Origin of the sequence: Proteiniphilum sp. X52, from assembly GCF_003712195.1 — a bacterium.
GTDB lineage: Bacteria > Bacteroidota > Bacteroidia > Bacteroidales > Dysgonomonadaceae > Proteiniphilum.
In genome coordinates, this window is record NZ_RDSD01000006.1 from 57,672 (window position 1) to 115,342 (window position 57,671).

Annotated in this window: 37 protein-coding genes (1 of these 37 only partly in view); 15 read left to right on the forward strand and 22 right to left on the reverse strand. The window is 44.9% G+C overall.

What is annotated here, in order from left to right; genetic code table 11:
* Positions 1 to 273 precede the first annotated feature (273 nt).
* The 3 genes from D7D25_RS06755 (at position 274) to D7D25_RS06770 (ending at position 4,836) form a co-directional block, all read left to right on the forward strand.
* Positions 274 to 504 carry a putative signal transducing protein gene (locus tag D7D25_RS06755; RefSeq protein ID WP_122968220.1) on the forward strand — a complete coding sequence of 77 codons (231 nt, stop codon included), beginning with the start codon at positions 274 to 276 and terminating at the stop codon, positions 502 to 504.
* Positions 505 to 943: 439 nt separating this feature from the next.
* Positions 944 to 2,071, forward strand: a complete 1,128-nt coding sequence (locus tag D7D25_RS06765; protein WP_122968222.1) for an AI-2E family transporter — start codon at positions 944 to 946, stop codon at positions 2,069 to 2,071.
* A gap of 218 nt (positions 2,072 to 2,289) precedes the next feature.
* Positions 2,290 to 4,836: an ATP-dependent Clp protease ATP-binding subunit gene (locus tag D7D25_RS06770; protein ID WP_122968223.1), complete on the forward strand. Its 2,547-nt coding sequence runs from the start codon at positions 2,290 to 2,292 to the stop codon at positions 4,834 to 4,836.
* 91 nt (positions 4,837 to 4,927) lie between these two features.
* Here the strand turns inward: D7D25_RS06770 and D7D25_RS06775 are convergent, their stop codons facing one another.
* From D7D25_RS06775 to D7D25_RS06790, 4 genes are all read right to left on the reverse strand, one after another.
* Positions 4,928 to 6,520 carry a RagB/SusD family nutrient uptake outer membrane protein gene (locus D7D25_RS06775; RefSeq protein WP_122968224.1) on the reverse strand — a complete coding sequence of 531 codons (1,593 nt, stop codon included), beginning with the start codon at positions 6,518 to 6,520 and terminating at the stop codon, positions 4,928 to 4,930.
* A 26-nt stretch (positions 6,521 to 6,546) separates the two neighbouring features.
* Entirely contained in the window at positions 6,547 to 9,924 is a 3,378-nt protein-coding gene (locus D7D25_RS06780; protein WP_255417218.1) for a SusC/RagA family TonB-linked outer membrane protein, read from the reverse strand.
* Between the two features lie 277 nt (positions 9,925 to 10,201).
* Positions 10,202 to 11,227, reverse strand: a complete 1,026-nt coding sequence (locus D7D25_RS06785; RefSeq protein ID WP_122968226.1) for a FecR family protein — start codon at positions 11,225 to 11,227, stop codon at positions 10,202 to 10,204.
* Positions 11,228 to 11,749: 522 nt separating this feature from the next.
* A complete protein-coding gene (locus tag D7D25_RS06790) occupies positions 11,750 to 12,340 on the reverse strand; it encodes an RNA polymerase sigma-70 factor (RefSeq protein WP_122968227.1) in 591 nt (196 codons plus the stop codon).
* 314 nt (positions 12,341 to 12,654) lie between these two features.
* Between D7D25_RS06790 and D7D25_RS06795 the strand changes: the two genes are divergently transcribed.
* Together D7D25_RS06795 and D7D25_RS06800 are read left to right on the forward strand one after the other, a co-directional pair.
* Complete coding sequence (locus D7D25_RS06795; protein WP_122968228.1) at positions 12,655 to 13,377, forward strand: DsbA family protein; 723 nt, start codon at positions 12,655 to 12,657, stop codon at positions 13,375 to 13,377.
* 89 nt (positions 13,378 to 13,466) lie between these two features.
* The gene (locus D7D25_RS06800; RefSeq protein ID WP_122968229.1) at positions 13,467 to 14,024 is read left to right on the forward strand and encodes a GNAT family N-acetyltransferase; all 558 of its coding nucleotides are present in this window, start codon (positions 13,467 to 13,469) and stop codon (positions 14,022 to 14,024) included.
* Here the strand turns inward: D7D25_RS06800 and D7D25_RS06805 are convergent.
* On the reverse strand, positions 14,002 to 14,517 hold the full coding sequence (locus D7D25_RS06805) for a hypothetical protein (RefSeq protein ID WP_148038873.1): 516 nt from the start codon (positions 14,515 to 14,517) through the stop codon (positions 14,002 to 14,004). The two genes, D7D25_RS06800 and D7D25_RS06805, sit on opposite strands and share 23 nt — an antisense overlap.
* 137 nt (positions 14,518 to 14,654) lie before the next feature.
* Entirely contained in the window at positions 14,655 to 15,269 is a 615-nt protein-coding gene (locus D7D25_RS06810) for a DUF4230 domain-containing protein (protein ID WP_148038874.1), read from the reverse strand.
* Positions 15,270 to 15,566: 297 nt separating this feature from the next.
* Here D7D25_RS06810 and D7D25_RS06815 point away from each other — a divergent pair, with 297 nt between their 5' ends.
* Positions 15,567 to 17,165: a DUF6377 domain-containing protein gene (locus tag D7D25_RS06815; RefSeq protein ID WP_122968232.1), complete on the forward strand. Its 1,599-nt coding sequence runs from the start codon at positions 15,567 to 15,569 to the stop codon at positions 17,163 to 17,165.
* Between the two features lie 91 nt (positions 17,166 to 17,256).
* On the opposite strand, the gene D7D25_RS06820 is transcribed toward D7D25_RS06815, so the two are convergent.
* The 8 genes from D7D25_RS06820 to D7D25_RS06855 form a co-directional block, all read right to left on the reverse strand.
* Complete coding sequence (locus D7D25_RS06820) at positions 17,257 to 18,273, reverse strand: DUF4961 domain-containing protein (RefSeq protein WP_122968233.1); 1,017 nt, start codon at positions 18,271 to 18,273, stop codon at positions 17,257 to 17,259.
* Between the two features lie 12 nt (positions 18,274 to 18,285).
* Entirely contained in the window at positions 18,286 to 18,756 is a 471-nt protein-coding gene (locus D7D25_RS06825; RefSeq protein ID WP_122968234.1) for a hypothetical protein, read from the reverse strand.
* A 39-nt stretch (positions 18,757 to 18,795) separates the two neighbouring features.
* A complete protein-coding gene (locus tag D7D25_RS06830; protein WP_255417219.1) occupies positions 18,796 to 20,151 on the reverse strand; it encodes a DUF4185 domain-containing protein in 1,356 nt (451 codons plus the stop codon).
* Between the two features lie 45 nt (positions 20,152 to 20,196).
* Positions 20,197 to 21,708 (reverse strand): RagB/SusD family nutrient uptake outer membrane protein, encoded by a 1,512-nt coding sequence (locus D7D25_RS06835; protein WP_122968236.1) that lies wholly within the window; start codon positions 21,706 to 21,708, stop codon positions 20,197 to 20,199.
* Between the two features lie 268 nt (positions 21,709 to 21,976).
* Positions 21,977 to 25,120, reverse strand: a complete 3,144-nt coding sequence (locus D7D25_RS06840) for a TonB-dependent receptor (RefSeq protein WP_122968237.1) — start codon at positions 25,118 to 25,120, stop codon at positions 21,977 to 21,979.
* A gap of 60 nt (positions 25,121 to 25,180) precedes the next feature.
* Positions 25,181 to 27,538 carry a GH92 family glycosyl hydrolase gene (locus tag D7D25_RS06845; protein WP_122968238.1) on the reverse strand — a complete coding sequence of 786 codons (2,358 nt, stop codon included), beginning with the start codon at positions 27,536 to 27,538 and terminating at the stop codon, positions 25,181 to 25,183.
* 86 nt (positions 27,539 to 27,624) lie between these two features.
* Positions 27,625 to 30,207 (reverse strand): glycoside hydrolase family 38 C-terminal domain-containing protein, encoded by a 2,583-nt coding sequence (locus D7D25_RS06850; RefSeq protein ID WP_148038875.1) that lies wholly within the window; start codon positions 30,205 to 30,207, stop codon positions 27,625 to 27,627.
* A 30-nt stretch (positions 30,208 to 30,237) separates the two neighbouring features.
* Positions 30,238 to 31,623: an SGNH/GDSL hydrolase family protein gene (locus D7D25_RS06855; protein ID WP_185140232.1), complete on the reverse strand. Its 1,386-nt coding sequence runs from the start codon at positions 31,621 to 31,623 to the stop codon at positions 30,238 to 30,240.
* 616 nt (positions 31,624 to 32,239) lie between these two features.
* On the opposite strand from D7D25_RS06855, the gene D7D25_RS06860 reads away from it, so the two are divergent.
* Positions 32,240 to 32,806, forward strand: a complete 567-nt coding sequence (locus D7D25_RS06860) for an RNA polymerase sigma-70 factor (protein ID WP_122968241.1) — start codon at positions 32,240 to 32,242, stop codon at positions 32,804 to 32,806.
* Here the strand turns inward: D7D25_RS06860 and D7D25_RS06865 are convergent.
* From D7D25_RS06865 to D7D25_RS06895, 7 genes are all read right to left on the reverse strand, one after another.
* Positions 32,793 to 35,921: a glycoside hydrolase family 2 TIM barrel-domain containing protein gene (locus tag D7D25_RS06865; RefSeq protein ID WP_122968302.1), complete on the reverse strand. Its 3,129-nt coding sequence runs from the start codon at positions 35,919 to 35,921 to the stop codon at positions 32,793 to 32,795. The two genes, D7D25_RS06860 and D7D25_RS06865, sit on opposite strands and share 14 nt — an antisense overlap.
* Before the next feature lie 223 nt (positions 35,922 to 36,144).
* Positions 36,145 to 36,747: a lysine exporter LysO family protein gene (locus D7D25_RS06870; protein WP_122968242.1), complete on the reverse strand. Its 603-nt coding sequence runs from the start codon at positions 36,745 to 36,747 to the stop codon at positions 36,145 to 36,147.
* Positions 36,737 to 37,021, reverse strand: a complete 285-nt coding sequence (locus D7D25_RS06875) for a LysO family transporter (RefSeq protein WP_122968243.1) — start codon at positions 37,019 to 37,021, stop codon at positions 36,737 to 36,739. The genes D7D25_RS06870 and D7D25_RS06875 overlap by 11 nt, the downstream gene beginning before the upstream one ends.
* Positions 37,022 to 37,092: 71 nt before the next feature.
* Positions 37,093 to 38,622, reverse strand: coding sequence for a RagB/SusD family nutrient uptake outer membrane protein (locus D7D25_RS06880; protein ID WP_370453843.1), 1,530 nt, complete (start codon positions 38,620 to 38,622; stop codon positions 37,093 to 37,095).
* Between the two features lie 27 nt (positions 38,623 to 38,649).
* A complete protein-coding gene (locus D7D25_RS06885) occupies positions 38,650 to 42,057 on the reverse strand; it encodes a TonB-dependent receptor (protein ID WP_122968245.1) in 3,408 nt (1,135 codons plus the stop codon).
* An 86-nt stretch (positions 42,058 to 42,143) separates the two neighbouring features.
* The gene (locus D7D25_RS06890) at positions 42,144 to 43,118 is read right to left on the reverse strand and encodes a FecR family protein (protein ID WP_255417221.1); all 975 of its coding nucleotides are present in this window, start codon (positions 43,116 to 43,118) and stop codon (positions 42,144 to 42,146) included.
* A 69-nt stretch (positions 43,119 to 43,187) separates the two neighbouring features.
* A complete protein-coding gene (locus D7D25_RS06895; RefSeq protein ID WP_255417222.1) occupies positions 43,188 to 43,787 on the reverse strand; it encodes an RNA polymerase sigma-70 factor in 600 nt (199 codons plus the stop codon).
* Positions 43,788 to 43,935: 148 nt separating this feature from the next.
* On the opposite strand from D7D25_RS06895, the gene D7D25_RS06900 reads away from it, so the two are divergent.
* The 8 genes from D7D25_RS06900 (at position 43,936) to D7D25_RS06935 (ending at position 56,605) form a co-directional block, all read left to right on the forward strand.
* A complete protein-coding gene (locus D7D25_RS06900) occupies positions 43,936 to 44,862 on the forward strand; it encodes a FecR family protein (RefSeq protein WP_122968246.1) in 927 nt (308 codons plus the stop codon).
* Positions 44,863 to 45,021: 159 nt separating this feature from the next.
* A complete protein-coding gene (locus tag D7D25_RS06905; protein WP_122968247.1) occupies positions 45,022 to 48,486 on the forward strand; it encodes a SusC/RagA family TonB-linked outer membrane protein in 3,465 nt (1,154 codons plus the stop codon).
* Between the two features lie 20 nt (positions 48,487 to 48,506).
* The gene (locus D7D25_RS06910; RefSeq protein ID WP_122968248.1) at positions 48,507 to 50,123 is read left to right on the forward strand and encodes a SusD/RagB family nutrient-binding outer membrane lipoprotein; all 1,617 of its coding nucleotides are present in this window, start codon (positions 48,507 to 48,509) and stop codon (positions 50,121 to 50,123) included.
* Between the two features lie 949 nt (positions 50,124 to 51,072).
* Complete coding sequence (ltrA, locus tag D7D25_RS06915; RefSeq protein WP_122968249.1) at positions 51,073 to 52,557, forward strand: group II intron reverse transcriptase/maturase; 1,485 nt, start codon at positions 51,073 to 51,075, stop codon at positions 52,555 to 52,557.
* 176 nt (positions 52,558 to 52,733) lie between these two features.
* On the forward strand, positions 52,734 to 53,729 hold the full coding sequence (locus tag D7D25_RS06920; RefSeq protein ID WP_122968305.1) for a metallophosphoesterase family protein: 996 nt from the start codon (positions 52,734 to 52,736) through the stop codon (positions 53,727 to 53,729).
* Positions 53,730 to 53,924: 195 nt separating this feature from the next.
* The gene (locus D7D25_RS06925; protein ID WP_122968250.1) at positions 53,925 to 54,314 is read left to right on the forward strand and encodes a GntP family permease; all 390 of its coding nucleotides are present in this window, start codon (positions 53,925 to 53,927) and stop codon (positions 54,312 to 54,314) included.
* Entirely contained in the window at positions 54,314 to 55,273 is a 960-nt protein-coding gene (locus D7D25_RS06930) for a GntP family permease (protein ID WP_122968251.1), read from the forward strand. The genes D7D25_RS06925 and D7D25_RS06930 overlap by 1 nt, the downstream gene beginning before the upstream one ends.
* A gap of 9 nt (positions 55,274 to 55,282) precedes the next feature.
* Positions 55,283 to 56,605, forward strand: coding sequence for a glycerate kinase (locus D7D25_RS06935; RefSeq protein ID WP_122968252.1), 1,323 nt, complete (start codon positions 55,283 to 55,285; stop codon positions 56,603 to 56,605).
* Here the strand turns inward: D7D25_RS06935 and xylE are convergent.
* On the reverse strand, positions 56,591 to 57,671 hold the 3' portion of the coding sequence (gene xylE / locus D7D25_RS06940) for a D-xylose transporter XylE (protein WP_122968253.1). The gene runs 311 nt beyond the window's last position; only the last 1,081 of its 1,392 coding nucleotides appear in the window; its start codon lies off the right edge, out of view; the stop codon is at positions 56,591 to 56,593. The two genes, D7D25_RS06935 and xylE, sit on opposite strands and share 15 nt — an antisense overlap.

Sequence of the window (57,671 nt, forward strand, 5' to 3'; positions counted from 1 at the left end):
ACAAAACCTTACTCCCTAAAACAAAAAAGCCTACTTTTACGTTATCAGAGAATAAGAATCTGTTTTGAATTTTTTCATCCATTGTTTTTTAGCCATTTTTCGATGGATTTGGATTTTCATTGATTGAAAAGTGGCGGGCTACTTAAAAGAAATGAAAGTTCAAAGGCGCGAAAAAGGGCAAAAAACAATAGGAAAGAGTCGAAAAATAAGCGTAAAAGAATTACTCGTAAAATTCAAAACAGTTTCTAAGATCATGTCACAAAAATTTTATCTATGGAGGAACATTTTATTACGGTGAAAACATTTGCCTTCCCCGCCGATGTGCCCATCGTCCAATCATTCATGGAAATGAGAGGGATTGAGACCTATATGAAGAATCTCACCTCCAACAGGCTGGCTTATACCCTGGGAGAAATAGAGATGCAGGTGAGAAACTCCGATTATGAAAGGGCAAAAGAGGCTCTGATCGAAGGCGGATTTGCCAAACCGGAAGATTTTCTATAATTTTCCGTAATCTTTATTCAACTATTCAAGATTGAGTCTGCTCCGAAAATCCCCAAAACCGATTTCACAGGCTTTCAACTCATTGAAAATCAATAGTCTTTTTGAGAGAAATTTGGGTAAAAAAGACTTTTCGGAGGGGATTCAAGATTTAAGAAGCTGTTTTGAATTTTTTCATCCATTGTTTTTTAGCCATTTTTTGATGGATTTGGATTTATTGAAATGTGGCGGGCCACTTAAAAGAAATGAAAGTTCAAAGGCGCGAAAAAGGGCAAAAAACAATATGAAAGAGTGGAAAATAAGCGTAAAATAAGCATAAAATAATTACTCGTAAAATTCAAAACAGTTTCTAAGATTGAATAGGATTGAGCCGGGAGGGAACCCTTAAAGGGGTTGATTATTAACAGAACAGAGATATATTATAAATTTCATAGGATTTCCAATGTCGATAGAGCACGAAAAAAAAGAAAGACGGTATAAATATATCCTGATCGGATTTCTTATCCTGTTAGGACTGATCATTTTCAAGTATACCCGTCCCTATATGAGCGGGTTTCTGGGCGCAGCCACCTTGTATGTGCTGGTGAACGGGCAACAGAAATATTTCACACAAAAGCTTAAATTCAAAAAGTCGCTCAGTGCATTGCTCATCGTGTTGGAAGTCCTTTTCTTTATCCTTCTCCCCCTCACCGGACTCACTTTTCTGGTAATTGATACTGTGTCGGGAATTTCTATTAACCCGGAAGCAATACTGATACGGTTTAACGAATTTGTCGATACGTTAGAAGAAAGACTGGGATTTAATATATTCACTCCTGAAAATCTGTCCGCCTTGCCGAGAGCAGGGTCCAATATCCTGCAAATGCTTGGAAACAGTGTCTACTCGTTCATCATCAATGTCATTGTCATTCTCTTCGTATTGTATTACATGCTTTTCAATAACGACGAGTTTGAAACGGCTATCCGTGAAGTGTTACCCTTCAAGGAAGAGAATAAGCAGATCCTTGCCGAAGAAACGCGTATGATCATCCAGGCAAACGCCGTAGGAATACCTCTTCTGGCAATTATCCAAGGTTTTTTTGCCTACCTGGGATATCTTTTTTTCGGCATAGACAGTGCGATTTTATACGCCATTCTCACCGCTTTTTCCACCATCCTGCCTATCGTAGGCACCATGATTGTCTGGGTTCCACTAGGGATCACCCTGCTGCTGGGGGGAGAGTATGTGAACGGTATCGCATTGCTTATATATGGTATGTTTATTATTGGAGGCGTGGATAATGTGGCCCGTTTCTTACTGCAAAAAAAGCTGGCCGACATCCATCCGTTGATCACCGTATTCGGAGTACTTATAGGGATTCCCATGTTCGGGTTTTGGGGAGTTATCTTCGGACCGCTGCTTCTTTCGCTTTTCATACTCACATTCAACATGTTCCGGCACGAATACATACCGGGATCAAAAGCAGAACCCCGTGTTACCACACGCATCAAATCCCGGAAGGTGAAAATTCCGATGTATGAATCGGTCAAACCCGAAAAGAAAAAGGGAAATTTAGAAGGGACTGAGTAAAACAAATGAATAATGACCGGTCAATCAATGGGTCAATGGTCATACCGAAATCATAATATCCACAGGTTATTCTTTGGCACTGTTTTTGCCATACCATATGGAGCGGTCTTATAAATGAGTGATTAATTTTTTATCTGACCCTCAAAATATTTTATTCGATTTAAAATAAAAGACTATATTTGTAATCGATACACAGCAAAAGAAGGGAATAAAACTATATGGACAGCAATTTTTCACAACGGGTCAGAGACATCATGGCATACAGCCGGGAAGAAGCGGGCAGGCTCCAGAACAATTATATAGGGCCTGAACATCTTATGCTCGGCATCCTTCGCGATGGCGACGGATTAGCTATTCAGGTGCTCCAGGATTTCGATATCGATCTGCATGTGCTGAAAGATTATATCGATTCGCACGTGCGTGCTGCTCAGGAGCCTTATGATGGAGCCAATGAACTCGTAATTAATAAGAATACGGAAAAAGCATTAAAAATGAGTATTCTGGAAGCGCGTCTTACCAAGAGTCGGGAGACCGATTCCGAACATATTCTGTTGGCGCTGCTGAAAGAAAAAAGCACATTGATAAATGATATCCTCACACAATTTCAGCTTGATTATTCAAGTGCGTTTCTCTATATAAAAAGCATTCTTGACAACCGGACTGAAGATGGGGAGAAACAATCACCCTCTGCGGGAGCGAATTTCACCGACGACGATGACGAAGATGCGAACGAAAAATATCCGTTCAATCCTGCGGGAGGTCAAAGTTCCTCCTCGCAGACAAAAAGCAGTGGATCTGATACTCCCGTACTCGATAATTTCGGGACGGATATCACCCGCGCCGCGTTGGAAAACCGTCTCGATCCGGTAGTAGGGCGGGAAAAGGAGATTGAACGCATTGCGCAGATCCTCAGTCGCCGCAAGAAAAATAATCCGGTACTCATCGGTGATCCCGGTGTGGGTAAATCGGCCATTGTGGACGGACTGGCATTGCGTATCACGCAGAAGAAAGTCTCCCGCGCACTGTTCGACAAACGGGTGATCGCCCTTGATATGGCGTCGATCGTTGCGGGAACCAAATACCGCGGCCAGTTCGAAGAGCGCATCAAGGCAATATTGAACGAACTGTCGAAAAATCCGAACATCATCCTCTTTATCGATGAGATCCATACTATTGTGGGTGCCGGTGGCGCTGCCGGATCGCTGGATGCAGCCAATATGTTGAAACCTGCCCTGGCACGGGGTGAGATACAATGTATCGGAGCCACGACCCTGGATGAATACAGGAAGAATATTGAGAAAGACGGCGCATTGGAACGCCGGTTCCAGAAGGTGATAGTGGATCCCACCACCGCGGAAGAGACGCTGCAGATACTGCGAAATATCAAGGAGCGGTATGAGGAGCATCATAATGTGCGCTATACCGACGAGGCACTGCAGGCATGCGTGAAACTGACAGATCGTTATGTTTCCGACCGCACTTTTCCCGACAAGGCAATCGATGCACTCGATGAAGCCGGGGCCCGGGTGCATATTTCCAATATAGTGATACCTAAGACCATCGAACAACTCGAAGAGGAGTTGAAAGAGGTGGAACAGCAGAAAACCGACGCGGTAAAAGCGCAGAAATATGAGCTGGCAGCCAGCTATCGCGACAAACAACGTCAGTTGTTACTGGCACTCGAAGCAGAAGAAGAGCGCTGGCAGAAGGAGATCAAGGAGAAGCCGGAAATCGTGGATGAAGAAAAGATCGCCGAAGTAGTGGCAATGATCTCCGGTGTTCCGGTACAACGTATAGCGCAGGCCGAAGGACAGCGGCTGTTGGAAATGCGGGATGAATTGAAGAGCAAAGTGATCGGCCAGGATGAAGCGGTGGACAAGATTGTAAAGGCCATCCAGCGCAACCGGGTAGGATTGAAAGATCCCAACAAACCCATCGGCACTTTTATGTTCCTCGGCCCGACAGGGGTGGGAAAAACGCATTTGGCCAAGAAGCTGGCGGAATTCCTGTTCGACTCGGCTGAAAACCTTATCCGTATCGACATGAGCGAATACATGGAAAAATTCAACGTGTCGCGTCTCGTTGGGGCACCTCCGGGATATGTGGGATATGAAGAGGGCGGACAGCTTACCGAAAAAGTGCGTCGCAGACCCTACTCCGTAGTGTTGCTTGACGAGATCGAAAAAGCGCATCCCGACGTGTTCAATATCCTGCTTCAGATCCTGGACGAAGGGCATGTGACCGACAGCCTGGGTCGGAAGATCGATTTCAAGAATACAATCCTGATCATGACCTCCAATATCGGAACGCGGCAGTTGAAAGATTTCGGCCGTGGTATCGGGTTCAATACCAATCACGATGTGACTGATGCCGAATATTCGCGCAACATCATCCAGAAAGCGCTGAACAAGGCATTTGCACCCGAATTTCTGAACAGGGTAGACGATATCGTGATGTTCGACCAGCTGAGCAAAGAGTCGATCTACAAGATTATCGATCTTGAGTTGAAAGGCCTTTACAAACGTGTCGGAGACCTCGGATACAATGTTGTCCTTACTGAGCCGGCGAAAGAGTTTATTGCCAATAAAGGATACGACGTACAGTTCGGAGCACGTCCGCTAAAACGGGCTATCCAGAAATACATCGAAGACGAAATGGCAGAAATGATTATCCGCACCGGGATGAAAGAAGGCGAAACCGTTCTGGTAGATTTTGACGATGAAAACCAGAAAGTGATCATAAATGTAAAAGAAAAAGTGGAATAGGACATTCCACTTTTTCTTTTTTAAACGTGATCCAATCACATTCCTTTATCGCCGGTTTTCTTTTGATAAAAGCTATTCTGTGAAAAGCTAATCAATAGCCAGGATTTTGTTTCAGTGAAGGATTACGCTGCAACTCCTGCTGTGTAATAGGCCATAACATATGTTTTTCCTGGAAGGTGGCACCCCAGGGATTTTTTGCTCCGATCACATCGATAAACGTTACCACGCCCTTATTGTTTGCAGACGTTACCGGATATTTACGAGTACGTTGTATATCGTCCCATATTTTCATCTCGAGACTAAATTCACGGATACGTTCAGCCCATACCTGTTCAATAAAAGCTTCCCTTGAAAGAGCGCTCAATTGAGAAACAATCTGGGTCCTGGTCCTGGTTGTGTATGCACGGGCGCGCACATCCGCCAGATAGCCCACGGCCTCAGCGGTCACCCCTTCTGCCTGGGCGATAGCCTCAGCCGCGATCAGCAACACTTCGGCATAGCGGTAGATAGGGAAATCTTTTCCACTGATACCTGTTTCAAACATGGCTTCCTCATCAAGATAAAACCATGGAGAGGGTTGTTCAAATTGAGACATATTCCCATTCTGATCCGGATACTGGGTGAAGAAGAACTGTCTTTCCTGTATACGAAGGTCGTTTACCGGATCATAAGCATTGATCAATGTGGGCATCGGCCGGATCGCATTGTTGGTCAGGGTATATTTGAAAGTTCCCCAAGCCGCGGCATAAACGGGGAAAGAGAGTTGCACCCAACGGTTCTGGTAATCAGAGATCGTGGCTGAACGCTCCCTGGTGAAAACATATTCCTTAAGGTTATCCTCCGTACGGAGAATGTTATATGCGCTATTCTCAGGCTCATTATCCCGATGCTGTGTCAGGCTATGTTTTCCGGCATCAATAACGCTTCTGGCCGCCGCGGCAGCATCCGCGTAACGGTTGGTGTTCAACGGGTAACCGCTCATTTGCAGATACACATTCGCCAACAATGTTTCCGCAGTAGCTTTCGTAATCCTGAAACCATTATCAACAAATGCCGCGTCAGCCAAAACCGGGATCGCGTCTTTCAGATCCTGCTCGATCTGCGCATACACAGCGGACGAGGGGTCACGCGGAATATAAAGGTTCTCGAGCGACTCATAAGGTTCTGTTACCAGAGGTAGATCACCGTAGAACTTGACCAAGTGGAAATAGTTGAAAGCACGGAAAAATTTTGCCTGTGCGATCAATCGTTCTTTCTCGCCCGCAGCAAAACTGACGTCTTCAATTCCCGGAATATACTTCAATGCCGTATTGGCTCGGGCAATTGCTGTATAACAGTTAGCCCACAGTGTATTCATTTGGTTGGCGATATTAGACGCGCTGATAGTCAATTCCTGGCTGTACTGCACGATTACCTCCTGTCCTTTGTATTCATTGTCATACAAACCTGAAAGATAGGGTCCCCATGCAATGGTTGCTCCATTATACACCCCCGCATCATAATAGGTCATCAAACCGGTGTTATATAACGCATTGACACCGGAACGGGCGTGATTGGCAGTCTTATAGAACTGGCCAAGGTCCATATTCTCTCTCGGCTTTTCTTCCAAAAAACCTTCGCATGCATTGAATGTAAATGCGAAACAAAAGAGCATGAAACTTAAAAATATATTCTTTATTTTCATTGTCGTTTATTTTTTACAAGATTCTATTAAAATGTCGCCGATAATCCCAATGTGAAAGTCCTTGGCTTAGGATACTGGAAGAAGAACATGTTTTGACCAAACTTGGCGTTGGCTCCCGACTGCGATGTGGCCTCAGGATCATAACCCCGGAAGTCGTCCGCATGAATGACAAACAGGTTGTTCACACCACCATAAATGCGAAGAGAGCTGAACGCTTTGATCGCATTGGGTTTGAAAGTATATCCCAGTTGGATCAGATTGGCGCGCAGGTATGAACCGTCGGCCACCCATCGAGAATCAAGTTCCGAACTTTGTCCGTCGCGCGTTCCGTTGCGTATGGCCTGGGTCTTGGCGTCTGTCTTACCCGGTCTCCATGCATCATAAAGAATAGATTTTTCACCGTTGGTAAGTCCGAAACGGTCTTCCGTGGAGTGGGTAAATTGTTGCAATACTTCCACACCATATACAAACTGGAAGTCCACAGTCAAATCAAAATTCTTATAACTGAAATTATTGATGAAACTACCCATAAAGTCGGGCATACCCTTGCCAAGAATTTTCTTTTCAGAAGAACGTTTGGCCTGCCCCACGATCTGACCGCTGGGGATCAAACCCGCGTCCCGGTCTTCCTCAGTCCAGTAACCCAATCTTTCGTATCCCCAGAAAGCCGCCAAAGGCTCACCTACACGGAAGATGGTCTGATATCCGGATACCCAGCTGGGACCGGCAAATACATCTTCATTATTTTCACCCAAGGCATCGATCCTGTTTTTGTTGTAATTCAGGTTCAATGTGGTTCCCCAGGTGAAGTCGCCGGTAGAGATATTGGTAGAGTTGATCAAGAGATCGACACCACGGTTGGTGATCTGTCCCATATTGTCGGTTACAGCATCGAAACCGGTAGTACGGGGAACGGGGCGCGGCAGAATGAGGTCTTTCGTCTGTTTATTATAATACGACACTTCGAGATTCAGGCGATTGTTGAACATGCCGAAATCAACACCTATGTCGAACTGATGGGTCTTCTCCCACTTCAGGTCGGGATTAGCCAAACGGCCCGGCCATGCGGCACTTTGACGGCCGTCATTAATAAACACGTTACCACTCCCCATCATAGCCAAAGACTCATAGGTCCCGATCTCAGAGTTACCGGTAATACCGTAGCTGGTATGGAATTTAAGGTTGTTGACAATACCGGTATTGAAGAAATCCTCGTTCGACACCACCCATGCCAGACCGGCGGAAGGGAAGAATGCATATTTATTGTTTGCGCCGAAACGCGATGAACCGTCCGCGCGTCCGGTTACCGTGGCCGAATATTTATCGTCATAGGTATAGGAAGCCCTCAGGAAATAAGAATTCATTGCCCAACTCGAGTAACCCGACGTGGGATTCTTCGGCAACGTCCCTACTCCCATATTGTTATTTCCGTAGAAGTCATCCGTGAAGCCTTCGGTCTCACCGCGGTTCCATCGGTAAATTCTTTCCTGCCATGATAAACCCAACATAGCGTTGACACGGTGCTTATCAAATGAATTCATGTAGGTAAGGAAAGTCTCTTCCTGCCAGAAGAGGGTATGTTGATTCTCGATCCATGCATTTCCGTTCGGGAAAGAGATGTTGGCAAGATCGGTAGGAGAATAATTACGGTAATGGTTCATATACTTTGTGATCCCCAAACGAGTCTGCAGATCCAACCCCGGAGCCAGATGGAATGTAAGCTCGGTATTACCAAAGATTTGTGTACGTTCCCGCCTGCGTTCCTGTGTTTCCAGAACGTGAACCGGATTCGCCATTCCTTCCAGCCCCAACGCATCACTCACTGTGGTGGAGTTTGACCATCTTCCGTCGGGAAATTGAACAGGCATCCAGGGCACCATTTCTATCATGGAACGGCGAGGCATCTGGTGACCGCCATCTTCCTCGGCTTCATTTCCCCATGTATGGTTCACGAACAAACTTACGGAAGTGGACAACCATGGAGTGGGGTCAGCATCATAGGTAAGTTTCGCATTCACACGCTTCTGATAGGAATTCAGCATCAGACCCTGATAATCGGAATAATTAAGGAATGCCCCGATGGATGAAAATTCATTCCCTTGTTGTATACTCAACTGGTGGTTGTGCGACAAGGTGGTGCGGGTTGCCTCTCTTTGCCAGTCGGTATCATACAGCGGATTACCATTGGCATCAAACAAGTTGGGATCAGTAAAGTAATCAGTCTTGTTGAGCGAATAATTCTTGCCCTGGTATTTATTGGCATTTTCCTGACCGATCATGAAAGCTTCAATCCATTCGGAAGCATTCATCACATCCATATAGCTTGCCATGGTACCCACACCAACCGAACCGTCGTAGCCGACCCTGACTCCCGTGCCTCTCAATCCACGCTTGGTGGTGACAAGGATCACACCGTTGGCACCGCGTGCCCCGTAAATCGCTGCCGAAGAAGCGTCTTTCAGCACCTCAATCCTTTCAATATCGTTGGGGTTCATGTACTGGAAGTTCTCCATCGCCACACCATCCACGATATAAAGCGGATCGGTACTTGCGTTGATGGTTCCGGTGCCGCGAATCACGACACGAGAAGCACCACCCGGCTGGCCCGAATTGGAAAACACATTCACACCGGAAGCTTTTCCTTTCAATCCGTCCAACGCGCTGAATGATTGTTGCCTTAAAATATCCTCACCTCTGGACACAGAGATAGAACCGGTTACGTCGGATTTGCGTTGAACGCCATATCCCACGACCACCAATTCGTCCAATGCCTGAGTATCTTCCCGCAAAGTAATATTGAAGGTGGTTGTATTGGCCGTATTTATTTCCTGCTCTATATAACCGATATAAGAGATACGGATCACCGCATTATTTTCCACCTGTAGGGAGAAATCACCGTCCATATCGGTCACGGTACCGTTGTTTGTACCCTGCTCAATAATATTAGCGCCGATAATGGGCTCTCCCTGTGCGTCGGTTATTTTTCCGGTGATCTGCTTTCTCTGCTGCTGGAGCACGGTGTTCTCCTTATCCGCTTGCTCTTTTCCAACGTCTTTTTTATCGATGAAAATATACTTTCCGGATATTCTATAAGTAAGAGAGGAATTTTCCATTAACTGATCCAGTATCTCATGGATATTCCGGTTTTCCAGGTCCACATCATAGTGAATGTTGCGGTCCACATCACTGCTTTTATAAAAAAACACGTAATCGGACTGATTCTCAATAGCGGAAACAATCTCGTCAAAGGTTGCCTGCCGCATCTTCACCGATAGTTTTTCATTTCGGGCATGATCACCGGCAAAACCATTAAAATTCCCGGTAATCAGAAAGACAAAAATGAACATCACGGTTAAAGGTCTTTTTCTCCATATAAGTCTGTGGGAGTCTGTTAATTTATTCATATCTTTGCATGTTTTTGATGAACTATTTCGTTAAGCCAAATGAGCAGAGCCAAGCTTGCTTGAGCTATGCCATGGCAAGAAATAGTGCGTTTTTGATGAATTAAAAAATAGTAATCCACTGTTGCTTGTGAGACAATAGAGGTGATTTAATTTAATTGAAGACGAATCATGGGCCGGGATACTGTTGGCGCGGTCTCCCGGCTTTACTTATTATTTCAGGGTTCTCTCATAGGCATTTGTTTTTTATAAGTTATTAATCTATCTTGAATTATGCTGATCATCTTCTCTGAAGAAAGATGGTATCATCACTGAGCTGTAACCTGAATTGTCTTTTGAAATTGAGGACATTGGCAATCTCCTCCTTCGTCTGACGGGCAAAGAACTTTCCCGTATATTGTTCCTTCCTGTCCACTTCATCCGGAATAATAATGGTAACACCGTATATCTTCTCCAAACGACGGGCTATTTCCTCCAATGGAGCGTCTCTGAAAGAATAAACACCTTTCATCCATGATGTGGCGTCGAATGTATTTACTTCCGACAGCGTCGTTTGATAAGACTGCTTGTCAAAATAGATCTGCTGATCCGGATACATCATAATTTCATTTTTCAGGTTGCCTTCGTCATCATATGTCCTTAATTTCACTTTTCCGTTCACCAGCGTAGTAATTGCATAGGGATCGGCGGAATATCCGAGAACGTTGAATTCGGTTCCCAACACATTGATCCGCTGTTTATCGGCATGAACGATAAAATCATGCCGCTCATCTTTGGTTATACTGAAATAAGCTTCCCCATCCAGATATACCTCCCTCTCCCTTCCACCAAACTTTTCCGGATACCGGAACCGGGAAGAAGCATTCAACCGAACTAACGATCCATCCGATAACCGGATGGTTTGCGGCTCACTTTTGGGTCCGGTTCTGACTTCAACCCATACTATCTGATCATGCCCCTTGTAAAAGAAACGGAGTCCGACAACCATCAGCAAAATAGCAACCGCAGCCACTCCCGCGTACCGGACGAGGCTGACATAACGCTTCCCCTGATTTGTTTCTAATGATGAAATATGTGTTGCGGGTTGTTGCTTAAGTTTTTCCCTTAAACGATCCCAACTTGCCTCCATTTCCATTGCATCAGGTTTTCTCGCTCCTTTACGAAGCTCATAAATATGTTTTAATTGGAAGAAGATATCTTTATTTTCCCGCGAAGCATGATACCATCGCAGGAAAACCCGCATATCGTCTTCAGTCTGGTTCCCTTGAAGCACACGTACTACTATTGCCGGAACGTCTTCATTCATTGGTTATATCTTTTTGTCGAGCTATTTGTTCTTTCGTCATAACCCACCGGAAATCCACATGTTTCTTGGTCTAAATCTATCACCGGTCGCCTTGCCAAAACAGATGAATAGTCCAAGTCATTGAATTGTGTCAAATGAATCTCCCCACCGCAAGCGGACGGGGTATCATAGAAAAGTAAGCGGTATGATGGAACTAAGGCCCTCCGCCTTAGTCGCATACATTTCAAACTTGCATGCGAAACTTGCACTGGTTATATTATATATACGATTGTTAAAGGTGAACTACGTATTGTTTTTGAAAAATTCTTATATGAGTCCCCTCAAAAAAGTCTTTTTTACTCAAATTTCCCTCAAAACAACCATTGATTTTCAATGAGTTGGAAACCTGTAAAATCGGGTTTTAGGGATTTCGGGGCAGACTCTTATATTAAAAAACTGAACTTTCGCAAGTCGTGCAATGGCAACTAAATCTTTCGACTGACGATATCTCCGGTCACACACTTGGGAACGGGCATATCAGAACTATAAAAAAAATAATCGTGTGAAAAGTGAAAATTTGATATCAAAAAAGGAAAGGAAGAGAAAAACAATCAGACTATCCCGAAGAAATTTCAGGGCTTTATAGACCTGCGTCTCTACCGTTCTGACCGAAATATCCAATTCTTGGGCAATGTCGGTATGCTTTTTTTCCTCGAGATAGGCCTTCTTAAAAATCTCCCTGCGTTTGGACGGTAGTTTTTCAATGGAAGCATACACCGCTTCTATTTTGTCTTTATCCCATAAGTAGTCTTTCGGCGATTCGTAATATTTTAGTTCGTCGAGCTTCATCTGTCGAATGGCTTTGTTCATGAAAGTGTCTTCCACCTGTTGATGTTTCAAATAATCGTAACAGGCATGTTGAACCATAGACAAAAGGTAATTCCCGATATTTTCTTCCACAATGACCGTCGACCTTCTATCCCATATCTTAAGGAAAATATCGTGCACAATATCCTCCGCCGCATGGGCATCCACAAACTGCCGGGCAAAAAAGACCAGGTCTCCGGCATATTGGAGGTAAAAAGCTTTAAAATATTCTGTAAAAACACCTTGATTTTCTTTTTTCTTTTTCATTTCGGAATTCTAAAGATATCCACCAAAGGCGAACTTTCATTGCTGTTACAGGCATCAGGCACGAGACTGTCCTGGGGTATTTCCTGTCAAACCGGTTTAAACAGTCTGCCGTAAGCATTCACATCGATTTAAAACGATCCTCAAAAGTATAAAAAATAAAAGTCATCTCCGGCAAGTTCACCTTAAACAAGAAAATTCATCTTCTGTATGCCGCTTCACGAAAAACCTGATATGGATAAACAGATGCAAACTGTTAAACAAAACAACGGAAAACTTGTTTACTTTAATCACGGCAACGATAACACAAGATTAAAATGAAGATAGAAGTATGGACAGATATCATGTGTCCCTATTGCCATATCGGCAAAATACATTATGAGAAGGCACTCCGGCGGTTCGACCATGCCAATGAAGTGACTCTCGAATGGAAAGCATATCAGCTCAACCCCGACCTTCCGGACAAAGGAAAGGGCATCCCTGTCAAGCAATACTTGACGGAAATGGCGGGATATTCTGAAGAAAATGTGGACAATATGATTGCCGGAATCAAACGGCTGGCCGACGAGGCAGGTATTCCATTCGCTCTCCCCAACGCAATTGCCGCCAACACGCGTGACGCGCACCGATTAATCAAACTGGCAGCAGAAAAGAAACTGGATTCCGTTGTCCTGGGAAAACTGTCGAAAGCTTATTTCGAAGAGGCCAAGGATTACAGCGACTGGAAGTTGCTTGTCTCTATCGGGAAAGAGGCGGGTTTGGAGGAAGGAGAGATACGCCGCATGTTGGACAGCAACGACTATCTCTATGAAATAAAGCAAGATATGCAGGAAGCGGCCAATCTGGGGTTCGATACCGTGCCCACCTTTCTGATGGACAGGCGCCAGGCCATTATAGGCTCGGAACCGGTAGATCTGTTTGTAAAAGTGCTGAACAAAGCATATAGTGACTGGAAAAACAGGACGGAAAAGGATGCTTCGCCGGGACCGGAAGTGACCAGAGGCAAGTCATGTGACGCGGACGGGATGTGCGAGATTTAATTTTTTCATGTTTGAAAGGATTATGGTATCTTTGCACACAATGGAACAAGACCTGCAGGTCTTCACTAACTTTTCAATGAAGCGTATAAATGGAATATTTGCGGATCGATCTCAACGATAGAGCGCGCTGGGACAGAGTTTGGAAATTGTATGAAGAGAGTTTTCCGTTAGCGGAGAGACGAAAAAAGGAGGATCATCTGCGCGCATACGCGGATGATCGATTCTTTCCCTTATCGGCATGGGAAGGAGAGGAGTTGATAGGGTTGATATTTTTCTGGGAATGGGATTCCTATCGCTATCTGGAGTACCTTGCGGTTAACCCTGAGCTTAGAGGACAAAGCTTCGGATCCCGGATGTTGAAATATTTGCGTGATTCGCAGCACACCATCATCCTCGAAATCGATCCCCTCAGCAATGAATTATCGGTGCGCCGCTTACAGTTCTATGAACGGGCAGGTTACACGCTCACTCCCTATCGCTTTACGCACCTCCCCTACCGGCTTGAGGCAGAACCACAGGAGCTGCTTATACTAAGTTATCCGAACATGATCACCAAAGAACAGCACAATGATTTTGTCGGGTTTGTGAATGAGGAAGTGATCCGTTACTGTGAAGGTTATCCTTTCAACCAAGCACCGATTTCATAAGTTGCAGCAATTGATCCACCATCAGTTTTTCTCTTTTTGATCGTGGATAGATAGGATAAATGATGACCAGGATTTTTTCTTTATCTTCCATCTTCAGGTATCCCCCTAATCCCCATGAGGTCATTCGCGCGTCTGTCCTGAATTTCAGGATGTTCTTTTTCCTGTCGGAATAAGAGATGATCCATTGGCGGTCGATCCGCTGCATCACCTCATCGAAAGGGCATTCTGTCCGTCCGTTAAAGTGAAACAGCACTGTCTTCTGACCGGAAAAAGAGGGAGGCTCAGGATCATCCGATTCCATATAATCGAGCCGTTTTGAGAAATAATATGTGATGATCGCGGGAGGGATCATACCGACAATAAAAAACACTAACGCCGCCTGCCAGAGATTGACCTCCACGCTCCATAAGAAAGCGACGACTACGATAATCCCAACGTAAAAAACCAGGAAAATGGATACCCAGTATAAGTATAACCTGAATGTGAATCTCATACGATTAAAATTAGAATCACGGGCCAAGAACCAAGATTCAAGACCCATTTGTAAATTTATATATTCGTCTCTTGGCGCATTTAACCATGCCTCACTCCGTTGAAGGTTGTCTGCCCCGACTGGTCGGGGTGGGCACATTAGTTCAGTTGTGGCATGACCAGTTCTTCCGTGATATGGATATCTTTAAAACCCATCTCTCTCAAAAGCGAAGTGATGGCAATCCTCGCTTCATCGGTCGCTTGCCTGTAGATACCCTGTCCAACGGCATCACGGATCATCACATCTTTCTCCCGTGAAATCGCCTCGTTGTAATCCGATATTTTAATGGGATTAAACGCATTCTCGCTTTCATTGTACACCTGTATTGATTTTTCATCAATCACCGTATCCAGTATTTTGGGTTTAGGAAGCGAGATGTGAATAGTGGTGTCGTTATCCACAGTCACATTTATCCGGTTAAAATCCACTCCTGCCTTAATATATCCGTTATATTTCAGCAAAAAATATTTGTCGGTCAGCGGCACATTGATATTTAAGAACTTACGGTAGTCTTTATAACTGATCACTCCCGTATAGTTATACCTGACCAATGCCAGCTCCTGTATATAGGAAATACGATTCATCACCGAGGAACTGTCGTATCCTCTCTCTTTCCCAGCCCTTTTATTCCCTGCCAGCAGCAAGAGCGATAAAATAACCGAGAGAACGAAGAAGAAGACCGTCAATATATTGATCCTTATTTTCGTACTCACTACTATAAATTTGTCATTGCTCACACATCACTATCATATACCCGACACAGCATTTCCAAATTCATCCTATGGGAGGACTAATGACTTTCATTTCACCAACAGACTGAACCTGTTCTATCAAGGCGACTCACCAAGGTAATACAAAAATAGTAATTAAAATGAGAATATTATATTAAATATGGCCATAGACCACAAAATTGTATATATATTTGTACATTACGGTTACAACCGCCAGGATAAGGTCATGAATGAGTTCTTAAAAGCAAATTACTGGATCAACCGCAGAGATTATTTACTATGAGGCTTGCGTATATCATATTTTTATTGACTATTTTCCCCACGGCCATTTTCAGCGTGGAAAGTGAAAACGATTCCCTGCTAAAATTGCTGGACAAGGTTATTTCAGAGCGATCCGGATACACAAAGATAAGGGAAGATAAGATCCAGGAATTGAAGAGGAGAAAACAACTACTGGTCGATACGAACGATATAATCAATATCAACTCGAAAATTATCCAACAATACAATAGCTTCATTTGTGACTCCGCAGAGTTTTATATCAAAGAGAATCTATCTCTTGCGAACGAACTGGATGACCAAGATATCATTGTGGAGAATCTGTTGCGCTTATCCTATATATATTCACTGTCGGGTTTGTTTCTGGAAGCTTCTGCACTTTTCGACTCTCTTGATTATGAAAGCATGTCAGACAAAGACAAGTTATGGTATTGTTGGAATTCTATTCGATATTTTGAGAGTCTTATATTCTATACTTCCGATGCAAACCACTCGCTGGTATATGAAAAACAAAAGGAATGCTATAGAGACAAGGTAATGGGGTTGTTAGACAAAGGATCGGAAGAGTATAAAAAAGAATTAGCCCATAAGCTTCAGGAAGAAAGGCAGTTTTCAGAGGCGGAAAAATTGTTGTTGCCCATCTTTCATAATCAGACATCTGAAACACACGGTTATGCAATGGCTGCAATGAATCTCGCCAAATTATACCGCCACTCAGGTAAAAAAGAACTTGAAAATTATTATCTGATTATCGCAGCGATCACCGACATAGAATTGGCCGTAAAAGAAAATGAAGCGTTGCTCTCTTTAGCCATAAACCTGTATGAAATGGGGGATATTGACAGGGCATACGAGTACATAAGGATCGCATTGGATGATGCGCTGTTTTATAATGCAAGATTCAAAAACTCCGTTATCGCGCGGGTGCAACCCATCATTGAAGACACCTATCTGCAAAAGATTTATTCTCAACAGAAAAATTTAAAGACCTTCTCAATCATTACCAGTCTATTCGCACTGCTCCTGATCATTACCTTATTTTATCTGTATCTACAGGTCAAGGCCGTTTCAAAAGCCCGGAAGGAGCTTAGAATAATGAACGAAGATCTTCTGCAGTTGAACCGGAAGCTGGATGAAGCCAATACCGTGAAAGAACACTATATCGGGTACTTTATGAACCAGTGTTCTATCTATGTCAATAAACTTCACAAGTATCGGAAAAATGTGAACCTGAATATAAAAACGGGACAGATAAACAATCTATTTAAATTATCCACGGATGAATTGGAGAAAGATATATGCGAATTACATGCCAATTTCGACAAGACTTTTCTGGCACTTTACCCCAACTTTGTTTCGGAATTCAACTCTCTGCTCAGGCGTGATGAACAATATTATCCCGAAAGAGGAGAGTTAAACAATGAACTTCGTATATTCGCTTTGATCAAATTAGGGATCACAGACATGAAGCAGATCGCCGACTTTCTGCACTACTCGGTGCAGACTGTTTACAACTATAAAAGCAAAGTAAAGGGAAAAGCCCTGGCTGGGGGTGATCAATTTGAAGAAATGATCATCAGGATCGGGAGTATATCTTAAAAGAAGGATATTTTCCCGGTTCTTTGGCATTCCTTTTTAAAAGGAAAATATCCAAAGAACCGGGTTAAGTTAATCAATTCAGAGATCTCCCCTACTCACAGCTTTCCTCTATCACAAAATCATCATCCGTTTCGTTATCCAATATAACCACACTTTTATCCTTATTTGTGAAATGAACCTGAATGCCCGATATATCTGCATCTTTGGATAAGCCAAAGAATTCTCTCGGGTAAATGTACTTCTGGAAAGAGGTCACTGCGCCCAGATCACCCAGTGATTCCATAAGAGTTTTATCGGAAATCTCGTCCACGATCTTTTCTTTCTCTACTCCACCTTCCAGGTACTGTACCTTTGCATACAGATGAACATCGCCATCTTTCAGACCACCTTCGGTCACGTAGTTCGGTTCGTTATAGCGGATGGAAAATATATCACCGAAACCGAAAGTGGCAGGAACGAAAGATACCGCGGGGTCAGAAGTGAAGTCCATTTGAGGCTCATCACCACCGGTAACTTCCAGAAGTTTAGCTTCTACCACATCCTCATCGGGGTATTTTTCATTGTGGAATCCAAATGCTTCACCACAGAATGTATACCCCGCATAGAACCTCACGGCACGCGGACCTGTATGAAGTTTTATGTTCACAGAACCCACTACGGTTTTTTGGTCTGCGATGTTATCATTGATTTGGAAAGTGGTAGCCGATTTAAACACGACCCATTCCATCGGGCCTGTATTGCCAAGTACACCCATACGGCTCTGGAAAGAAGATGCCCATGGCATTCCATCCGTTGGATTTGTGTCTGTGGCACTCATCAGTACCATGGGTTCGTTGGTAACCTTATTCCCGGCAAATGCCGCGTCAGTGGTAAGAGTCAGCATAGCATTGTCTCTCACATTCCAAGCTTTAGGCATTAATATACCAAATGCCAACTTACTGTTACCATCGGTTTCGGCAATGATTTTTATCTTTACTGTTATATTGATATCACTGTCAACCTGGGCATTGTCGGGGTGAATGATCTCTTCAATGGTCATGCAGGTGGCAACAAGGAATAACACTGCCACCAATGATAAATAGTATTTATATTTTTTTATGTATTGCATAAGATTACAATTTTATTGATGAATGCTTTTGAAAGTGTATTTATAATCCAGTGACGGACAATCCAGTTTGAAAGGGATGCTAAACTCACCGTTCACATAGTAGGCGATTAATTTGTCCGATTCAGTTAAACGCAGTTCATTGGGAAGCGCGCTCGTGTTCAGATATGCATCCACCCTACCGGCTGGGATTTCATAGCTGTAAGGTGAAAAAGGCACATCGCCATTGCTGAAACTTACCGCACTGATCTTATTATCGGTATAGTGCAACGTCAACCTGAAAGTCTCGAAGAAGTCGAATTTCTGGGCAAGGTCGATCCCGTTAATGTTTACCTCGTCGTACTGGTAAACATGGAAAAGGCCATAATTTATATCATAATCAGATGGGTAGTCGGATGATATTTGTGTCCGGTTTTCGTCTTCGCAGCTTATGATGGCGAATAAAACCGAAACTACAATAAGTATGAATCCATATTTTTTCATCATTTTAATTTTTTAGTTTATAAGTTGTTGATTTTCAAACTTTTAATCCATAATTTTATCTATATCGATCCAGAAAAACCGGGGGCGATAAGTAGTTACATCGCTGAACTGCTCCGCAAACACTTCGGTATTCACGTTGTAGCTGACAAGTATCATCCCGTCTTTCTCAAACTGCGGGTGAGCCATCGCATTGTAGGTCAATAAATGGGGAGTGTTTTGCTCATAGGTTCTGAATATGAGTTGTTTATTTCGCCACGGACCGGCAGGACTATCAGCAATAAACGTGTATATCTCACCGGAATTAAAAGTTTTCTTTTGGGTGAGCAGTACATACTTGCCCCGCAGTTTGAACACATTGAACTGTGACGAAACGGGTACCGTTGATAACCCTTGCAGCTTCACGGCATCTGAAGGATTTGCACTCCAGCCCGAACCGTTATAATATTGCCAGTTATCATATGGGTTGCCTACGGCGGTTCGCGCAACCAGCACCTCTGTGATGGGATCCATATCATTTCGTATATCCACCTGTGCATAGATATAATTATAATCGCCATCGTTGAGCGCGGCCATTCCATAATGAATATCCGGTGAACCGTTGAATGGTATGGGCGTTATCCTATTCAATTCCAAACCGGGAAGGTTATACTCCAGTATATGGGTGGTTTCATACATGAAACCCCACATGCCTTCACCTCCCTGATACATCAGGGTTTGGAAAATGTATAACTTATCACCATTCACAAAACCGTGTCCGGGCCAGTACCATTTCTGCTCGTCGGGATAACCGGGAGGCACTGCCGCAGAAGCATTCCTGTCGCCCCCGTATCCGTAAATGGCACTCACCTTCCCGTTCTCATACACAATATAGGTATTGCGATACATACGCTCGGATGTCGGACGTTGTCCATTAGTAACCGTTCCTATATAAGAGTCGCCCATCAGGAAGATACTCCTGCCGTCGGGTAAAGGAATGGAATACATACCATCACCTGCGGTTACACTTCCCTGGTCGGGAATGATAATGCTGGCAATCACCTTGTCAAGACCATCAATTTTTGCCTGGATAGTGTTGGTGTTTACAACTTCACTACCCTTCATCAATGAGAGAGTTACCGATACAGGTTCATTGTATGGCACCTGAGTGAAGTAGGCCGTCGCTGCGTCTCTTCCAGCAGTTTTAGTGATGGCCGGTTTGCTCAACTCAATACGATAATTATCGAAACTGACTTCCGGGTTGGTAAGTTCCCAGGACAGGTATAGCGTATCCGCATTGAATGTACTGGAAATCTTGATATAGGTGTGATCCCCGTCTGGTTCAAAGGGATTCTTCCTTATACTGTCATCACTGTCCGAGCAAGAGACGAAGATGCAAAGCAAGAATGAGAATAATATCATACGATTATAATTGTGCTTCATAATTTAATACTCGTTATTAAATGATCAATCCCTCTTCAATTTAGGATTTAACCTCTTTTCCCTGATCGGGTATGGCAACAATAAACTTGCTTCGGTAAACGGCGCTGTATGGCTCGGCGTCTGGTACCCGATCATATTTACCATCTGGCCTGTGACAGCATGTAAAGCCCTGCGGGTTCTCAACATATCATACCATGTCTGATTCTCGAAGGCCAGCTCCCAGAAACGTTCCTGCAATACCTTATCAACCGTGATGGATGTTGGTTTCACTTCTTCCGGCAATGCACGTTTTCTGACGGCGTAGTAGGCTGCAATGGCATCGGCATCGGTTGTGGTTCCTCCATCGGCCTGGGCTTTTGCCTCAGCCAACATCAACAGCACATCAGCATATCTTAAGAGTGTAAAGTTGGCTCCCGATTTTCCGGTTACCGCGGCATCCTGATCCCAGTACTTATAGATATATAACCTGCCGAGGTCTACCATGCCCGATTGGTCGAGTGCCTGCTGTTGGGTATAATAGAATTCTCTTTCTTTTTTACGCTTATCGCCTTCGGGGTAGGTGTCGAAGAACATCTGGGTAACAGTGATCGCTCCACCGTAAGCGGCACTGGCAGAGACGGCTTTTACCGGTGCAGGATAAGCCAGCAGGGCACTATGGAGGGGATTACCTGCATTGTCAGCCTCTCTCTGAATGGACCAGATAATCTCTCCGGAATTTTCAACAGTTCTCAACTCTTCATAGCTGTCGAACAGAGTAAATCTCCCACTGCTATATACCTGCTTTGCCATGTTGTAAGCCCTGGCATAGTATTCGGTTCCTTTTTGAAGGGGATATCCGGCCATGGTAAGTAAGACCTTGGCGTGCATCGACTTGACCGCTCCTTTCGTTACGCGGCCACTGGTATTTGTCCACTCCCTATCTTCCATCAGTTCGCCAGCTCTTGTCATATCCGCATCGATCTGGGTGTAGATGGCCTCTACGGATGATAATTCAATGGCAGTGTCAGTTACATCTCTGGTAGGGGTGAGCTTCAGTGGCACCGGTCCATAGAGTCTTACCAGATTGAAGTAAAAGTAAGCACGGAGGAAATAAGTTTCGCCCAGGTACTGGTTCCTTTTGGCCTCACTTATCATCCCTTCTGCCATACCTTCTACACCTTCGATGATGCTGTTGCAATTCTCAATAGCTCTGTATGCTGTTTCCCAGAATCTCTGCACATAGCTGTTATTTTCCGCAATGAGCAGACTGTTGGCCTGAGCGAGGTCTTGGGTACCTGATCCGCGCATACGTTCACCGTATCCGTGCATGAATTCCAGGAAGACGAAACTATGAGAGCCGGGCTCGATATCTGAGTCCATAATATCATCCACAAAGGTGTATATACCGTTCACGGCAGCAGATACCTGCTTTTCGTTTTGGTAATACGAATCGGGGTTCAGAAATGTCTTTGGCTTTTCTTCAAGGAAAGAATCGCATGAAGAGATCATTACCGCCAGGGCAATGAGCCAGCTTATATTTGAATATATCTTTTTCATTTGATTGATAATTTAGACATAAGAGCCAAGAATCAAGACATAAGACATTACATATCCTTATGTATCGTTGATCTATATGCTCGTTTCATATGATTTTATCTCTTTACATCAATGTATATGGGAACGTTTTAGAACCAGGATTTTTAGAATCAACAACTAAGAAATTAGAACTAAGAAGCGGAGAAGTTCAATATTTCGTTTTTCATTCTTAACTCTTAATTATTCACTTTTAAAAAATCTTGGCTCTTTGTTTTTTACTCTTTAATTCTCAGAATGTAATCTTCATGTTAGCCGTAACTGTTGTTGGACGAGGGTATGAGTAGAAATCGACACTCTGTCCGTTGTCTGTATTGAAGGCTCCCATTTCGGTATCATATCCGGGGTATTGAGTGAGTAACGCAAGATTTTCAACAGACACTCCCAATGAGAGGTTATTTACTTCCCTGAGCCAGTTAAGCACTTTAGGACTGAAAGAATACGAGAGTGCAACGTTACGGATTCGTAAGAAGTCTCCTTTATGAAGCATGTACGAATCCTTTTCGTTTTCGCCGAAGAATGGATCTGAGGGCAAACGCAATGCAGCCACCATAGTATTTTGATTCTCAGGGGTCCATGCTTTGAGTATATCTTTCACGCTGTTGCTGTACAACGGTCTGTTTTCGCCCATGGAATGGGTAATGCTCATGATCTTGAAGCCGTACACATAATTAAGGTCAACCATCAATGAAAAGCCCTTGTGGGTAAAGGTATTCACCATAGTTAGGTTTCCTTTCGGTCTGCCGGTTCCCATTAACTGACGATCCTCTTCGTCGATCTTATAATCACCATTCACATCTTCGTACTTGATATCACCAGGTCTTTTGCCATACCTGGCAGCTTCCTCTACCTCGCCAAGACTCCAGGTACCCAGTCTTTTATAAACATAATACGATGCCCAGTCTATACCTTCCCGAGCTATGGTATTATTCCCCGTATCAATGGTTTCTCCGTTTATATCTATGGTTTTCACTTTGTTAGTGGAGTACACAAGATCTGTCACCCACATAAAATCTTTTGTATGGATGTTGCGTGATGTAATGGTAGACTCGAATCCCTCGTTCCGTATCTCGCCGAGATTGGACCACGTAGTGGCATATCCGGTGGTGATAGGTATCTGTTTCTCGAACAACAGGTCTCTGGTTGACTTGGTGTAATAGTCCATGATTACCTCTAACCGGTTGTTAAGGAAACTCAGGTCCAGTCCAATATTAAACTGGCGTGATGATTCCCACTTGAGATCCTTGTTACCCAGGTTGCTGAGGGTTACATACGATGTAAGTTCTTTGTTGAAAATGGTAGAACCGTTGCCGTATTGTGAGATGGTTCTGTAATTAGGGATGGAGGCGTTACCCACTACACCGTAACTTGTTCTGAGCTTGGCCTGGCTTACCACATTGAGGAGCGGTCGGAAAAAACTCTCTTCCGAAATACGCCATCCGGCAGATACTGACGGGAAGTATCCATACTTGTTGTTCATGCCAAAATTTGAGGCTCCATCAGCACGGAATGTAACACCCAGCAGATACCTGTCGCGGAAGCTGTGATTCATCCGGAAATAGTATGAATTCATCGTATTCTGATTCATCCCTGATCGGGGTTCGTGCCATGTTGTTCCTGCCGAGAGGTTGTGATAATCAAACGAATCATCGAAGTATTGTTCGGAACCCGAGGATGAACTTTCATTGCGATTATAATACCAGCTGGCACCCAGCACAAAGTTAGAACTGAGTTGTCCGTTGAAATACTCATCGGTATAGGTAAAGTAGTTTTCGCTGGTGAGTTTCTGATTATCGGAGTTACTGATATCCGCATAGCCACCATTGTTTTCGCTTACGTCCAGAAGCCCGGCTTTAGCATAACTCATCCCCTTCCTGTTATTCTGCTGATAATCTCCCTGTACGGTCAATGTTAGCTTTCTGGTTATGTCGAGAGTAGAATTGAGGCTGAATACGGAGAAATTGGATTTCCATTCATCCCTTCGGTCTCGTAGTAACAGCAGTGGATTCTCCCCTTCCTCGGAAAATTTGTAATCTCCCTTGCGTCCCCAACTGCCATCTTGGTATTTAACAGGCACAATGGGCGGCATCTCGATCATATTACGGATCGCCCCCTGACCGAAAGAACTTTCCATATCGTTATTGTTACCTTTCTGACCACCAACGGTTCCTACAACCTGCACGCGGAGCCATTCCTTAATCCTGCTGTTTACATTCACAGTACCGGAGAAGCGTTCGTACGCTGAGCTTTTCAACACTCCTTCATAGTTTTGGTAGGCAACACTTGAATAAACACTTGTATCATCGTTACCCGATGAAAAAGATACGATGTGGTCATGGGTGATGGCTGTGCGGGTCATTTCCTTCTGCCAGTCTGTGTTGTACCTGGGCGAAGCAATCAACAGTCCTTTTTCATCGTACTGGTAGTTGCCGGAAGCATCTTTGGCATAATAGAAAAGTTTTTCGTCGGCAGTGGTAAGGTGAGGCATGGTTTGTCCGCTGTAGGCATAGCTGCGCCGTTGGACTTCCATATATTCATCGGCATCCAGCATGTCGAGTTTGCGATTCATAAAACCGAATCCCATCTTACCATCGTAGGTAATAGAGCCTTTGCCTTTTTTACCTTTCTTGGTGGTGATAAGCACAACCCCGTTTGATCCTTGTGCGCCATACATAGCTGTTGCAGCAGCATCCTTAAGAATGTCGATAGATTCAACATTCGCGGAATTGATGATATTGGGATCAACGCCAATTACACCATCGAGTACATAGATAGGGTCTTTACCTGCATTGATGGAACCCATCCCACGAACGCGGAGGGAAGATGAACCACCCGGCCTCCCGGACATGGATACGTTTGTTACCCCGGCCACTTTTCCGGCTATGCCTTGCATGATGTTAAAGGCAGACGGTCGTTCATTCAATTCATCACTTTTTACAGAACTCACTGCTATGGACATATCTTTTTTTGATCGGGTTCCGTATCCGATAACCACCAGATCTTCCATCAGAACAGCATCCGGTTTCATAACCACATTGTACTGTGAATTATCACCGATTGTCAACTCAACAGTCATCATTCCCACATACGATATCTGCAGCGTTTTAGCATCGGAATGTATTCTTAAAGAGAAAATTCCGTCAATATCCGTGGTGGTACCTATTGTCGTACCTTTCACCACAACAGTGGCACCAATCACAGGATCACCGTTCTCATCGGTCACCACACCGGAAATCGTTCTTGCAGGGTGTTGTGAAATGAGATCTGAGGTGGCTTTCGCCTGTACTCCGCTACTGAATGGCAGTATCAGGATCAACAGCAGTTTTACAATTTTGGGAAACACACCAGGCGCATCCGCTCTCTGTTTTCTTTTCATGTTTGCAAACAATTTTTGATTAATAAAAAGCTATGTTTAAATATGATTAAATAAATAGGACTACCTACCCCATTCTTTATTAGGAGTATTCCCCATATATAATTCCAAAACACCTCCCTGAGCGATATCAGAAAAATCAAGGTAGCATTCGCTGTATTCTTCTCCGTTCAGCACTGCCTTCTGGATATATATATTTTCCGGACCATTGTCATGGGCTATGATTGTAAATTTCTCTCCCGGTGCGTAATCGGGCTCGAGCCTGAAATCTACCCTGTCGAATACCGGGCTGGTAATCTCTAACCTCGTATCGCCCGGGCAGGAAGGATGAATCCCTGATGCTGTTAACACATACCATGCGGACATCTGTCCCGCATCTTCATTGCCGACAATACCCTCCACTTCATTACGATATGCGTACTTACAAATATGCCTGCTCCATTTCTGTGTATTCCACGGCTCATTCAGCTTATTGAATAAGAAGGGCACAAAATGCACCGGTTCATTGGCATGATTGTAATAGTCATTCCACAACAGGTCATCCGGGGTTTTATCAAAGAAGCTGCACAGGTCTGCCAGCACTGCTTTTCTGCCACCCATAAGTTGCACCATACCTTCTATATCATGTGGCACAAACCAACCCTGCTGGTAAGGGTTTGACTCCACACATCCATACCATTCGATCGTCCGGGCGTTTTCCGGCCAATCCTGCCATGAGCCGTCTGGTTTGCGGGGACGGAACCACCCTTTTTCCTTATCAAAAATATTCCGATAAGCCTGGGATTTCCTTGCGTATACCTTTGCCTCTTCGTCGTTACCCATTGCAGTGGCTAACTGTGAAATACACCAATCTGTATAGGCATATTCCAATGTATGCGAAATACTGAGTTCGGAGGGAGTATATCCCAATTCGTCATTACCAAACAGACGGGAAGTATTCTTCGCATACTCATAGGCTTTTTCTGCATCGAAAGTCCGGATTCCTTTTATATAGGCATCGGCAAGTATCGAAAGTGCCGGATTCCCGAGCATACATCCGGAATAGGCATTCACAATCTCCCAACGTTCATAATATTCTTTGCCACTCTCTTCAGCTAACGTAATAAGTGAATTTATCTGATCACTTACCAGGGAAGGATTTATAATTGTTTGTAGGGGAAACTGACTGCGGAACACATCCCATCCACTGAATATGGTGCGTTTGGTAAAGACTTCGTTTGTTGAATAAATTGTATTGTCACCACCCATATAACGACCGTCGGCATCGGTAAATATTCGGGGATCGATCATAGTATGATACAACGCGGTGTAGAATATAGTCTTCTCATCGTCACTTCCTCCGGATATTTTAATCCGGCTTAACTCTTTATCCCATAGCTGGCGTGCCTGAGTCTTCACTTCATTAAAATCTAACGAGGCGATTTCAGTGTTGAAATTATTTTCCGCCCCTTCCATATCTACAAAGGAGATACCCACTTTCAGTGTGATTTCCTCTTCTTTGTGAGTAGGAAATTCGGTATAGAAACCCAGATGTTTTCCTTTCATTTCCTCCTTTCCGGTAATGACCGGAGCTTCGGATACTCTGGTAAGGTAAGGAATGCCCACCACATCATCCTTCTTGCGGCCCCAACCATCAGGAATATCGGCACTCCAAAATCCATAATTCTCTAACGGCTTGCTGAAACGGGCGAAAAAATGCACGGTATAGTTTGTATTGCCTTCCCCGTCACCCCAGCCACCACCATCGGGTGTGCATTTCATCCACCCCTTGATGGTATATTGGTCTACCACTTTCAGATACTGTTCCACAGATGTTCCTCCCACCCTGCGGGCAAGATCAATCTGAATACGTGATTTCTCGTTTTCGGGAAAGGTAAACTTCAATATGCCGCAACGTGGTGTGGTGCTGCTCTGTACATTGATTTCGTAATCTGTAAGGTCGACCGAATAAAATCCGGCTTCGGCAACTTCGGATTTCTTATCGTAATAGGATCTGTAGCCGGTGATACTACCGTCTTCCTTTCCTGCAATCTTTTTCAATTCGCCGGTTGTGGGCATCACCAGAAAATTACCCAGATCCCCGAACCAGCCTACACCGCTCATTTGTGTGAAAGCAAAACCTTCTATCGTTTTGTGTTCATAACTGTATCCCGGGCTGTTATCACCGCCGGTAATGGTATTCGGACTTACCTGTACCATACCGTATGGAGTGGTTGCTCCCGGAAACGTTTTACCCAATCCGTGATAAACTCCGGCTGCCGTAGTGCTGGTACTTGCTCCTATAAAGGGGTTTACATAATCCGCTGGTGAGAATTCCGCTGTATTATCTTTCTGTGGGTTTGAGCAGGAGGTAATCCCCATGATTGCGCAGGAAACGAATAAAAGAATAACAGCTGTTGGCTTGTTTCGATGGGATATCATATTAATTGTTTTAGTACCTAAACTAGATATATAGTTATGCATTGACGTCATTAGAAACCTGAAATTCATACCGATCGGCATATGTATTATTCTTTTATTTTCAAATCGCCAAACCGCAATGTCACGAAGCCGAATTGGGGGATTGTTATATTTGTCTGCAACCGTCCCTCCCCCTTATCGACAGGCGATAATTCACGGATAGGATCACCTTTTAAATCTATCTGCTCTATTTTATCCACACTGCAGTTCCAGATCACCTCGCGGGAAATTTCGCGGGAGGATGTATTATAGATACGTACAAGCAGATTACCGTTCTCCACGACCATAGAGGATATTTCCAGATTATCGCCCACCGTTTCGAGTATTGATCTTTGCTGTTGTTCAGGGGAACCCGACATGAATTGTGCGACCATTGGTTCATTCCATTGACGGCTCGCTTTTTCCACCTCTCCCCTCTCCCAGTCGCCTGAATGAGGAAAAAGCGCATACCCTATTTCAGTGGGGCCATGGATCGTGTAATCTCTCCCCCACAAAGCCCTACCGGTATATTGAACGGTCAGTCCCAGCGGCAAACTGTCGGATTGCAGATAACTCGTAGTATGGTCTGAAAACAGTGCTACCCCATAATCCTGCTCCTGACCGGTAATATCCACCCAATTCAGGATCACATTGTGTTTGATACTGTCCCAACTTGAATAAAGGGTATTGTCAAGCTGACTTTCAGTGACATCAAACGGCGCATTCTTATATATCTTCCGGCCTACCTCATTGAACGGAAAACGTACATGAAGCTTATAGTCATCATTATAAAAAGCCTTATTCCGGTCAGTGGCTTCATAATTATCGCTCTGGTCATACGCGCCAATCCCCGGCTGTCCATCCCAGTCGATATGCAGGGTAAAATCAATACGGTGATTCTCTTTATAAAAAGTGATCAGTTGATAATAGTTATGCCCGGCAATTTGATTCTCTACCTTTATTCGGGTAAATATCTCTCCCTCTTCAATCACTGAGACTGTAGCCCGGCTTTCTGATCCCTCATAAAATCTGTCCTCCCTATAAAAAAAGCCTCTCAGGTCATTTAAATATCTCCCCTTTTCAACCAGTTGCCTGTTTCCGTTCTTTTTATCGATCAGGCTTGTGATCGTACCACCATGCTCAGGATCAATGATTACTGAGTAATAGTCTGTTTCTATTGCAAGTTTTTCTGAAGATGTGAGTTTTTCTGAAGAAAGATCCAGCTTTTTTTTAGAGGGCAGTTCCTTATCACTCTGTTTCAGCCGGTAAGTAGCATATCCCATTCCCGGCACCAATGCTTCAAAGAACAGTGTTACAGCACCGTCAATACCTTCTGATAATTGATGAGGCGCAGGCTTACCCTTAGCATCAATGACTACTATCTTCCGGCCTCGAAAATGTTCCGATAGAATTAAGGCTACCTCTTCCTTACGTGTCGATCCCAGCGTATTATACACCCGGATATATTCAGTATTATTCGTCTTGGCAAAGAGGTTTGATATCTTTTCGGACGCGATTTGATTTGTCGCTTCAGTCCACCGGACTACTTTATCGGCCCAGGTGTCTCCCGAACTGCCGTTATAGGGAACAATCCAGCAGTCGTGATGCTGGGCAAGCATCAACGTCCTCCATGCTTCGTCAAAATCTTCTTCCGGCCAGCTCGTATCGTTAAAGAGGTAGTCCATCGCGGCCATCTTTTCTGCCGTGACGAGCAGGTTCTCACTCACCCGTACCTGCCGGGCTATTTCCTGCACCACTTGTGCACCCCACACCAATCCCGGTTTGATATCTTCTTGGGTGAAATGCCAGTCTTCGGGTTCCACCTTTCCTTTTATCATTTCAAAATAATTGGTCCAGGTGGTATACACTGTGGGTTCGTACTCACTGCGCCACAAACCTCCGTCCCATCCCGCATCCTGAAAACACATCCCTACCGGATACTGTATCCCGTTGGCAAAGCATTTTTCAATGAAACTGTTGGAGTTGGTCCATGACTCGGTTTGCCAAGTCGTTTCCGTGGACAATTCCTCCACAACATATCTCGGAACGGCCGGAAGGGAAGTGCCGTCGGGCCCGATCCAGTTGACCAGATCCTTTCCGAAAGCGCTGGTATAACCTCCCCAACATGTATTAGGGTTTCTCAGTACCGCGTACTTATAACCAAAACCTTTCAGTATCTGCGGTAAACTACTCGTGAAGCAGGGCTCTTCCACGGCATAAGTCACAAAAGAGGCACTCGGAAAATACTCCCTGGTCTTTGCCATACCATAATGAAACTGCCGGATGATACTCTCCCCCGAGATGTTATAACAGTATGGCTGCGACCAGGTAGGGTTTACAAATTCTATACGTCCCGACGGGCCCTCTTTCTCAAAATATGCTTGGAACACTTTAAAATTTTCAGCATCTGTCACGCTGATCGTATCCCAGGTCTCAGGCTCGATCTCCAGATTGATTGCCCAATCAGGATGCTTCTCCAACTGCTCTACCATGAACCGTGCCTGCCATTGCGGGTAATGACCGTAGATACCACCATGATAACCATCGGTAAACCAAGCGGTCTGTGACAACACAGGTATTTTCACCAGTAGAAAATAAAACAGAATAAAAATTGATAACCTATGTTTTTGACTTAAATTTTCAAGTACCATATCGTTTCTTTTACAGGGATTACAATCCAATCAGATTTTCACTAAAACTATCTTTCTCTTTACCGGTTGGTTTATCTCATAGATCTTCGAAACAAGCATATCCATTTCCGCTTGCCGTGTTTCACGAAATGAGTGATGGATCATCCGGGCATAATTATCCCTATGCATTCTCAGCCATCCGTTGTTACCCGTTTCCTTATCAAGAGCTTCAAGCGATGCACGGTTATTGGCAAACAGCAATCCCCTTTCCTGAAAAAAGCCGAATTGTATCCAGGCGTAGTCCCGGAAATTTCTCTCAATCTCCCATCGCACTTCATTCAGATGCATAATCGACAGAGCCTGCTGGTATTGCGGTGTTTTTGTTTCTGCCGCCAGATTCACCCCTTTGTTCAAATCAACAGATGACCATATTCCGATCTCTTCTCCATCAATGAACATCTTGTAATCACCTTTCTCTAAATCGGAGACTTTAATTACCTCCTGATTCATTTCTTCCATAAACGGTATATATTCCATTGCGTCGGCCTGTGATTTTTTTGCGTTCCATCCACGTGGAATCGTATCTAACGGATAGGGTAACGAATAAGCCAGGTAATCAAAAGAGAGTGTACCTTCATTTCCTCTTATATTGGAGATTTCACAGTTTGCCGACCGGACAACCGATTTTTTGGACGCATCCACCTCAAAGTCCGCCACTACATCGGAATCCAATCCCTGCTCCTTGAGAAAGAAGTAAGCCATTACCATGTGTCCGTCATTTTCAGGATGGATCCGGTCAAGACCACAAATGGTGAATTCCGGATCGTTCACCTGGAACTTCCGGTTAATTGCTGTCATAGGGGCGTTCAGATCCAGAAATTCCCAGTTATTCTCTTCTGCTGATTTCTTCTGAAATGCCACAATACGCTGCATCACCTCATTTTTCCCCCTCAGAGCAGTATTACCATCAATCTTAGCAGCTCCATCATACGGAGATCCTCCCATCATCACTATCTTCGTTCCGGAAAGTTTTTTCAACCGTCCTTCCAGCAATTTAAAATTCTCATAGGTTTCCCGGTATTTTTCTTCACCGAACCCGGCCCGGTCATCTCCGTTATACTCCTGATATCCCGAATCATTCATTCCGAATGTAACGACCAGCGTAGTGGGATTCTTACTGAACACGTCACTATCCAAACGTTTATACATATCGAGCGCCGTATTTCCACCGATCCCAGCATTCAGTATACGCAGATCCCTGTTCGGAAACCTTGTCATATAATAGAGCCAAATAAATGAGTGATAGTGGCCTCCATCTGTAATACTGTTTCCCAGAAAGACAACCCTTTCCCCTTCCCTAAACTCGCTAACCGGTTGAGAAATCAAGCCAAGAGCTATACCCAACGCAATAAAAACTGATGTGAATCTTTTTGTTATCTTCATCGCAAATACCATTGTGACCCGAAGGATCTGTTTAGTTAAAAAATAAAATTGTGATTGATATCCAGGTTAGTTTTGAATACAATCCTTTATGAGAATGGATCATAGACGGCCATCGACACATGCGAATCGGCGCTGCCATAATAACGGAAGAGGTATCCGATGAAAAAACGGGATTCCCCGATACCGGCCGGATAAACTCATCTAAAGGAAACAAAGGCTCATAAACCTTTTCAGTCATACTATTATTTCATTTCCTGTCGGACTATCCGGAATGGGCAACTCAATATTGTTTGTAATCCGGTTTTGCAAATGTATGGATGAAAAAAATCCTTTCAAATGCAAAGTAGACTTAAAAGTAAACAACTCCACAGCGAAAAATCAAATAATCGTCTGTATATAAAATTATTACAAGAAACTGGAATGAGCTTAATGGTAAACCGATTTGAACCAAACCTTTCTCTTATCGCTTCCCAATTATGTTAAAACACTGACATAGTGCAAAGTTTTGTTTATATTTGCAGAATAGTAAAATGTGCCGAGCGAAAAGCCCAAGCAAGCTTGGCTTTTCGCTCGGCTTTCACTATATTTGCCGCTCAAAGTTAAGCGCCAGATGGAGTCATTTTCCGATATACAAAGTTTCAATCGCTTATTCAACGAATATCACGAACGTTTTATCCGTTTTGCGATAGGGTACGTGAAAGAGAGGCAGACGGCGGAGGATTTTGTGTCGGAGGCTTTCGCGGCTTTTTGGGAAAACAGTCAATGGTTGCCGCCCGACACCAAACCAGCGGCATATATCATGACCATCGTTAAAAACAAATGCCTCAATCATCTGCAACATCAGCAAATAGAGCAGCGGGTAGCTTCTGAATTGAAGGATCATTCAGAGTGGTTGCTACAGACAAAGATCAGTACGCTGGAGGCGTGTGATCCCGTTTTTTTATTCTCCGACGAGATACAACAAATTATTCATCACACATTGAATCAACTGCCGAAGAAAACACGACAGATATTTCAGATGAGCCGTGTGGAAGGGCTTCCCTACAACGTGATTGCCGTAAAAATGAATCTCAGTCAGAAATCCGTCGAATACCACATCTCAAAAGCCCTCGACGTGCTGCGCGAATCGTTGAAAGATTTTTTATGTATTTGTCCCATTCTCCTCACCTGGTTTTAGATAACAAATCGGAATTATTATTAACCGGGCAAATAGTGAATGAGTAAGACATGGGATTGGGTGTGATCGTATACTCGGGATGAACCTGGGCTCCCCAGGTATTGTCGCCACCCACACCCATCTGGGCATGATCGATGTTGATCCAGATAAACTCTTTCTTCTCTATGCTACCTCCGTGCTTTCTCTCTATGTCGTAAGGAATATAATCGATATCATCCTGCGAAAAATTCCAGGCACTGGCACTCAACGGCCTTTCTCCTTTTATTAAAATACCCGTCTCATTATTATCGCGGAAAGCCATCCATCGCACATCGCATTTATTCCCTGTTTCCTGGGGCCGTATATAAGGATGATATTGCTCCCACACGGTTGACCGGTATATCCCCACCGGTGCCGATGCCTTCCTGTCGGCATAGTTCTCATGAGGGCCTCTTCCAAACCAGGCGAGGTTTTCATATTCATCCGACACAATGAAATAGATTCCAAAACGGGGTATTTCCGGTAACGCGACCTTACCCGGCACAAAGTTCATCGATACTTTGATCTCCCCTTTGGAGGTGACGCGATAAATGATATCAAGTAAGGAATTTTGTCTTTCCAACCTATAATTGGCAGTGATCTGAATATGTTGTCCCTTCTCACTGTGCATGGCAAAATTCAACAGTTTCATATCCTGCTCCACATTTTTCCAGATGCCACAACGCTCCAATGTGCCATTCGCGACATCGTTATCGGTGAGCGGCCGCCACAAATTGGGTGTGAAACCTTTCACCATCAACTCCTTATTGTTGTATTTCAGGCTATTGACAAAGCCCGTCGATTTTGAAAAGCCGACGCTGAACCCGTTTCTGTCGGTCAACACAATCACATCGCCGTTTTCTTCGATCTTCAAATTATCGTCTCCTTCCGGTTCATCGTATTTTGCTATCCTGTCCGGCACATAGAAAGGGAACTGCTCCATGGCCATACTATGTGCGGACGGAATCAAAAGCGACGCCTCTTTTGTCAAAGCTTCAATTTTCAGGAAATATTCTTTATTACGATCCGGCACCACATTGAGCGGCAATCGTATGATAGCAGATTCTCCGGCCTGAATATCGGGAAACGTCTCCTCACCCGAGGCAACTGGCCTACCGTTTTCCTCGAGCGACCAGTGGTAATAGTAATCTTCCAGCGATTTAAAATCATACCGGTTGGTGACCCTGATCTGATCCGGACTAAAAGGAACAGTCTCAAAGAGTATATTCTGGTAAACCTTTTTTACTTCCCAAATATGAGGATGGAGGGTCCTGTCGGCCAATACCAAACCATTGGCGCAGAAGTTGGAATCATTCGGCACGCCCACAAATCCCATATCTCCGCCATACGCCCAGATTTCATTTCCTTTATCATCCTTGATCCTGAAAGTCTGATCCACCCAATCCCAGATAAATCCTCCCTGCAACTGATCATACTGATAGATCAGGTCCCAGTAATCCTGCAAATTACCCACACTGTTTCCCATTGCATGCGCATATTCGCATAGGATCATGGGGCGCGGGCGCCTTTCATTCACAAACTCCCGCAAATGCCATATACGTGCGTACATCGGGCAATAAATATCGGAAACACCTTCCCGCCGGGAACCCTCGTATTGCACGGGACGGGTAGTATCGTATCCTTTCGTCCAATGATATATGGTCTCAAAATGCTTACCATATCCCGATTCATTACCCAATGACCAGGTAACAATCGACGTGAAATTTCGATCCCGCTTCACCATACGCGACATACGTTCCATGAAAGGCTTTTCCCATTCAGGCCAATTAGCCAGTGTTGTAGCCTTATGGTCGCTCATGCCGTGACTCTCAATATTGGCCTCATCAATAAGGTAAATACCCAATATGTCGCACAACGTATACCATGGGTAATAATTCGGATAATGGCTGCATCTCACCGCATTCATATTGAATTGCTTCATCAGTTGGATGTCACGGACCATACTCTCCACCGTTATGGTCCTTCCCTTATCGGGATCATGCTCATGGCGGTTGACACCCTTAAACTTTACAGGCTTGTTATTCAGCAGGAATAATCCGTTTCTCATCTCGATGGACCTGAAGCCGAAAAGATGACAAAACGACTCCAATTCATTGCCTTTGGCATCCTTATAAGTGACGGCCATACGGTATAATGACGGGATCTCGGCACTCCACGGTTTTACAGCGGGAAATATCCCGGAGAAAGTAACCAACGTATCTGAATTCGACCGCAATTTCCGGTTGAACGAGTGAATCACATTGGTGTCATCAAACAAGGTAACCTCTAAAGAATGTCCTTCGTGAGGGTCATGCAAAAACAAATCGACATTTAAATCGCCATCTTTATAATCATTACACAACCCCGCGACTAAAGAAAAATCTTTCACACGGCTTTTTGGACGCGCATATACGAACACACTCCGCTCTATGCCGCTGTACCTCCAATAATCCTGTCCTTCGAGATAAGATCCGTCACTATACCTGAATACTTTTACAACGAGATTGTTATCGCCTTTCTTCAGTAACGGTGTAATATTAAAATGAGCGGGTAAACGGCTATCCTCACTGTAGCCAATAAGTTCTCCATTCAACCAGCAAAAAAAAGCAGACTCAACCCCTTCAAAATCGATATAAATATCCATTCCATCCCACTCGTCGGGTATTGAAAAATTCCGTTGATAGACTCCCACAGGGTTATAATCAGCAGGCACAAATGGCGGATTGGCAGGGAACGGATAACGCACATCGGTATAGATCGGTTTATCAAATCCCTGTAATTCCCAACTCCCCGGCACATTGATCTTATCCCAGCCGGAAGTGTCTGCTTCCGATGCCAATATCCGGTTATCATCGCATTGCGATGGATTTTTGTACAACGCGAATTTCCAAACTCCATCCAAAGACATACGCCTTTCCTTTTGTTCATCGAGTGCAAAGATCTCCCAAACAGGTTTATCGTATTGCGCAAGGGCGTATTTCTCAGATTTATAAGGTATAAAGTGGGCATGCATGGGCTCTCGGTTTATCGCATTCACTCCCGGATTTTGCCATATCTCCGGATTAGCGTTTTGGCTTCGCACTTCCCCAACACCCATAAACAGTAAAAGGATGAGGATTGAAAACAGGGATTTATATTGTGACATATGATTAGTTTTAGAGTGAAGAAATTAGAACTGAGAACTAAGAACTGAGAACTGAGAACTGAGAACTGAGAACTGAGAACTGAGAACTGAGAACTGAGAAATTAGAACTGGGAACTGGGAACTGAGAACTGGGAACTGGGAACTGGGAACTGGGACGTTTTATATGATAATTTACTCATAAAGAGCAGAATAGCGCAACCAAAACAGGTACGCTGAGATCAAGTATGAATCCGTGAAAAACGGAAATAACGGCAAATTCTTTCCCCGAAAATTTCAATATGATCGGGAGGGTGGTGTCCATCGTGGTAGCTCCTCCCACCGAAATGGACGCCAGCTTGCCAAAATATTTCACAAAAAGCGGCGCAAGCAACAATGCCATTATTTCACGGATAATATTCGAAAGTAACGCAATAGTGCCAAGCTCGGCTCCTTTGTATTGCGTTATAAAAATACTGGATAACGAGTAATACCCGAATCCGCTACCCACCGCCATAGATTCCAGAGCCGAACGTCCTGGAAATAAAAGACTTATTATCGCACATCCCGCCAGTGTGCCGACAATGGTTGCCACCGGCAGCAAATAAAATCGGGGGTTTATCCTGGTGAAACGTTTCAACGTATTGGAATCATTCCCCAGGCTCAATCCCACACAAAACATCAAACAACATAACACATAAAAGCTTATGTCATTTTCAACGGCCGAAAGCGGGATAATTTCGAAATAACCCGATAATACACCCAGGACAAAAAAAGAGACAATAATAATACTACTCTTCATGAAGGCCTTTTTGCTTATTATTGATACGCTTCCAGAGCAATAATGCGGCTATAGCGCTACCCAAAACCGCGGCAGCGGTAATCACCAAAGCTTCGATCCCGATATGGGTCAGCCCGGATATAATTTGGGGATTGCCACCTACCTCCAATCCGAGAATGAACAAAAGAACCCAGATCAGCAGGCTAATAATTTTTGAAATATTTCCGAATTCTTTTTTTCGCCACAAGAATCCCAAAACACCTCCAAGCACCATGAAACCAATTGCGATAAACATGTTAAAAAAAGGATTGCAAGGTGCCGTTGGTTATTTTCCTATAATCCAACGGCACCTTTGTTTATATCTTGTCAATTATTCAACGAAAGCTTTTCATTGGTGTTGATCTCCGTCAAAGGAATAGGGAAGAAAGCGTTTCTTTCTTGTGAAAAACCGGTTCTGCCGGCGCTCTGTAGCGCGTCTCCCAATTTACCCCATCTTCTCAGATCGTACCAGCGAAAGTTTTCCAGAGGAAATTCGATCATCCTCTCATGTTCGATCTGCCGGCGCACCTCTTCCCGTGAGCTACCCGCCATTGGCGGCATATCACCATGTACCCGGCGTACCTCGTTGACCAGAGGAATAGCCTGTGCGGTCTGGTCCAATTCATTCAAAGCCTCTGCTTTCATCAACATCACATTTGCATAACGCATCAAAGGCAAATTTATTGCCGTGAAATTTTGCGTCAACCCTTCCTCTGTACCCGGTAAAAGCTTCCTGAATACCGGACGATTATAAGATATCCCGTTGCTGGAGAAAAGAGCGTCGTATTCATATCCGTACACTTTCCCTGTCCCATCGTTAAAATAATCATCCCGGAAGAAGATAGTCTGGTATAACCGGCTGTCGTAATGTCCTGTCTCCGAGATCTTTCCTTCTTTGATAAACGCTTCCATCAATGTAGGGCTGGGAAGTATCTCATCCCAGCCTCCCAGTTCAGAGGAAGCGATCCACTTATGGAATTGTGTGCGATAATTTGCGCCGTTGGCTGTGCTCATAGAGAATTGCAATTCGAATATCGACTCCTTGCTATTTTTATTATCGCCTGTAAACATACTCAAAAAATCGCTTTCAAGGCTATATCCTTTCACTTCATCGAAAGCATCCACGGCAAGTTGCAGATATTCAGCCTTTTTATCCGGCGTTTCATAAGCACGGGTGAGGTAAGACCATCCCAGATAGGCATATGCCGCTCCTTTTGTAGCCCTTCCCATATGGTCGGGGGAATGGCTTTCAGGCAAAGCGGCAGCCCTCTTCAGATCCCCGATTATAAAATCCCACGCATCAGCCCGCGAAGACTTATCCTTGCTTAAATCTTGCTGATTGGTGATGTATTTATCCCGGATTATGATTTCTTCCCAATTGAGAACAAGTTTCAGATGGTAGTAAGCTCTTAAAAAATGGGCTTCATTCACGATCTGGGTTCTTTGCTGCGGGTCAATCTTGTCATCCGGTATTTCCGAGACTTTTTCTATCACCTGGTTGCAAAAACTGATTCCGGTATAATTATTCCACCAGTAAGCACTGATCTGCGAATTACCATTCGTATAGGAAAAATTATAGAGTTCAACCCAGTTGGGATAATTCATCGCATCGTTACCCATTGATATAATATCTTCCCTGTAGGCTTCCACCGGCCATTTCACCTCGGCATATTCCCAGGTATCGATGGAATATTCCAACTGGGAATAGGCTGCCGCGAGGCCGGCTTCGGCATCCGAGAGGTCTCTCCAGAAATTCCCGGATGTCAACATATCCGGAGAATTTACATCCAGGTAATCATTACATGCCGGTAGAAGGAGTAATGAACTGATTAAAAGTATATATATTGATTTTACTATTCGTTGCATAACTGTAATCTGTTAAAGTTAAAATGTGAGTTGAAGCCCAACGGTATAAGATCTTGTGAAAGGATATATATGCCTGTCCACTCCGGAATCGAGCACACTGGAGCGAGAAAATTCCGGATCGATCCCCGAATACGAGGTGATGGTAAAGAGATTTTCACCACTGAGGTAGAAACGCAGTTTATCTAAGTGCAATTTCTGTGAAACAGTGACAGGCAACGTGTACCCCAGTTGTAACTGGCGAAGTCTTACAAAATCCCCATTCTCAATAAACCGGTCGGATTCCCTGAGGTTATTGTTCGGGTCCTGATAAACGGCGCGCGGCACATCGGTGGAACTGTTCTGCGGTGTCCACGCATCCAATGTCGATCTCAGGAAGTTGGATCCGGAATTCATCCCTTCATAGAAATACTTATTCCCGTTATAGAGCTTATGCGCCCAGGCGCTACTTAAAAGCAGTGACAAATCGAATCCTTTGTAATCTGCCGTGAAAGTCAGGTTCGCCTCGATCTTGGGAATGCCTGATCCGATGTATTCCTTGTCATTTTCATCGATCACCCCATCGCCATCCACATCGAGAAAACGAATATCACCCGGACGGGCATTCGGCTGAAGCATTTGACCGTCTTTATTCACATGCGCATTGACCTCCTGTTCGTTTTGGAAAAGCCCGTCAGTCCTATAAAGATAGAAGGCGCCAATCGGCATTCCAACCCGGGTCTGAGTAGGGAAATGTTCCGTGCCGAATTTAAGCCCCTCGCCGTACAATACCTGGTTGGCATCAGCAAGGGCAATCACTTGGTTATTGATAGTAGCCATATTGAATCCGATACCATAATTAAAATCATTGATTTTATCATTCCAGTTCAGTTCCAACTCTACACCATTATTTCTCATCTTACCCACATTCAATGTGGGATTGCTGAGTCCGGCAGAAGGAGGCAATGCCTTAGTGATCAACAGGTCTATCGTTTCATTGTGGTAGTAGTTCAGCGCACCGGTCAGTTTATTATTGTACAATCCGAAATCCACACCTATATTCTTATTATCGGTTGTTTCCCATTTCAAAGATTTATTTTCCAATGAGCGCGCAATGCTACCCGGCCATGGATTTTCGCCATTACCCTTCACATATCCCTGGTATTTGGTATTGTATGTGGAGATCAGGGCAAGGAAATCATATCTTCCCAGGGAGATCTCATTCCCTAAACGTCCCCAACTGGCGCGTAATTTAAGATCACTCACAAAACCATCTTCAGGAAAGAATTCCTCCTGGCTGATACGCCATCCCAAGGCCGCGGAGGGAAATAAACCCCAGCGGCTGTCCGCACCGAATTTCGAGGAGCCGTCGCGACGCAAAGTCAACTGCACTAAATACTTATTGGCATAATTGTAATTGAGACGGCCGAAAAATGACGCCCGTCTGTAGTCCCACAATGTGCCGTCTCCACTGTAGGTGCCTCCTGCCCCAGCCCTTATGGTCGAGAAATAGGGGTCGAGGAATCCTGACGCCACCTCTTCCGTGACCAGGCGACCGTTTTCAACCTTGTATAATATCGATTTGCCTTCCACGGCGACTGAATTCCAGGTCATCCTTTCCTGTGTGACAGAACTGCCGATCATGGCATTGACCGAATGGATATTGAACACTTTGTTGAAACTTAACACATTATCAAACACCTGTTCTTCCCAATAACCGGAATATTCTTCATGAAAGGGGTATTCCCTCTTGGAACGTATATCCGCCACATATACAGGCTCATGAGAGACCCTTCGCTCATGTTCACCCCTGTAGGCATAACTGCTCCTGAAGTTCAACCAATCGGTGAAGTTCACCGTTACTCCCACATTGGCCGTGGTATGGTACTTCTTGTTGGAGGAATCCCTGAAGTTATGATCTGCCATCACGTTCCGGTTGTTGGGGATACCGTCGAAATCGGTCAAGCCATAACCCGAAGGTTGGCTTTCGTCGTATATCGGGACCAATGGTGAAAGCATGTACATCTCCTTTAAACTATACCTCGGCTGTTTACTGTCGGTGTACTTGAAAGCAATATTGGCATCCAATTCAAAAATATTCTTCTTCATATTCAATCTGGCACGGGCATTATCATGACGATAGTTGTTTCCCAGGAATATCCCTTTCTCATCCAAACGGTTATATGATATGGAATAGTTTGAATTCTCGGCTCCGCCTCTTACTGCCAACATATAATTCTGGGCAACTCCGTTCCTTAACATGGCATCCTGCCAATCGGTATTGACATTCGATTCTTTTGTCACATATGACGGCAAGGTGACTTTGTCGTTGTCAGCAGCATACCTATTCCAGTTCTCGTACATTGCCCTGTGTACCTGGCGGTACTCCGGACCATTTAATAGTTCCAATTTCCTGGCCACATCCGCGAAGCTAAGGTAAGAGTTGAATTCAATCTTGGTCTCACCTCTCTTGCCGCTTTTAGTGGTGATCAGTACCACCCCGTTCGCTGCGATTGAACCGTAAATGGCGGCCGCGGCACCATCCTTCAGGATTTCCATCGACTCTATATCCTGAGGATTCACATTGTTTATGTCTCCCGGAAAACCGTCGACAATATAAAGGGGGTTATTATCTCCAAAAGTCTTGACACCACGGATCTTTACCTGGACTCCCGAACCGGCGTTTCCCCCGAACTTCTGCACATTCACTCCGGCCACTTTTCCCTGGAGCGCTTCTGCCGGATTGGTGGTAGTCCTTTTTCCCAGTTCTTCCACATTGACAGACGAAATGGCGCCCGTAAGATCACTTTTCCTCAAAGTTCCGTATCCGATCACAACCAATTCATCCAATGTTTGGGTATCTTCCCGCAACGTAATATCGAAAGAATTCCTTCCGGCAATTGCCACTTCCTGTGGTTCATATCCCACATAAGATATTTCCAGGACAGCATTCGGAGCCACATTGAGCCTGAAGTGCCCATCGATATCGGTCACCGTTCCATTTGCCGGATTTCCTTTCTCAATGACCGTGGCACCGATCACCGGTTCACCCTGGGTGTCGGTGATCACTCCCGCAACCCATCTCGTTGCCGGTTGCCGCGCGTTGTTGGCAGACTGCGACTCTTCACTTCCCGTACTTTTATTGTTTTTCAGGAATACCCTGTTGTTGATCACTTTGAAACTGATTTCAGTCGCAGCGAATACGCGTGACAGGACCGTCTCAATATGTTCGTTTTCCACCTCTACCGATACATTTTCCAATCTTTCCGAAAGGATATCGGCATTATAAGAAAACTCATATCCCGTTTGCCGGTTCAACTGTTCAATCACATTGCCGACGGTGGTGTTTCCCAAATTCAGTTTCACATTCACCGATTGCGCCGTAACTGCCGACGCCAGGATATTCGCATTCAGGAAAAACAGCCACAGTAAAGACTTTACCGTTCGCATACATTTGTATTTTACGTGTTCATTCATACATTTTAGTTTTTGTTATTAGTATAAAATATCGGGGTCACTCTATCTCTGCGTTCAAATCATACCTCTCTTTCCGTGATGAATACTTCATTCCCTTCCATGCGGTAATGTATGGGAGCCAGGTAACTCAATATATCCAGCACCTCCTTTAATGTTTCTTCACGATTGATAACGCACCTGTAACGATGATCTGCCAGTTTTTTCGATTCGAGATTAATGTTCACATCATAGATGAGGCTCAATTTATTGACAATTTCCCGCAGGGTAGCGTTTTCGAATGTTATTTGATCCAGGTGCCATGAGGTGAGAGTATTCACATCCACCGTGGAGACCGTATAATGATTGCTTTGGGCCTCATATACCACTTTTTCACCCGGAGACATCTCAAAAACATCTTTGTTGCGGCTGTTTTGCAGTATTACCTTACCCGAAACAAGGATCGTTTCCACATGTCGTCCTTCATCCTCTACCAAAAGGTCGAATGATGTACCGGTTACTTTCAGGTTCATATAACGGGAAGTCACCCTGAAGGGGGATTCGGGATCTCTTTGTACATCGAAATAAGCTTTCCCTTTTAATGCAACATTGCGGTCGGACCTCGAAAATGACTCGGGTATCCGCAATTCGGATGATGCGGAAAGCCAAACCAAGGTGCCGTCATCCAGGCGTACTTTTTTGATCGATTCATTCTCCGCCACCGAAATAACGGTGTAGTCTTCACTCCCTGACCGTATCAGCCCGAAGATTGAAAGCGAAACAACCATAATCACCGCGGCTGCGTATTTGACAATATTGCGGACAGGGTACCGCAGTGTGCGATGTCGGATTCTTTTTCTGACCTGAGTAAGGGCAAGTGCGGTTCCGGGAACATTGTTTTTTCGGGAAAATTCATTCAGTAAGCGCAATTTACTTACTTCTGAAAATAATTGTCGGTTTTCGGGCGACAAGCTCCGCCACTGCTCGAGTTCTTGCCTCTCCGTGGGAGAAAGAGGGCCGGAAAGATATTTGATCAATATTGAAAATCCTGAATCCATCGCAATTTTTACGTCTATATTGGCTAAACGAACATCGCTGAAAAACTACGGAGCATAAGGGCGTTTTTTTCAAAAATATTTACAAAGAAGTGCCAAAATGAAAAAATCGGATGGGGATAAGTGTTCTCTAAGGTATTTCATGGCAAGATAAATATGGCTTTCCACCGTGCGTTGCGGGATATTCAGTTTTACGGAGACCTCCCTGGCTTTCAATCCGTCGCGATAAACCAATTCAAAGACCTGTCTTCTCGCTTCCTGAAGATTACCGAGCAAGGCATTGAGCCTTTCCTCAAAATCTTTACTGAAAAGTTCTTTCAGAGCCTGGGAATCATTATCGATATAGGATTGATATTCGGCAGCAAACCTCAAGAGAGACTCTTTGGCATATTTTTCCAGCCGTTTATTCCTGTGAATGTGATCTATGCATCTTGAGTAGGCCGACTGGAACAAATAACTGTAAAACCCTTCCCCCACATACAGTTCCTTCCTCTTTTCCCATACGTATACAAATACTTCCTGGGCAATATCTTCCCCTGCCGTCCTATCATCCAATATTACGGTGGCATAGGATGCCACCTGTGGATAAAACCGACAAAACAACTCTTCAAACTCCGGCTGTGACAGGGTTTGAAGATCCACTGAAGAAATATGCCCCCTATGTTTTTCCAAATAAAAGTAGAATAAGAATAATGGGATAAAACAAAAGTAAACAAATAATCGGACATGGCAAAGCCGACATAATTTTAAAAAAAATATCCATTATTTTAGGGTAATCCTATCCTGGCATGTTATAGATATAACAAGAAAAAGATAAACAATGGATAGAGACTTACTGTACCGTTTTTTTGAAGGTAAGACAAGGCTTGAGGAAGAAAAAAAGATCAGGCAATGGCTGGAAATTTCCGAAGCGAACAGAAATACCTTCTTGCGGGAACGCAAAACATACGATGCCCTATTGTTTGGTTCTCCCGGCACCTCGAAACCGAGCCGGGAAGGACATACAATCTCATGGTATCGTATCGGTACGGTAACCGCTACCCTGCTGCTATTGATGGTAAGCACACTATATATACGCGGGCTGATATACGAAAATAACAGGCAGGAAGAGTACAATACGCTTGTTGTACCCCCGGGGCAACGTATCCACCTGATCCTTGCCGACAACACCGACATTTGGCTGAATGCCAATAGCACATTGCGTTATCCCACTGAATTTTCAAGGAAAGGAAGAATTGTCTATTTAGACGGGGAAGCCTTTTTCGAGGTAAGCAAAGACGATAAAAAACCATTCATGGTGAAAACAACTTCGGGCGACATTAAGGTAACCGGCACCTCATTCAACGTGGAAGCCTATTCAAAACAGGGAAGTTTCGAGACCAGCCTGTTCGAAGGAAGTGTGGAGATTTACAAGAACGATCATAAACTCACCACTCTCAACCCTGATGAAAGAAGCTACCTGGAAGATGGAAAACTATATGTGACCCCAATAACCGACAGGGATAAGTATCTCTGGAAAGAGGGTTTGATCGCCTTCAATAATAAAAGCCTTGAAGATATCCTGCAGTCTCTCGAAAAGTATTTTGATATCCGGATACAAATCTCTAACAGCTCATTGCCACAACGCACCTATACCGGAAAATTCAGGCAGTCTGATGGAGTGGATTATGCATTAAGGGTGCTGCAGAAAAGTATCCATTTTTCCTACCAAAGGGATGAAACAACAGGGATAGTGTATATAAAATAACCACCGTAAAAAATAAAAGCCTATGATAAATAAAGCAGAAAATTGAATGACCAGAGGAAACTAAAAAAACCGGCAGGCGCTGCAACGTCTACCGGTAGGATGTCTTACGTCGACACGTCTAAAATTATCTAAGTATCAACTTAAAACAATGACAAATGTATGAAGAAAAACAATTCAACGGGTAACAATTTAACCGAAAAAGTACCCACAAATTTTTTTTTATTGATTATGCGAGTGACTATTATCCTATTATTTACCGGCATTTTCTGCACTATGGCCGAAACAGGTTATACGCAAAATGCCAGAGTAACGATCAACAAGCGTAATACAACCCTCAGGGAAATTTTAAATGAGATTGAAAAGCAAACCGACTACCTGTTCATTTATAACAATGAAGTAAAAACCAACAGCAAAGTCTCAATAAAAGCAAAACAAGAGACTGTATCAAAAGTGCTGAATTCCATGTTGAAAAAAAGGAATCTGGACTATTCCATGGAAGGGAACCATATTATCCTTTCGGCAAAACAACAGAAAGAAGAGGCTACGGAAAAAGTCATTGCCCAACAACAAAAAAAGCAGATTTCCGGAACCGTAACGGATGTCTACGGTGAACCCGTTATCGGTGCTAATATTATTGAAGTAGGTACTGCTTCTAACGGTACGGTAACGGACGTAGACGGTAATTTTTCCCTTCAGGTGGAAAACGACGCGATTATCCGTATCTCTTATATCGGTTATCGGGAACAGGAAATCAACACAACAGGAGAAACGAGCTTCACCATTATTTTACAGGAAGAAACCGAAGTGCTGGATGAAGTGGTTGTTACGGCGTTAGGAATCAAACGGCAGAAAAGATCGTTAGGGTATTCCACCACGCAAGTCGGGGGTGAAGAATTTACCCTGGCGCGTGACGTGAATTTAGGCAATGCCCTCTCGGGCAAGATTGCCGGGGTAACGGTAGCTGGGAACGCGACCGGTGCGGGAGGCAGTAGCCGGGTTATCATCCGCGGGAATGCTTCGCTGACCGGTAATAACCAACCGTTGTATGTTGTAGACGGTATCCCGTTTGACAATACCAACCAGGCGTCGGCCGGGACATGGGGTGGTCTGGATGGCGGCGACGGGTTGTCGAATATCAATCCCGACGACATCGAAAGCATACAGGTGCTCAAAGGTGCGGCAGCATCGGCATTGTACGGCTATCGGGGAGGTAACGGAGCCATCCTGATTACGACTAAGTCAGGACAGAAAGGGAAAGGCGTAAGCATCGAGTTCAATAATAACCTTACGTTTAACAATATCTACGACTACCGCGATTTCCAGACAATATACGGACAGGGCTCCATGGGGCAACGTCCCTTGTCGGCTGATGTAGCCAAGGCAACCGAAACATCCAGTTGGGGAGAACGGCTGGATGGAGGGAAAGCCGTCAACTTCCTGGGCAATGAATACACCTATTCCTATATCGACAACTGGAAGAATTTTTATCGGACAGGTATCAACAATGTTACCTCTGTCGGCATTAGCCAGGCTTCGGATAACATCACTTACCGATTCGGCGTTTCCAATATGTACGAGAAGGGTATTCTCCCCAATTCCGGTATCAGCCAGCAGAGCATCAATACGAATACCACCTACGACATTACCGATAAGCTGCACCTGACAGTGAACGCCAATTATGTCTTCGAAAAGTTCAACGGACGATCCAATCTTTCCGATGGGAACGGCAATACCAACGCCTCACTGCTCTACCGAGCCAATTCGTTTGACGTGCGTTGGCTGGAACGCGGAAGCGAATCTGCCGACTGGGGAACAACCGACGACGGAAAAGAACTCATAGGTGGAACCAACGAATATTTCAATAACCCTTATTGGTTACAATACAGGAAAACCAACGAAATGAACAAGAACCGACTGACCGGTTCTATAACCTTGCGTTATGACATTACCGACTGGCTGTATGCACAAGGAGCTGTTCAACGCGACGGTTATAACATTGAATTCAAACAGGTACAACCTATTGGCGCAGCGGCAGATCCCAACGGTTTTATGAATGAGTATGCTAAAAACTTTTCCGAAACGAACATGAATTATTTAATCGGATTCAACAAACTTTTCGGTGATTGGTCGGTAGATGCCACTGTAGGTGGAAACCGTCTGCACAACCTGATGAAACAATGGCTGGTGGACGGCGGACGCCCTTTTATCGTCGATGGGCTGTGGTCAGTCAATAATCTGGCCGATCACCGGTTCAAGAAAAACTATGCGGAGTACAAGGTAAATTCAATATACGGGACTGTAGATTTCGGCTGGAAGAACCAAATATTCCTCAACCTGACAGGACGTAACGACTGGTTTTCGACCCTGTCGCCCGAAAACAACCAATACTTTTATCCATCGGCTACCCTGTCGTGGGTGTTTACCGATACGTTCAAAATGCCGGACTGGTTTACCTTCGGTAAGGCAAGGGCTTCTTACGCCTCGGCTTCCAACGGAACATCAGCCTATCAGAACCTGCTCACATATAAAATATCCGATTATGTGGTGAATGGGCAGAAAGTAGCCACCGTAAATACAAGTACCTTTCCTAATCCCAACCTGAAGCCGGTACGCATCTCCGAATATGAAGGCGGGTTGAATCTGGCTTTCTTACGCAACCGTCTGTCGTTCGATATGGCTTATTACGTAAAGAATACAAGGGATGATATCGCTGTGGTAACCGTCAGCAGCGCCACAGGATACAGTGCCCAGATTCAAAATGTGGGCGAAATCGAAAACAGGGGGGTCGAATTTATGGTGAATGCCGTGCCAGTGCATAACCGTCATTTCGGTTGGAATACCACCTTCAATATCGCTCATAACAACAGCGAAGTAAAATACCTGGGTGAGAATGTAGAGATGTTACAGATCGACGGAGCATCCTCCCGTTCGGGAAATGTAACCGTACAGAATATTGTCGGCCGTCCTTACGGAGAACTGGTCGGCTACAAATATTTGCGCCATAACGGTGAAATCGTTTATAAAGATGGCCTCCCCCAACGCGAGACCGACTTATCCGTCCTGGGCAACGGCGTGTATAAACTCACGGGAGGCTGGAACAACCAGTTTTCCTATAAGAATATCACGCTGGCTTTGCTCCTCGACTTCAAATTCGGCGCCAAGATTTTCTCAGGGACAAATCTGAGCCTGACCAATAGCGGGCTACATAAAAACACATTACAGGGACGCGAGAACGCGGCTGCCGGAACCATCATCGGAAAAGGTGTTATGTTAGGTGCGGACGGGGAAAGTTATGTGCCGAATACAGTGGCAAAACCGGCGCAGGAATACTGGCAGAGCATCGTCTCGAACAGCATCTCCGAAGAATTTATCTATGATGCCAGTTTTATCAAACTACGCGAACTGGCGTTGGGATACAACCTTCCAAAGTCATTATTGAGTAGGCAGCAAGCGGTAAAAGAGATGAGCATCTCTCTGGTCGCCCGTAACCTGTGGACCATTCTCAAACATACCGACAACATTGATCCCGAATCGGCTTATAACAACACAAACGGGCAAGGGCTGGAACTGAATGGTTATCCCGCGACCCGCAGTATCGGATTCAATGTGAATATTAAATTTTAACCTCTTAGAATAGGAAAAAAATGAAAAAAAATATTTTTTTGAAGTTGACATTGGCTGCATTCGCCCTGACGGGACTGACCACAAGTTGCAGCGATTTCGGTGATATCAATATCGACCCGGAACATTTGAACGAAGGAACCCTTGACTACAACTTGCTTTTTTCCGGCGTGCAGGTGCAGACACTCGGCTCTAACTGGGATGTCTGGCGCAACGGGATCATATACGGGACGAACATGATGCAGCAGACCACCAGTGTAAATTGGGCGCAAGGTGTCTTTTATACGTACAATGAAACGTTCAACGCCGCATTTTGGGATGGCTTGTATAAAGGTGACCGTGGAGCCATCCGCGACATCATCGATTTCATAGAGAAACGGAAAGATGTCGAGGGCTTTGAAAACGACTATCAGATGGGGCGCATTATGAAAGCGTACCTGTTTCACCGGATGACCGATCTCTACGGAGATATTCCCTATTCGGAAGCTGGCCGTATCAGGGAAGGGATCACCCAACCCATATATGATAAACAGGAAGATATCTATAACGACTTGTTAAAAGAATTGGACGAGGCGCAAGCCGCTATCAATATATCGGCCAGTAGCCAACTGGGAAATGCGGATCTCTATTTTAACGGGGATGGAACGAAATGGAAAAAATTCGCCAACTCACTCATGTTGCGCGTCGCCATGCGATTGAGCAAGGTAGAGCCGGATAAGGCACAGGAATGGGTCAATAAAGCAGTGAACAACGGTCTCATAGAACAAGCCAGTGATAATGCCGTCTTATACCGTACGGATGGAACTACTGCTGACGACTCGGCCGAGCCTTACGGAAAGGTTTTCGCCCATGAGGAGCCTGTTGGCTTCTTTCTGAGCGAGTATTTCGTGGACTTGCTGAAAAACACCAACGATCCCCGCCTGGCCCTGATTGCTGTCGTCGTTGCCGAGAACCCCGATGCAAAGTACGACTCCGACAACTTCAACAAAGGCAATCCCGACCCGGCTATCCAAGTAGGAATGCCGATAGGTTATGATTTGAATGGTGGCGATTGGGATCTCTCGAAAGCGCCTGGTTATCCCGGTGATAATTTCAGAAGTGTCTATTCACTACCCAACCGCTATACCTATTCCGATGTGAAAGCGCCGACCATGATCGTGACCTATGCCGAAAACCAGTTGTTACTGGCCGAAGCAGCGCACCGCGGTTGGCTCACCGGCGGCAAGAGCGCAAAAGAGTATTATGAGACCGGTGTGAAGGCGGCCATGGAGCAATTCTCGTTCTATGAAAACGCCAAAAGCATCTATGAACAATACATCACCTCCGCGTCCATCAACAAGTATCTGCAAGACAATCCATTCGAGGAAAACCGCGCACTAGAATTGATCAATACGCAGTATTACATTACCACCTTCTGCGATGCATACGAAACATTCGCTAACTGGCGCCGTTCCGGTTATCCGGAACTTACTCCGGTGAATAAGGGATATCCGAACAGTGTAACTAACGGAACCATTCCTCGTCGTTTCACCTATCCTGCATCCGAATCGCAAAGTAATGGAATGAATTACAAGGATGCCGTCAGCCGTTTGAATAACGGGGACACAATGACTTCCCGCATATGGTGGGATAAAGAATAAGCAATTTTATGAAGTGAGCCCCGAAAGTCAGATAAAACTTTTGGGGTTCACGTTACTTTGAGACATCATTTATCTATCTGGTTAATACCGCTGCTCACTTGGTTTCAATTACCAATACAGCAAATTATTTCAAGAGAGACTCACATAGAACCACTTACGATTCGATTTCCAACCCCATGGGATATTATGAAAAGATAGTGATCTCACTTGATGACATCCCCTACCCTCAAAGCGGGGCATCAGGCATGTCCAGCCATGGAACACGAAATATTTAACAGTTGAAGTTTTATCTATCGTTTTGTGGATGTTATCTTTGTACTAGCATTATCAACCATGGAACAATTCCCCTCCTTAGAAGGAACCGTTGTGATTTGCTTAAGAAGTAGTACCTTTGTACTCTAAGTGCGACAAGAGGTCGTACAAGTAATTGTTCAGCATCATGTCTGAACCCATTGTTCCGTCAATGGTAGCATAGAGAGGCGTGCGTGATTGGTAACGGTCGGGTGCGAAGCCCTCTCGACAATGCGGCTTCAACGCAAACATCCTGCGTGAAGAGCTGCTAGGCTGACCGACATGGGTAACACAAGTGAACCACTGCACCATCGTAACAAAGAATTGGCTTACGGATGTTACAAGCCATGCCAAAAGGCAAGCAGTCAGGATAGCCCTCTTTATGGAAGGGCTACACGGATGTCGAACTGCCGGTGGATGGGCGGACTCTAAATCGGTCGTTAGTTGCTTGTGCGAAACTTGGTAAGCCCGTATTTCTCCCCGTGTGCACGGGGTAAGCCAATCGTGAGAGAAGCCGAACGGAATGCGGGTAAAGGATTGCGGAGAAAGCGAATGCTTCCGTGTAATGCGGGAGATAGAGGTTTAAAGGTTACCTCACGCGAAAGCGGGCAGACTTCCGCAGGGTAATTCTTTGTGAAAGGAAGGCAGAACTTGAAAAATGAAGAAACGGCAAAGGAGCGAGGCGCAAGCCGGGTGTGCATCTTCAGCCCGGAGAGCCACATCCTGGAAAGCAATTGATTTCCAAAAGTGTGAGCGAAGGGTGAGAAAGCTGCAAATCCGAATAGCAAAGGCTCAGAGGGAAAAGAGGTACGGCAAGGTGAAAGCACTGCAACACCTCCTGGTCACCTCCTTCGACGCCAAAGCCCTGGCGGTAAGGAAAGTGACCTCCAATAAAGGGAAACGCACGGCGGGGGTGGACTGCATATTGTGGAACACCGATGCCAAGAAATTAGGCGCGATACGTTCTTTGAAACGGAGAGGGTATAAAGCCCTGCCCCTAAAAAGGGTCAACATACCGAAAGCAAACGGAAAGATGAGACCGCTGGGAATACCGACGATGAGGGACAGAGCCATGCAGGCACTTTACCTGATGGCATTGGAGCCCGTCACGGAAACAGAAGCGGACGCCAACTCCTACGGGTTCAGGAGAGGGCGGAGTGCGGCGGATGCCATAGACGCCCTGCATAGATGGTTGAGCAGAAAATGCTCTCCCCAATGGATATTGGAGGGAGACATTAAAGGATGTTTTGACCATATCAGCCACAGGTGGCTTCTCGATAATGTACAAATCGACAAGCAAATATTAAAAAAGTGGCTGGAGAGCGGAGTGGTGTTCAATAAACTGCCGCAACCCACAACGGAAGGAACGCCGCAGGGGGGCATCATCTCTCCCACACTCGCCAATGCGGTCCTGGACGGCATGGAAAAAATGCTGAAAGAGAAGTATAAGGTGAGGTATGCGGACGGAAAACTTTACTGTCCCAAAGTGAATCTTGTACGATATGCGGACGACTTCATAGTAACCGGGGAGAAAAGGGAAACGCTGGAAGAGATAAAGAAAATGCTGACCGGCTATTTAAGGGAGCGAGGTCTCACACTCTCCGAGGAAAAGACGTGGATAACACATATCAGCAAGGGGTTCGACTTCCTTGGGTTCAACGTGCGCAAGTACAACGGCACATTGTTAATCAAACCATCCAAGAAAAGTCAGAAACGCTTTACCGAAAAGCTGCATGAAGTTGTGCTCGGAAAGAACAAAACGGCAGCACAGGAGGGGCTGATAAGGGAACTCAATCCGATAATCAGAGGTTGGGGAAACTATTACAGTCATGTGGTATCAAAGAAAGTGTTCAGCAGGATAGACCATGTTTTAATCAATCAGTTGAAACGCTGGTCGTACCGAAGACACGCCAACAAGTCACGAAAGTGGATAAAGGAAAGGTACTTTGTCGGCAATGGGAGCAGGGATTGGATTTTCAGCTGTGAAAGTAAAGATAAGAAAACTATCTTTGTACTTCTCAAGTTGGCGGATATTCCCATCAGACGTCACATAAAGGTAAAGTGCGAAGCCAATCCGTTCGACCAGGCTTGGGACGCCTATTTCAGGAGGCGAAAGGTGAAAAGCTGTCGCCAACGTGCGTAAATCAAACTTTATCGGAATGCAAGCACCTTTAACGGTGAATGTGAGCCGGTTTAATTTTATGAGAATTAAATTTAGAATTATCGGAGCTGTATGCGGTGAAAGTCGCACGTACAGTTCTTAATGGGGGAAGCGGCAGCAATGCCGCCGACCTACATAACAAATATAATTTCATTTGTATGCACAAAAAATGGATCATTGTCTCACTTTTCATCGTGATAGCTTTCACGTTGAATGCCCAGAAACTCTCTTTTAAGGAAGACGGGACCTTCAAGATCGTGCAGTTCACCGACATGCATTACATGCATGGGAATCCGAAATCGGACACAACCCTGATGCTTATGCCCAGGATACTGGATAAAGAGAAGCCTGATATGGTGGTATTTACCGGCGACATCGTCACGGGAAAACCGGTAAAGGACGGTTGGGATGCCGTAACCAAATTCGTTATTGAGCGCGCGATACCATTTGCCGTGACTTTGGGTAATCACGATCATGAACAGGGTGTGACAAGGGAAGAGATTGCTGATATTGTCACCTCCTACCCTTTCAACATCAACAGGCTATCGGACGTGAGCAGAGGCAGGGTAATGGACAATGTGATTCCGGTCTATAGCAGTGAACAACCACTGAAAGAGGCAGCTCTGATCTACTGTTTCGATACAGGAGCCTATTCCACGATAGACGATGTAAGTGGTTACCATTGGATAACCACCAGCCAGATAGGATGGTATCGGGAACAAAGTATCCATTATACCGTCAAAAACAATTTCCAGCCGCTACCCGCCCTGGCCTATTTTCATATCCCCTTGCCTGAATACCGGCTCGCGTTCAACGATGAAAAGAATATACGCCATGGAGAAAGAAAGGAAGACGAATGTCCTCCCGAACTCAATTCGGGTATGTTCTTATCGATGAAGGAGATGGGGGATGTTATGGGCACATTTGCGGGACATGATCACGTGAATGATTATGTAGTAAACTACCATGGTATAGCCTTGGCCTACGGGCATTTCAGCGGTTGGAAGACCACCTATACCCCTGAAATCAACGGAGCCCGCGTAGTAGTGCTCAAGGAAGGAAAACGGGAATTCGACACATGGCTCCACCGGTTAGATGGCACCATTCGGCACAAGGTTTCATATCCCGCGGACTTTACCAATCCGGGGAAATAGTTTTTTCATAAAAGAAATACTTACTTATTCGGTGGCAGAATTTATTTTCTGTCAACGAATATTCAATTGTTCAAATGAATAAACATTTAATTATCTAATTATCAATAATATAAACAATGCATGAAATTTGTTTAACAAATACTGGGAATATTGTTCAGTTAAAGTTATTTTTGTAACAATTTCAGGTCGAATAAAATGAGTATCGTTACGCTCTCTATGCTGGTTCTGCTGAGCATCGCGCTTATCGTGCTACTCACTTCGGTGACGAAACTAAACGCGTTTGCTTCGCTGTTTATCGTGGCCCTGTTGTTGGCCATGATCACCCTTCCCGACAAAGATGTGGTCCAAGTCCTTAAAGAGGGGTTTGGGAGCACCATGGCATCTATCGGGTTTCTGATTATTTTCGGGGCGATTATTGCCGTGGTGCTGGAAAAGACAGGCGGTGCCATAAGCATCGCTAATTATATTCTGTCGAAGACAGGACAGGGTAAAGCCGCTTCAGCAATGGGCATTACGGGATTTGTCGTGGGATTGCCCATTTTCTGTGATTCGGGGTATATTATTGTGATTCGGGGTATATTATAATGAGTGGATTGGTAAAATCATTCAGCACGAAGGCCCGAATCGCATTGCCTTTTATCGCGTTTGTTTTGGCCACTTCACTCTATTCGGTACACTGCCTCACCCCCATACACCCCGGAGCATTGGCCGCTTCGGGAATTCTAAACGCGAATATCGGCATGCTGATATTGCTGGGGACACTTTTTGCCATTCCCGCTTCCATAGCCGCATTTCTTTGGATCAAATGGCAAACAAGGAAAGATAGCTACCAAGAAACAGAGCCCTCCAAAGGTGAAATCGGGAGCCAAGAGCAATTGCCCCCGGTCGGTCTTTCGTTATTACCTATCGCCACACCACTCATTCTTATAGCAATCGGCTCTTTCCTCGCGGTAATGAAAGTGCCCGAAACCCATTTGGCATTGAAAGGGTTGGCATTGATAGGACAACCTATTATTGCCCTGCTGATTGGCACATTTTTATCACTGTTTTTATTGAAAAACAGGGCGGTGAAAAGCATCAATTCAATCCTTGAATCCGCCATAGAAAAAGCAGGCCCGATCCTTATCGTAACCGGCGCGGGCGGAATGTTCGGCATGGTGATAAAAGAGACCGGCGTGGGCGCTTATGCCGGAGAGTTTTTTCTGCAAACAGGCTTAGGCCTTGCTGTTCCCTTTCTGATTGCTTCCATACTGAAAACCGCGCAGGGTTCATCAACCGTCGCGGTCATTACTGCGGCATCGTTCGTCGCACCCATGTTACCTGCACTGGGACTGGATTCGGAAACCGGAAAACTTCTGGCCATGATTTCGATGGGGGCCGGCTCAATGATGGTGTCTCACGCCAATGATTCTTATTTCTGGGTGGTCGCCCGATTTTCCGGGATCAATTCCGACACCACGTTAAAAGTCTATTCCACGGCCACCATCGTGATGGGAATCGTTACCTTCGCGTGTGTATGGTTGACTTCATTTTTTATATTGTGATAAAATAAGATGAGAAAGAAAGCCGAAGAAATATTTCTCGCCGGGGTTGAAAGTGTTTTGCCTGAAAAATTGATTCAAACACGAATAAAACGGAGTGGTGACATACTGCAAATTGCCGGTAAATCATACCCGTTATCCCGATTCAGGCATATTTACGTTTTGGCAGCCGGAAAAGCAGCCGCTTTAATGGCTAAGGAAACCGAACGGATTTTAGGCGACAAAATAACAGGGGGGCACGTTGTCACCAAATACGGGCACGAAACCCGTTTAAAATACCTGAATCTTACCCAAGCGGGACATCCGATACCGGACGCCGAAGGCGTGAAAGGGACACGAAAAATGGTGGACATTGCCCGGCAAGCCGGTGAAGAAGACCTGGTGATCTGCCTCATATCGGGCGGTGCGTCGGCACTGATGGCGGATTTCCCTGAAGCAACCACGCTCGATGACCTGAGACACGCGAATGAACTGCTGGTAAAATGCGGTGCCGATATCAGCGAAATAAATGCCGTGCGCAAACATCTTTCGAAGGTGAAAGGCGGTCAACTTGCCAAAACGCTTTATCCTGCAACCACCGTTTGCCTGATTTTATCGGATGTCACCGGTGACCGCCTCGATGTCATTGCTTCCGGCCCTACCTTCGGCGACACCAGCACTTTTGCAGACGCGTGGGCGGTCGTCGAGAACTATTCGCTGGAAAATTCTTTCCCGCCTCCCATGCTGAACCATTTGCAAAAAGGACTGACCGGTTTGATTCCCGAAACACCCAAGCCGGACGATGCTATTTTCAGGAACGTTCAAAACCACATAATCGGGAATAACTTACTGGCATTGGAAGGCGCGTCGCGTAAAGCCCATGAGCTTGGTTTTAAGACCCATATCGTCACCGACAAGTTGAAGGGAGATTATACGAGTGTGGCTGACTTTATTCTGAAAACAATCGAAAATCACCCACAAACTGCCGGCAAAAAGCCCGTTTGCCTGCTTTTTGGGGGTGAACCGACTGTAAAAGTCTCGGGAAATGGATCGGGCGGACGCAATCAGCACCTGGCTTTGTATTTATCCACTAAAATTGCCCGCGAGAAACAGATCACCATCTTATGTGCGGGGACAGACGGCACCGACGGACCGACCGATGCCGCGGGCGCCGTTGTGGATAATGAAACGGTAGCTGCCGCGGTGAAGAGAAATATCGACCCCCGGATTTTTCTCCAAAACTCCGATTCTTACCATTTTTTCCAACAAACCGGCGGCCATATTATCACCGGAAACACACGGACGAATGTAATGGATATGGTAGTAGTCGTGATCAAAGCTTTACCGCTTCCATAGTTTCTCCATCTCTTCAAGCGATTTACCTTTGGTTTCAGGAACCATCTTCCATACAAACAATGCTGAAATGACAGCCATCAACCCATAAAAACCATAAGTCATTCCACTGCTGAATTCCATCATGGCAGGGTATGTAGAAGAAATCAAATAATTGGCGAACCACTGAAAAGCAACGGCCACCGCTACGGCCTGCCCACGGATCTTGTTGGGAAAGATCTCTGATATCAGCACCCAACAGATCGGACCCCACGACATCATAAATGAGGCTGTATATATAATGATGAATATCAATGTGCCAACACCTATAATGTTATTAAAGGCCAATGCCGATATGGCAAACATGCCTATGGCCATCCCTATCGATCCTGTAATGAGAAGCGGTTTCCTGCCCCACTTATCCACGGAAAGAATAGCGACAACGGTGAAGACAACATTCACAAAACCCATTACGATAGTCTGCAACATTGAAGCATCCTTGGCCGCTCCCATACTTTCAAAAATACGGGGAGCATAATAAAGCGCCACATTTATCCCCACGAATTGCTGAAAGACCGATAAAAGAACACCTATAATTATCACTATTTTCCCATATGAGAATAGCTTTGCCCTTTCAGTTGTCTGCCCCACAGAGTGCTTAATCTCCGAGAAAACCGCTTGCGTTTTCAGCTTGTCGCTATAAATTTTGTTCAAAACCGACATTGCCTGTTCATTCCGGTTTGACAGCACCAGAAACCTCGGCGTCTCGGGAACCAGAAGTAATAAAATCCCGAATAATGCCGCAGGAATAGCTTCCGAGGCAAACATATACCTCCATCCCACGGCATTTATCCATTCCATACTCTGTCCATATGCGATTGCCCAATTCACAAAGTACACCACCAACATCCCGAGGATAATGGCAAACTGGTTGAATGAAACCAGTCGACCGCGGATATCAGCCGGCGCTATCTCGCTGATATACATGGGCGATACTGCCGAGGCAAGCCCTACCCCGATACCGCCGAGGATACGGTAGAGATTAAATATCAGCAGTAATTCTGTCGAGGGTTCTCCCCTGGTAAAGAAG

Excerpts from the sequence above, each read along its gene's own strand:
- D7D25_RS06910 (WP_122968248.1), top strand. The coding sequence starts at position 48,507 with ATGAAAAAAAATATTTTTTTGAAGTTGACATTGGCTGCATTCGCCCTG.
- D7D25_RS06800 (WP_122968229.1), top strand. The coding sequence starts at position 13,467 with ATGGAATATTTGCGGATCGATCTCAACGATAGAGCGCGCTGGGACAGA.
- D7D25_RS06755 (WP_122968220.1), top strand. The coding sequence starts at position 274 with ATGGAGGAACATTTTATTACGGTGAAAACATTTGCCTTCCCCGCCGAT.
- D7D25_RS06850 (WP_148038875.1), bottom strand. The coding sequence starts at position 30,207 with ATGGTACTTGAAAATTTAAGTCAAAAACATAGGTTATCAATTTTTATT.
- D7D25_RS06780 (WP_255417218.1), bottom strand. The coding sequence starts at position 9,924 with ATGAATAAATTAACAGACTCCCACAGACTTATATGGAGAAAAAGACCT.
- D7D25_RS06825 (WP_122968234.1), bottom strand. The coding sequence starts at position 18,756 with ATGATGAAAAAATATGGATTCATACTTATTGTAGTTTCGGTTTTATTC.
- D7D25_RS06900 (WP_122968246.1), top strand. The coding sequence starts at position 43,936 with ATGGATAGAGACTTACTGTACCGTTTTTTTGAAGGTAAGACAAGGCTT.
- D7D25_RS06905 (WP_122968247.1), top strand. The coding sequence starts at position 45,022 with ATGAAGAAAAACAATTCAACGGGTAACAATTTAACCGAAAAAGTACCC.
- D7D25_RS06775 (WP_122968224.1), bottom strand. The coding sequence starts at position 6,520 with ATGAAAATAAAGAATATATTTTTAAGTTTCATGCTCTTTTGTTTCGCA.
- D7D25_RS06795 (WP_122968228.1), top strand. The coding sequence starts at position 12,655 with ATGAAGATAGAAGTATGGACAGATATCATGTGTCCCTATTGCCATATC.
- D7D25_RS06790 (WP_122968227.1), bottom strand. The coding sequence starts at position 12,340 with ATGAAAAAGAAAAAAGAAAATCAAGGTGTTTTTACAGAATATTTTAAA.
- D7D25_RS06785 (WP_122968226.1), bottom strand. The coding sequence starts at position 11,227 with ATGAATGAAGACGTTCCGGCAATAGTAGTACGTGTGCTTCAAGGGAAC.
- D7D25_RS06870 (WP_122968242.1), bottom strand. The coding sequence starts at position 36,747 with ATGAAGAGTAGTATTATTATTGTCTCTTTTTTTGTCCTGGGTGTATTA.
- D7D25_RS06820 (WP_122968233.1), bottom strand. The coding sequence starts at position 18,273 with ATGCAATACATAAAAAAATATAAATACTATTTATCATTGGTGGCAGTG.
- D7D25_RS06845 (WP_122968238.1), bottom strand. The coding sequence starts at position 27,538 with ATGATATCCCATCGAAACAAGCCAACAGCTGTTATTCTTTTATTCGTT.
- D7D25_RS06805 (WP_148038873.1), bottom strand. The coding sequence starts at position 14,517 with ATGAGATTCACATTCAGGTTATACTTATACTGGGTATCCATTTTCCTG.
- D7D25_RS06860 (WP_122968241.1), top strand. The coding sequence starts at position 32,240 with ATGGAGTCATTTTCCGATATACAAAGTTTCAATCGCTTATTCAACGAA.
- D7D25_RS06930 (WP_122968251.1), top strand. The coding sequence starts at position 54,314 with ATGAGTGGATTGGTAAAATCATTCAGCACGAAGGCCCGAATCGCATTG.
- D7D25_RS06830 (WP_255417219.1), bottom strand. The coding sequence starts at position 20,151 with ATGATATTATTCTCATTCTTGCTTTGCATCTTCGTCTCTTGCTCGGAC.
- D7D25_RS06935 (WP_122968252.1), top strand. The coding sequence starts at position 55,283 with ATGAGAAAGAAAGCCGAAGAAATATTTCTCGCCGGGGTTGAAAGTGTT.
- D7D25_RS06765 (WP_122968222.1), top strand. The coding sequence starts at position 944 with ATGTCGATAGAGCACGAAAAAAAAGAAAGACGGTATAAATATATCCTG.
- D7D25_RS06835 (WP_122968236.1), bottom strand. The coding sequence starts at position 21,708 with ATGAAAAAGATATATTCAAATATAAGCTGGCTCATTGCCCTGGCGGTA.
- D7D25_RS06920 (WP_122968305.1), top strand. The coding sequence starts at position 52,734 with ATGCACAAAAAATGGATCATTGTCTCACTTTTCATCGTGATAGCTTTC.
- D7D25_RS06885 (WP_122968245.1), bottom strand. The coding sequence starts at position 42,057 with ATGCGAACGGTAAAGTCTTTACTGTGGCTGTTTTTCCTGAATGCGAAT.
- D7D25_RS06875 (WP_122968243.1), bottom strand. The coding sequence starts at position 37,021 with ATGTTTATCGCAATTGGTTTCATGGTGCTTGGAGGTGTTTTGGGATTC.
- ltrA (WP_122968249.1), top strand. The coding sequence starts at position 51,073 with ATGAAGAAACGGCAAAGGAGCGAGGCGCAAGCCGGGTGTGCATCTTCA.
- D7D25_RS06925 (WP_122968250.1), top strand. The coding sequence starts at position 53,925 with ATGAGTATCGTTACGCTCTCTATGCTGGTTCTGCTGAGCATCGCGCTT.
- D7D25_RS06770 (WP_122968223.1), top strand. The coding sequence starts at position 2,290 with ATGGACAGCAATTTTTCACAACGGGTCAGAGACATCATGGCATACAGC.
- D7D25_RS06815 (WP_122968232.1), top strand. The coding sequence starts at position 15,567 with ATGAGGCTTGCGTATATCATATTTTTATTGACTATTTTCCCCACGGCC.
- D7D25_RS06840 (WP_122968237.1), bottom strand. The coding sequence starts at position 25,120 with ATGAAAAGAAAACAGAGAGCGGATGCGCCTGGTGTGTTTCCCAAAATT.
- D7D25_RS06865 (WP_122968302.1), bottom strand. The coding sequence starts at position 35,921 with ATGGGTGTTGGGGAAGTGCGAAGCCAAAACGCTAATCCGGAGATATGG.
- D7D25_RS06890 (WP_255417221.1), bottom strand. The coding sequence starts at position 43,118 with ATGGATTCAGGATTTTCAATATTGATCAAATATCTTTCCGGCCCTCTT.